The 57,671-nt window shown below is 60.8% G+C and carries 49 protein-coding genes (2 of these 49 running past the window's edge); 13 read left to right on the forward strand and 36 right to left on the reverse strand.

The genetic code is table 11. The features are described 5' to 3' along the window. From GOB82_RS05440 to ubiA, 17 genes are all read right to left on the reverse strand, one after another. Positions 1-2,052, reverse strand: partial view of a prolyl oligopeptidase family serine peptidase gene (locus GOB82_RS05440; RefSeq protein ID WP_242007215.1) — the 5' portion only. The gene continues 96 nt to the left of window position 1, outside the view; the window shows 2,052 of its 2,148 coding nt (coding positions 1-2,052); the start codon lies at positions 2,050-2,052; the stop codon falls past the left edge of the window. Positions 2,053-2,228: 176 nt separating this feature from the next. After that, positions 2,229-3,347, reverse strand: a complete 1,119-nt coding sequence (gene leuB, locus GOB82_RS05445) for a 3-isopropylmalate dehydrogenase (protein WP_166120705.1) — start codon at positions 3,345-3,347, stop codon at positions 2,229-2,231. A gap of 15 nt (positions 3,348-3,362) precedes the next feature. After that, the gene (leuD, locus tag GOB82_RS05450) at positions 3,363-3,986 is read right to left on the reverse strand and encodes a 3-isopropylmalate dehydratase small subunit (RefSeq protein ID WP_166120708.1); all 624 of its coding nucleotides are present in this window, start codon (positions 3,984-3,986) and stop codon (positions 3,363-3,365) included. Next, a complete protein-coding gene (gene leuC, locus GOB82_RS05455) occupies positions 3,986-5,389 on the reverse strand; it encodes a 3-isopropylmalate dehydratase large subunit (protein ID WP_166120711.1) in 1,404 nt (467 codons plus the stop codon). Before leuC ends, leuD begins: the two co-directional genes overlap by 1 nt. Positions 5,390-5,653: 264 nt before the next feature. Further along, positions 5,654-6,031, reverse strand: a complete 378-nt coding sequence (gene rplS / locus GOB82_RS05460) for a 50S ribosomal protein L19 (protein ID WP_166120714.1) — start codon at positions 6,029-6,031, stop codon at positions 5,654-5,656. A gap of 14 nt (positions 6,032-6,045) precedes the next feature. Further along, the gene (gene trmD / locus GOB82_RS05465; RefSeq protein WP_166120717.1) at positions 6,046-6,798 is read right to left on the reverse strand and encodes a tRNA (guanosine(37)-N1)-methyltransferase TrmD; all 753 of its coding nucleotides are present in this window, start codon (positions 6,796-6,798) and stop codon (positions 6,046-6,048) included. Beyond that, positions 6,795-7,337: a ribosome maturation factor RimM gene (gene rimM / locus GOB82_RS05470; RefSeq protein ID WP_166120720.1), complete on the reverse strand. Its 543-nt coding sequence runs from the start codon at positions 7,335-7,337 to the stop codon at positions 6,795-6,797. Before rimM ends, trmD begins: the two co-directional genes overlap by 4 nt. A gap of 28 nt (positions 7,338-7,365) precedes the next feature. Beyond that, positions 7,366-7,716, reverse strand: a complete 351-nt coding sequence (gene rpsP, locus GOB82_RS05475; protein ID WP_166120723.1) for a 30S ribosomal protein S16 — start codon at positions 7,714-7,716, stop codon at positions 7,366-7,368. 48 nt (positions 7,717-7,764) lie between these two features. Beyond that, positions 7,765-9,159: a signal recognition particle protein gene (gene ffh / locus GOB82_RS05480; protein WP_166121097.1), complete on the reverse strand. Its 1,395-nt coding sequence runs from the start codon at positions 9,157-9,159 to the stop codon at positions 7,765-7,767. Between the two features lie 116 nt (positions 9,160-9,275). Further along, the gene (locus tag GOB82_RS05485) at positions 9,276-9,827 is read right to left on the reverse strand and encodes a Spy/CpxP family protein refolding chaperone (RefSeq protein WP_166120727.1); all 552 of its coding nucleotides are present in this window, start codon (positions 9,825-9,827) and stop codon (positions 9,276-9,278) included. A 460-nt stretch (positions 9,828-10,287) separates the two neighbouring features. Continuing rightward, a complete protein-coding gene (locus GOB82_RS05490; RefSeq protein WP_166120730.1) occupies positions 10,288-11,040 on the reverse strand; it encodes an ATP12 family chaperone protein in 753 nt (250 codons plus the stop codon). Continuing rightward, on the reverse strand, positions 11,037-13,217 hold the full coding sequence (locus GOB82_RS05495; protein ID WP_166120733.1) for an AsmA family protein: 2,181 nt from the start codon (positions 13,215-13,217) through the stop codon (positions 11,037-11,039). The genes GOB82_RS05490 and GOB82_RS05495 overlap by 4 nt, the downstream gene beginning before the upstream one ends. Positions 13,218-13,249: 32 nt before the next feature. Continuing rightward, positions 13,250-14,233, reverse strand: coding sequence for an RluA family pseudouridine synthase (locus GOB82_RS05500; RefSeq protein ID WP_166120736.1), 984 nt, complete (start codon positions 14,231-14,233; stop codon positions 13,250-13,252). 10 nt (positions 14,234-14,243) lie between these two features. After that, the gene (locus GOB82_RS05505; protein ID WP_166120739.1) at positions 14,244-15,623 is read right to left on the reverse strand and encodes a replication-associated recombination protein A; all 1,380 of its coding nucleotides are present in this window, start codon (positions 15,621-15,623) and stop codon (positions 14,244-14,246) included. A gap of 155 nt (positions 15,624-15,778) precedes the next feature. Further along, a complete protein-coding gene (locus GOB82_RS05510; RefSeq protein WP_166120742.1) occupies positions 15,779-16,513 on the reverse strand; it encodes a LolA family protein in 735 nt (244 codons plus the stop codon). 115 nt (positions 16,514-16,628) lie between these two features. Further along, positions 16,629-17,585, reverse strand: coding sequence for an iron exporter MbfA (mbfA, locus tag GOB82_RS05515; protein ID WP_166120745.1), 957 nt, complete (start codon positions 17,583-17,585; stop codon positions 16,629-16,631). A 75-nt stretch (positions 17,586-17,660) separates the two neighbouring features. Further along, positions 17,661-18,572 (reverse strand): 4-hydroxybenzoate octaprenyltransferase, encoded by a 912-nt coding sequence (ubiA, locus tag GOB82_RS05520; RefSeq protein ID WP_166121100.1) that lies wholly within the window; start codon positions 18,570-18,572, stop codon positions 17,661-17,663. A gap of 218 nt (positions 18,573-18,790) precedes the next feature. Here ubiA and GOB82_RS05525 point away from each other — a divergent pair, with 218 nt between their 5' ends. Together GOB82_RS05525 and GOB82_RS05530 are read left to right on the forward strand one after the other, a co-directional pair. Then, a complete protein-coding gene (locus GOB82_RS05525) occupies positions 18,791-19,558 on the forward strand; it encodes a 16S rRNA (uracil(1498)-N(3))-methyltransferase (RefSeq protein ID WP_166120748.1) in 768 nt (255 codons plus the stop codon). A 63-nt stretch (positions 19,559-19,621) separates the two neighbouring features. After that, a complete protein-coding gene (locus tag GOB82_RS05530) occupies positions 19,622-21,049 on the forward strand; it encodes a glutamate--cysteine ligase (RefSeq protein WP_166120750.1) in 1,428 nt (475 codons plus the stop codon). A gap of 101 nt (positions 21,050-21,150) precedes the next feature. On the opposite strand, the gene GOB82_RS05535 is transcribed toward GOB82_RS05530, so the two are convergent. Continuing rightward, positions 21,151-22,560 carry an MFS transporter gene (locus tag GOB82_RS05535; RefSeq protein WP_166120753.1) on the reverse strand — a complete coding sequence of 470 codons (1,410 nt, stop codon included), beginning with the start codon at positions 22,558-22,560 and terminating at the stop codon, positions 21,151-21,153. A gap of 320 nt (positions 22,561-22,880) precedes the next feature. Here GOB82_RS05535 and GOB82_RS05540 point away from each other — a divergent pair, with 320 nt between their 5' ends. Further along, positions 22,881-24,224, forward strand: coding sequence for a GntT/GntP/DsdX family permease (locus GOB82_RS05540; protein WP_166120756.1), 1,344 nt, complete (start codon positions 22,881-22,883; stop codon positions 24,222-24,224). A gap of 179 nt (positions 24,225-24,403) precedes the next feature. Here GOB82_RS05540 and der read toward each other — a convergent pair whose 3' ends face one another. From der to GOB82_RS05560, 4 genes are all read right to left on the reverse strand, one after another. Further along, positions 24,404-25,855 (reverse strand): ribosome biogenesis GTPase Der, encoded by a 1,452-nt coding sequence (der, locus tag GOB82_RS05545; protein WP_166120758.1) that lies wholly within the window; start codon positions 25,853-25,855, stop codon positions 24,404-24,406. Continuing rightward, entirely contained in the window at positions 25,848-27,245 is a 1,398-nt protein-coding gene (locus GOB82_RS05550; RefSeq protein ID WP_166120760.1) for a PQQ-binding-like beta-propeller repeat protein, read from the reverse strand. Before GOB82_RS05550 ends, der begins: the two co-directional genes overlap by 8 nt. A 6-nt stretch (positions 27,246-27,251) precedes the next feature. Continuing rightward, complete coding sequence (locus GOB82_RS05555) at positions 27,252-27,944, reverse strand: hypothetical protein (RefSeq protein WP_166120761.1); 693 nt, start codon at positions 27,942-27,944, stop codon at positions 27,252-27,254. Between the two features lie 163 nt (positions 27,945-28,107). After that, complete coding sequence (locus tag GOB82_RS05560; protein ID WP_166120763.1) at positions 28,108-28,509, reverse strand: hypothetical protein; 402 nt, start codon at positions 28,507-28,509, stop codon at positions 28,108-28,110. A 202-nt stretch (positions 28,510-28,711) separates the two neighbouring features. On the opposite strand from GOB82_RS05560, the gene GOB82_RS05565 reads away from it, so the two are divergent. Genes GOB82_RS05565 through hisI form a run of 5 tightly spaced genes read left to right on the forward strand, consistent with a single transcriptional unit; the run spans position 28,712 to position 33,796 of the window. After that, on the forward strand, positions 28,712-29,620 hold the full coding sequence (locus GOB82_RS05565; RefSeq protein WP_166121103.1) for a glycosyltransferase family 9 protein: 909 nt from the start codon (positions 28,712-28,714) through the stop codon (positions 29,618-29,620). Beyond that, positions 29,617-30,666 carry a glycosyltransferase gene (locus GOB82_RS05570; protein WP_166120765.1) on the forward strand — a complete coding sequence of 350 codons (1,050 nt, stop codon included), beginning with the start codon at positions 29,617-29,619 and terminating at the stop codon, positions 30,664-30,666. Before GOB82_RS05565 ends, GOB82_RS05570 begins: the two co-directional genes overlap by 4 nt. Further along, positions 30,666-32,462, forward strand: a complete 1,797-nt coding sequence (gene asnB / locus GOB82_RS05575; protein WP_166120767.1) for an asparagine synthase (glutamine-hydrolyzing) — start codon at positions 30,666-30,668, stop codon at positions 32,460-32,462. The genes GOB82_RS05570 and asnB overlap by 1 nt, the downstream gene beginning before the upstream one ends. A 30-nt stretch (positions 32,463-32,492) precedes the next feature. Continuing rightward, positions 32,493-33,380 carry a CAF17-like 4Fe-4S cluster assembly/insertion protein YgfZ gene (ygfZ, locus tag GOB82_RS05580; RefSeq protein ID WP_166120768.1) on the forward strand — a complete coding sequence of 296 codons (888 nt, stop codon included), beginning with the start codon at positions 32,493-32,495 and terminating at the stop codon, positions 33,378-33,380. Beyond that, positions 33,377-33,796, forward strand: coding sequence for a phosphoribosyl-AMP cyclohydrolase (gene hisI, locus GOB82_RS05585; protein WP_166120771.1), 420 nt, complete (start codon positions 33,377-33,379; stop codon positions 33,794-33,796). Before ygfZ ends, hisI begins: the two co-directional genes overlap by 4 nt. Positions 33,797-33,899: 103 nt before the next feature. Here the strand turns inward: hisI and lpxB are convergent, their stop codons facing one another. Then, a complete protein-coding gene (gene lpxB / locus GOB82_RS05590) occupies positions 33,900-35,129 on the reverse strand; it encodes a lipid-A-disaccharide synthase (protein ID WP_166120774.1) in 1,230 nt (409 codons plus the stop codon). A 249-nt stretch (positions 35,130-35,378) separates the two neighbouring features. Between lpxB and GOB82_RS05595 the strand changes: the two genes are divergently transcribed. Further along, positions 35,379-36,881: a SulP family inorganic anion transporter gene (locus GOB82_RS05595; RefSeq protein ID WP_166120776.1), complete on the forward strand. Its 1,503-nt coding sequence runs from the start codon at positions 35,379-35,381 to the stop codon at positions 36,879-36,881. A gap of 137 nt (positions 36,882-37,018) precedes the next feature. Here GOB82_RS05595 and GOB82_RS05600 read toward each other — a convergent pair whose 3' ends face one another. From GOB82_RS05600 to GOB82_RS13590, 3 genes are all read right to left on the reverse strand, one after another. Continuing rightward, positions 37,019-37,675: a protein-methionine-sulfoxide reductase heme-binding subunit MsrQ gene (locus tag GOB82_RS05600; protein ID WP_166120778.1), complete on the reverse strand. Its 657-nt coding sequence runs from the start codon at positions 37,673-37,675 to the stop codon at positions 37,019-37,021. Positions 37,676-37,679: 4 nt separating this feature from the next. After that, positions 37,680-38,633, reverse strand: coding sequence for a protein-methionine-sulfoxide reductase catalytic subunit MsrP (msrP, locus tag GOB82_RS05605; RefSeq protein ID WP_166120781.1), 954 nt, complete (start codon positions 38,631-38,633; stop codon positions 37,680-37,682). 140 nt (positions 38,634-38,773) lie between these two features. Beyond that, complete coding sequence (locus tag GOB82_RS13590; protein WP_166120784.1) at positions 38,774-40,588, reverse strand: Hint domain-containing protein; 1,815 nt, start codon at positions 40,586-40,588, stop codon at positions 38,774-38,776. Positions 40,589-40,924: 336 nt separating this feature from the next. Between GOB82_RS13590 and GOB82_RS05615 the strand changes: the two genes are divergently transcribed. Further along, positions 40,925-41,803 (forward strand): NAD(P)-dependent oxidoreductase, encoded by an 879-nt coding sequence (locus GOB82_RS05615; protein WP_166120786.1) that lies wholly within the window; start codon positions 40,925-40,927, stop codon positions 41,801-41,803. 9 nt (positions 41,804-41,812) lie between these two features. Here GOB82_RS05615 and GOB82_RS05620 read toward each other — a convergent pair whose 3' ends face one another. After that, a complete protein-coding gene (locus GOB82_RS05620) occupies positions 41,813-42,586 on the reverse strand; it encodes a squalene/phytoene synthase family protein (protein ID WP_166120789.1) in 774 nt (257 codons plus the stop codon). A 323-nt stretch (positions 42,587-42,909) separates the two neighbouring features. On the opposite strand from GOB82_RS05620, the gene GOB82_RS05625 reads away from it, so the two are divergent. The 3 genes from GOB82_RS05625 (at position 42,910) to GOB82_RS05635 (ending at position 47,120) form a co-directional block, all read left to right on the forward strand. Beyond that, a complete protein-coding gene (locus GOB82_RS05625; protein WP_166120792.1) occupies positions 42,910-43,518 on the forward strand; it encodes a superoxide dismutase in 609 nt (202 codons plus the stop codon). 278 nt (positions 43,519-43,796) lie between these two features. Further along, complete coding sequence (gene clpB, locus GOB82_RS05630; protein ID WP_166120795.1) at positions 43,797-46,403, forward strand: ATP-dependent chaperone ClpB; 2,607 nt, start codon at positions 43,797-43,799, stop codon at positions 46,401-46,403. An 84-nt stretch (positions 46,404-46,487) separates the two neighbouring features. Then, positions 46,488-47,120, forward strand: coding sequence for an NUDIX hydrolase (locus GOB82_RS05635; protein WP_166120798.1), 633 nt, complete (start codon positions 46,488-46,490; stop codon positions 47,118-47,120). A gap of 27 nt (positions 47,121-47,147) precedes the next feature. Here GOB82_RS05635 and GOB82_RS05640 read toward each other — a convergent pair whose 3' ends face one another. The 9 genes from GOB82_RS05640 to GOB82_RS05680 all read right to left on the reverse strand — a co-directional run. After that, entirely contained in the window at positions 47,148-48,104 is a 957-nt protein-coding gene (locus tag GOB82_RS05640; protein ID WP_166120801.1) for an arginase family protein, read from the reverse strand. A gap of 223 nt (positions 48,105-48,327) precedes the next feature. Continuing rightward, positions 48,328-49,671, reverse strand: a complete 1,344-nt coding sequence (gene hflX / locus GOB82_RS05645) for a GTPase HflX (protein WP_265794391.1) — start codon at positions 49,669-49,671, stop codon at positions 48,328-48,330. Further along, positions 49,625-49,909 carry an RNA chaperone Hfq gene (gene hfq / locus GOB82_RS05650; RefSeq protein ID WP_166120807.1) on the reverse strand — a complete coding sequence of 95 codons (285 nt, stop codon included), beginning with the start codon at positions 49,907-49,909 and terminating at the stop codon, positions 49,625-49,627. The genes hflX and hfq overlap by 47 nt, the downstream gene beginning before the upstream one ends. A gap of 66 nt (positions 49,910-49,975) precedes the next feature. Further along, positions 49,976-51,367: a nitrogen assimilation response regulator NtrX gene (ntrX, locus tag GOB82_RS05655; protein ID WP_166120810.1), complete on the reverse strand. Its 1,392-nt coding sequence runs from the start codon at positions 51,365-51,367 to the stop codon at positions 49,976-49,978. Then, positions 51,357-53,618 carry a sensor histidine kinase NtrY-like gene (locus tag GOB82_RS05660; protein ID WP_166120813.1) on the reverse strand — a complete coding sequence of 754 codons (2,262 nt, stop codon included), beginning with the start codon at positions 53,616-53,618 and terminating at the stop codon, positions 51,357-51,359. Before GOB82_RS05660 ends, ntrX begins: the two co-directional genes overlap by 11 nt. Positions 53,619-53,627: 9 nt before the next feature. Then, on the reverse strand, positions 53,628-55,076 hold the full coding sequence (ntrC, locus tag GOB82_RS05665; protein ID WP_166120816.1) for a nitrogen regulation protein NR(I): 1,449 nt from the start codon (positions 55,074-55,076) through the stop codon (positions 53,628-53,630). Between the two features lie 55 nt (positions 55,077-55,131). Next, positions 55,132-56,244 carry a two-component system sensor histidine kinase NtrB gene (locus tag GOB82_RS05670; RefSeq protein ID WP_166120819.1) on the reverse strand — a complete coding sequence of 371 codons (1,113 nt, stop codon included), beginning with the start codon at positions 56,242-56,244 and terminating at the stop codon, positions 55,132-55,134. A gap of 10 nt (positions 56,245-56,254) precedes the next feature. Next, entirely contained in the window at positions 56,255-57,313 is a 1,059-nt protein-coding gene (gene dusB / locus GOB82_RS05675; protein ID WP_265794395.1) for a tRNA dihydrouridine synthase DusB, read from the reverse strand. A 130-nt stretch (positions 57,314-57,443) separates the two neighbouring features. After that, on the reverse strand, positions 57,444-57,671 hold the end of the coding sequence (locus GOB82_RS05680; protein ID WP_166120824.1) for an 8-oxoguanine deaminase. 1,137 nt of this gene lie beyond the right edge of the window; 228 of the gene's 1,365 nt are visible here — the last part of the coding sequence; its start codon lies off the right edge, out of view; it ends in the stop codon at positions 57,444-57,446.

Genomic DNA, 57,671 nt, shown 5'->3' on the forward strand with positions numbered 1-57,671 from the left:
TTCAATATCTTCATAATAGAAGAATGGTTTCCCCAGTGCTTCCAACCGCGCCGCAAAGCGCCGGGCATGCACGGGGCCGACCCGATCATCACTGGTTGCCGTGAAAATGAATGGCTCCGGGTAAGAGACATCGGCTTTCAGATGCTGCACGGGAGAAATGGAGCGCAGGAACGCAGCCTCCGCAGGGACAGACATGGACCCATATTCCGCAGCCCAGGACGCCCCGGCGGACATCGTTTCAAAATGCTCCATATCCAGCAGCGGCACACCGATAATCACGGCGTTCCACAAATCCGGATGCTGGGTCATTTCCACACCGGAGAGCAGGCCACCATTGGAGCGCCCGCGAATACCCAGATGGCGCGGGGATGTTATCTTGCGGTTAATCAGGTCCCGCCCGACAGAGGCAAAATCATCATACACCTTCTGCCGCCCGGATTTCCGGCCTGCCTCGTGCCATGCGGGGCCAAACTCTCCGCCGCCCCGGATATTGGCCACCACATACACCCCGCCCCGCTCCAGCCAGAGCTGCCCCACTTCCGGCGCGTAAAGCGGCGTGTAAGAAACCTGAAAGCCACCATAGGCTGTCAGCAGGGTCGGGTTCGCACCGTTCAGCTTCATGTCCTTGCGGTGCACAATAAAATACGGAATGCGTGTGCCGTCTGTTGAGTGGGTCCAGAACTGCTCCGTCACCAGAGCATCGGTTTTGAACCGCGCCGGAGCCGAGCGCACCTTGTGAGGTTGCCCCTTCCCTTCCAGCAGCCAGAGCTGGAGCGGTTCAAGATAGCCTTCCACACTCAGATAGGCCGTGTCTGAAGTGCGGTCCGTATCCACAATATGCACAGATGTCATGTCCGGCAGCGCAAGCCGCTCGGCCTGCCACGCCTTGCCCGGCTGAGTGGGGGTAAAGCGCATGGCGCGCCCGCGCACATTATCAAACAGACTGACCAGAACGGTATTTTTCGTCACACCCACCTGATCGATCGACTGAGAGGGACCGGGTGTGAAAATCACCTCCACGCCCTGTTCCGCAGCAGCCGGGTTCACTGAAATCAGGCTGCCCGCGGGAATGGGCGCATGTCCATCCGGGTGCCAGTCTTCCTCAACTGACACAATCAGGCGGCCTTTCATCAGCCCCTGCACTTCACTCTTCGCCGGCAGGGCGAGCCAATGCAGTTGCCCGTTCTCCACCACGGCATAGCGTGTTTCAAAGAACGTCACGTTCCGCTGAATCATGACAAGCTGATGCCCATCACCATCTGTCAGCACCATCGGCGTGACCGCCATATCGGAGGCCTCGCCCCGGAACAGCTCTTTCTCCTGCCCCGGCGCGGCACCACGGATCATGGTTTTAACCACAAACGGGTATCCTGACGGCGTCAGGGTCGTGCCTTTTCCATCCCAGTCCCGAGCCAGCAGGATGGTATTTTCATCCACCCAGGCCACCGTCTGTTTGGAACGGGAGAAGACAAACCCACCCTGCACAAACTGCCCGGTTGTGGTGTTGAACTCCCTCAGCGTTTCCGCATCTTCCCCGCCATTGGAGAGTGCCACAAGGCAATGCTCATCCGCTGGGGCAAGGCAGTTCGCCCCCTTGAAGACCCAGTTGACTCCGTCCTGCTTTGCCAACGCATCAACATCCAGCCGCACGGTCCAGTCTGGTGTTTTTTTGAGGTAGGACGCACGGCTGGTTTCACGCCAGATCCCGTGTGGATGCTCCGCATCCTGCCAGAAATTCCAGATCGCCCCATTCATGAAAGAGGGCATGGCCAGCCGGTCCGGTGCCTGAAGGCCCGCCAGCACCTTTTTATAAAACCCGGCATAGCGCGGGTCTTTTTCCAGCGTGCCGGTGGTATGGCTGTTCTGGGCGCGCACCCACGCCATAGCCTGCTGCCCGTGGATCTCATCCAGAAAGACCGTGTCTGTTTTTGCCGTGATGGCTGGTGCTTCAGCAGGCCCGGTTTCCGCTGCCCATGCCAGTCCGCCTGTTGCGGCTCCGGCCATGACAAGCGCCGAGGCAGCCCCTGTCAGAATCCAACGTCCAAAACGCATGTCCATTATTCCCGAAAATGTCTCATATCCCGTGCAGACTGTTTTTCCACCGTATTGAAAAACAATCCACCCATTCCTGAAACAAACCGGCTCAGAACAAGAAAAAGCCCCCGGCGTGGTCACACCGGAGGCTTGAGGCTTTCAGGCTACGTAAGAATTTTTACAGAAAGCAGGCGTTAGCCCTGAAGCTTGTCCAGTTCCCGAACGATAGCTTCACCCATGACTGACGTGCCCACACGGGCCATCCCTTCGCTCATGATGTCCGCCGTGCGCAGGCCGCTTTCCAGCACACGGGAGACGGCCTCTTCCACCATCTGTGCATCTTCCTGAAGATCGAAGGAATAGCGCAGCAGCATGGCGAAGGAGAGGATCTGCGCAATCGGGTTGGCAATCCCCTGCCCGGCAATATCCGGTGCGCTGCCGTGAATGGGTTCATACAGCGCCGGGCTTTTGCCATTGGCCTGCACCGCCCCCAGCGTTGCGGAGGGCAGCATACCGAGGCTGCCAGTCAGCATGGAGGCCAGATCGGAGAGAATATCTCCAAACAGATTACCGGTAACAATCACATCAAACTGGCGCGGATTCCGCACAAGCTGCATGGCGCAGTTATCAGCCAGCATATGGGAGAGTGTGACATCCGAGAATTCCCGCGCGTGAAGATCGGTCACAACCTCTTTCCACAGCAGGCCACTTTCCATCACGTTGCATTTTTCAACGGAGCAGACATGGTTTGAACGCTTGCGGGCCATTTCAAAGGCAACACGCGCCACGCGTTCAATTTCCGATGTTGTATACACTTCGGTGTTCACACCCCGGCGTGAGCCGTCCGCCAGCGTTTCAATGCCGCGCGGGTTCCCAAAGTAAATGCCGCCCACAGTCTCACGGACAATCATGATGTCCAGACCACGCACCACGTCAGGCTTGAGGGTGCTGGCATCCACCAGTGCATCAAACACCTTGGCGGGGCGCAGGTTGGCAAACAGTTCCAGTTCCTGCCGCAGTTTGAGAATCGCCACTTCCGGGCGCTTGTCAAACCCGACATGGCTCCAGCGCGGGTCCCCCACGGAGCCGAACAGAACGGCATCCGCCTCACGCGCTTTTTCAATCACCTCATTACGGATCGGCACGCCATATTCAGCCAGAGAGGCGCCACCCACCAGATCTTCCGTCACCTCAAACGTCAGGCCACGGTTCTTTTCCAGCCAGGTGATAACGCGGCCAACTTCGCGCATCACTTCCGGGCCAATACCATCTCCGGGCAGAACAAGCAGTTTTCTGGCAGGCTGAGCACTCATGGGTTTTTCCAACTTTCAATCCAGGGTGATGACAGGCATCCAGGGGCGTTCCCCGACAACCTTCTGTTCGTAGGATTTAATTTCGCTCTCGTGCTGAAGCGTCTGCCCAATATCATCCAGCCCTTCAAGCAGCATGTGCTTGCGGAACGGATCAATCTCGAACGGCACTTCCTCACCACCGGGGCGAATAACCACCTGGCGCGGCAGGTCAATGGTCAGCCGCGCATTGCTGCCCATGCTGGAATCCGCCATGAGCAGCTCACACACATCACGCGGCAGGCTGATCGGCAGAATGCCGTTCTTGAAGCAGTTATTGAAGAAAATATCGGCAAAAGACGGCGCAATCACGCAGCGGATGCCAAAATCAAGCAACGCCCAGGGCGCATGCTCGCGGGAAGAGCCGCAACCCAGATTGTCATAGGTGACAAGAATTTCCGCGTGCCGCCACGGTTCCTGATTCAGGATGAAATCCGGGTTTTCAGAACCGTCCGGCCGATAACGCATGCTGTCAAACGCATGTTTGCCCAAGCCTGTGCGCCGTGTGGTTTTCAGAAACCGGGCCGGAATAATCTTGTCCGTATCAATGTTATCTTCCGGCAAAGCCGCAGCAACAGCAGACAGCGTGGTAAATTTTTCCATCAGACCAGCTCCCTCGCGTCCGTCAGGCAGCCTGTCACAGCCGCCGCCGCCGCCATGGCCGGAGAGAGCAGATGTGTCCGCCCGCCCGGGCCCTGACGCCCTTCAAAATTCCGGTTGGAGGTGGAGGCACAGCGCTGCCCCGGTGTCAGCCTGTCCGGGTTCATGCCCAGACACATGGAGCACCCGGCCTCACGCCATTCAAACCCGGCATCCAGAAAAATCCGGTCCAGACCTTCTTCTTCCGCCTGCCGCTTCACCAGACCGGAGCCCGGCACAATCATGGCGCGCACGCCCTCGGCCACCTTGCGGCCCGCAGCCACCTGAGCCGCGGCCCGCAGGTCTTCAATCCGGCTGTTGGTGCAGGAGCCAATGAACACGACATCCACCGGTGTTCCGGCAATTTTCTGCCCGGCCTCAAGCCCCATATACTCCAGCATACGCTGCATCTGCACACGTTTGGACTCGTCAGCCTCCAGAGCCGGGTCCGGCACGGTGCCGGTAATGGGCAGCACCGTTTCCGGGCTGGTGCCCCATGTCAGGCTCGGGGCAATGTCTTCCGCCCGCAGCGTGACATCCTTGTCAAAATGCGCGCCGGGATCAGTTGCCAGTGTGCGCCAGAACGCCACAGCCTTTTCGAAATCCTCTCCCTTGGGAGCAAACGGACGATTACGGACATACGCGAAGGTCGTGTCATCCGGGGCCACAAGCCCGGCGCGGGCACCGGCTTCGATGGACATGTTGCAGATGGTCATCCGCCCGGCCATGTCCAGATCCCGGATGGCGGATCCGGCGAATTCAATAACATGCCCGGTGCCGCCCGCGGTGCCGATATGCCCGATAATGGCCAGCATGATATCCTTGGCGGACACACCCGGACCGGTCTGGCCTTCCACTGTCACCCGCATGTTTTTTGCAGGCCGCTGAAGCAGGGTCTGGGTTGCCATCACATGCTCGACCTCGGATGTGCCGATCCCGAACGCCAGGGAGCCCATCGCGCCGTGGGTGGAGGTATGGGAATCCCCGCACACGATGGTCATGCCCGGCAGGGAAATGCCCTGCTCCGGCCCCACCACATGCACAATACCCTGAGAGGCGGAGAGCAGCGGGAAATACGGAACCCCGAATTCCTTCACATTCCGTTCCAGCGTTTCAATCTGGTTCCGGCTTTCCGGTTCCTCGATAGGCTGGGTGCGGTCGGAAGTGGGAACATTGTGGTCCACCACAGCCATGGTCATTTCAGGATGACGCAGCTTGCGGCCAGCCAGACGCAGGCCTTCAAACGCCTGCGGGCTTGTCACTTCATGAAGAAGGTGACGGTCGATATAAAGGATAGAGGTGCCATCCGGCAAAGTTTCGACAACATGATGATCCCAGATCTTGTCGAATAACGTACGCGGCGCCATGGCCCTCCCCTTTCATGGAACGGCACGGACTCGCGCAGATCAGCCTTGACCCTGCTCCCGCTGCCCGGTGCGCAGCAGGCCTGCGCGCAACAGGATCAAGCGTTTTACCCGGTTTCACGCGGTGCACCGAACAGGTTCAGTCGTGTTCTGACAGACGAAAAACCCGCGCCTTCATCTTCTCAGCACCCAAAAACCCGGCGGGCCGAAGCCCCACCGGGTTTTTGGGGTCAGGCAGACCGGACAGCCGATCTGCTTTGACTGATCTCAGCCAGCGGCAACCACGTCACGCGGGCGTTCTGCAATACGAGCAGACTTACCGCTGCGGCCACGCAGGTAGTACAGCTTCGCACGACGCACCTTACCGCGACGCACAACGTGAATTTCAGCAATGGTCGGTGCATAGAGCGGGAACACACGCTCCACACCTTCACCATTGGAGATCTTGCGCACGGTGAAGTTGCTGTTCAGGCCCTTGTTGGAACGGGCAATCACAACGCCTTCAAACGCCTGAAGACGCTTGCGTTCACCTTCAACAACCTGAACGGACACGCGCACCGTATCTCCGGCTGCGAATTCCGGAACGGCACGAGCGGCTGTCAGGCGAGCGATTTCCGCAGCTTCATACTGCTGAATAATGTTCATTTCGGTATCCTTCCTCAAACCCCAGTTTGGCCTGTCTGCCCGGTTTTTCCGGTGGCAGCAGCCCCATTTTTCTCTGTGCGAGCCAGCCAGGCAGACCACAGGTCCGGCCGTCTTTCCCGCGTGATTTCTTCAGCCTGCTTCTGGCGCCACGCCGCTATGGCCGCGTGGTTTCCTGACAGCAGGACTTCCGGCACGTCCTGACCTTCCCATACAGCAGGACGGGTATAATGAGGATATTCCAGCAGGCCTGCGGAAAAACTTTCCTCAACCCCGCTCTCCTCACTCCCCATCACGCCGGGCAGCAGCCGGATGCAGGCATCCAGCAGCACAAGGGCGGCTGTCTCTCCACCGGACAGAACATAGTCTCCAATGGAAACCTGTTCGATCTCCCGGCTCTGGAGCACACGTTCGTCCACCCCTTCAAACCGGCCACACAGCAGCACGAGACCCGGCCCCTGTGCGTAGCGCTGCACGTCCTGCTGGCGTAGAGGCCGCCCCCGCGGTGTCAGAAACACACGCGGCACGTCTGCTCCGGCCTGCGTTGCAGCCAGAGCGGCATCCACCACATCAGGCCGCATCACCATGCCTGCGCCGCCGCCAAACGGGGAATCATCCACCGCCCGGTGCCGGCCCAGACCATGCTGCCGCAAATCCTGCGCTGAACAGGACCACACGCCCCCTTCCAGCGCACGGCCTGCCAGAGACAACCCCAGCGGGCCGGGGAACATCTCCGGAAACAGCGTCAGCACCGTAGCCTGCCAGCTCACGCGGCAGGCCCCGCTACCTTTGCGGCCCCGACGCCACGCCCCTCCTCACCAGAGACCTCGACCGGGCGAACGATGGTCACCACCCGCCCCTTCGGATCGATCTCCGGCACGCAGGCGCGTGTAAACGGAACCAGCACGCCGCCGGTCAGCTCAAGACTGGCGCCACCGCCGTAATCATGCACCATGACAACCTGCCCCAGAGAGCAGGCTCCCTCCCGCGCCTCCATACCGATCAGATCAGTATGGTAGAATTCTTCTTCCTCAGGCTCGGGCAGAACATCACGCGGCACATAAAGGCGGGTATTCACCAGCGCCTGCGCTGCCGTCCGGTCTGACAGGGGCGTGCCCTGCGCATCGCGCAGTTCCGCCACACCATCCGACCCGCGCCAGCGCAGAGACCATTCCCGCCCTTTTTCATCCAGCAGACCCTTATACGTCTCCAACGCGGCCGCATCGTCCGCGTAGCTGTGCACATGCACAAGGCCACGCACACCATGCGGTCTGCCGACAACGCCTATCAGGATAAGGTCTGCACGCATGATCCGGTCAGCTCAGCTCGCTTTGGCCTCAGGCTGCTGCTTCAGCAGCAGCGGCAGCAGCGGCTGCGCGTGCCTGGGCTTTCTTCTTCGGAGCAGACTGCTTCGGCTGCTCGGCATAAACCGGCTTCGGAGCCAGGCCAGCGTTCCCCAGGAAGCGGGCAACACGGTCCGTGGGCTGTGCGCCCTGAGACAGCCAGTGCGTGATGCGCTCACCCACCAGACGCAGGCGGTCTGCGTGGTCGGAGGGCAGCATCGGGTTGTAGGCACCCACTTTCTCGATAAAACGGCCGTCACGCGGGGAACGGCTGTCGGCCACCACGATGTGGTAGTAAGGACGCTTCTTGGCACCTGCACGGGCAAGACGAATTTTAAGACTCATTCAGACTTCTCCAAAACCCTGAAAAACTTCGAATAGAAACAGGCCGCTTCAGCGGAAGGGACGGCCACCACCCGGCGGCCCTCCTCCCATTCCCTTAGGCATGAGCGCGGACATACCCTGGCGCATGAGACCTTTCATGCCGAGCTTGTTAAAGCGCTTCATCATTGAGGACATCATATCAAACTGCTTGAGCAGCTTGTTGACCTCCTGAACACTTGTTCCAGACCCGGCTGCAATCCGCTTCTTGCGGGACGCCTTGATGATGGCGGGCGCCTTGCGCTCACCTTTGGTCATGGAAGAAATAATGGCCAGATGCGTCTTCAGGATGGTTGTATCAAGGTCCTTGTCCCCAAGGGCTTCCTTGACCTTCCCCATACCCGGCAGCATGCCGACAATTCCGGAAATGGACCCCAGCTTGCTGATCTGCCTGATCTGCGATGCATAATCATCAAGATCGAACTTGCCGGCCATCATCTTCTTGGCCAGCCGTTCCCCTTCTTCATGATCAAGGGTATCAGCCGCTTTTTCCACCAGCCCGGCAATATCGCCCAGCCCGAGAATACGGCCTGCAACACGCTCGGGGTGGAATTCCTCCAGCGCATCCAGCTTTTCACCAGAGCCCGTCAGCTTGATGGGCGCGCCGGTAATGGCCTTCATGGAAAGGGCGGCACCCCCGCGGGCATCACCATCCATACGAGTCATCACAACGCCGGTCACACCCACGGCGTCATTAAACGCTTTTGCGGTGTTCACGGCGTCCTGCCCGGTCATGGCATCCACAACCAGCAGGGTTTCGGCAGGCTGGGTCACGGCGCGAACCTGCCGGACCTCTTCCATCAGGGCTTCGTCTATGGACAGACGGCCTGCGGTATCCAGAATAACAACGTCGTAGCCTTCACGCCGGGCTACATCCATCGCGCGCTGCGCGATTTCAACCGGGGTCTGGCCCGCCACAATCGGCAGGGACGCCACATTGGCCTGCGTGGCAAGCTGGGCAAGCTGCAACTGCGCGGCCGGGCGCTGCGTATCGAGCGATGCCAGCAGCACCTTCTTCCGCTCACGCGTGGAAAGGCGCAGGGCGATCTTGCCGGATGTGGTGGTTTTACCCGACCCCTGCAAACCCACCATCAGGATGGGCACAGGCGGCACGGCGTTCAGAGTGATCGGAACAGCGCCTGCGCCGCCCAGGGCATCAATCAGGGCATCGTTAACAATTTTCGCAACGGCCTGACCGGGGGAAATGCTTTCCAGCACTTCCGCACCCACGGCGCGTTCCTTGACCTTGTTTACGAAGTCCTTGACCACAGGCAGCGCGACGTCTGCATCCAGCATTGCCAGACGGACTTCGCGCATTGCCTCCATCACGTCGGCTTCAGAGAGCGCGCCACGTTTGGCGAGCCCATCAAAAACCCCGGAAAGCCTGCCTGAGAGAGCCTCGAACACCTGCGTAATACCCCAAAAGGAGACGCGCCACTGCGCGAACACTCGCGGAGTGGCGGTCCTGATTTGTGAGAGGGAGTTACGACCCCACTCTCACCGAGTCAAGAAACTTCTGTGTTTTACTTTTCGGGCGGCGGGGGCGGAGCCGGGTGTTCCGCTTCGCGCAGTTGCTCCCTCAGATCATGAATCTTGGTCTGGCGCGCCTTGACCTGCGCAAGCTGGTCGGGTGTCAGAACATCATGAATGCGGGAGGCCACATCGATATGCCGCGCTTCCGCCTGCGCACGCAGTGTTGCCGCCTGCTGCTGGAGAGTCGCGATCTTGTCTTTATCAACAGGGCCGGGAGACGTCAGGATATCCTGAATCTGCTGGTGAATTTTCTCGAAGTCTCCCCGCGTATCATCAGCCCGATCCTGCTCATGCGCCGTGCGCAGGATGGCATCAATATCCTTGCGCTGCTGCTTGGTCAGGTCCAGCCCTTCCAGCATGCTCATGCCACCACCGTGGCCATGGCCGCCGTAAACGCCAAACCCACCCGCCATGCAGGCACCGGGGCCACCCGGAGGAGGCGGCGGCGGAGGGGGGAAGCCGGGATGTGCGTGGGCAGACAGCGCTGCTGTGGACAGACCAACCACCGCTGCTGCGGCAAGGAAACCATTCCTGTAGTTCATGGACTTTTTCAACTCCTGAAAAATTCTGTAGCGGACCCGCCTCTGGCGCACTTTCCAGGGCTCAGGCGGCGCGGCCCGTGCAGAGGAGACTGCTGCATCAGCTCATCGAATAGATGATAGCAAAAACCGGGATCAGTCCGAGTAGAAACCATGATCCCATAGCGCACGTCGCAACAGCATGGGCAACCCTGCCCTGAATGCGCGGCCGTGCGCCGGAGCCTGACAGGGTCTGATGCCGAGGTTCTACACCTGTGGATTTATAGCGCATTCGCGTTCTCCTCATCCGGTGACATGACCTTCATTTCAGGCTGAGAGAACGCTCACGTTCATCAGTCTGCAAGATCCTGTGTGGAGGGAGACCCAGGCAAATTCATGGCATGGGCATGTCCATCACCACACAAAATTCGCGCCCCAAGGCTATGCGGATATTAGAGCGCGGGGCGGCAAGGCCCGCACAGGCTTACTGCGCGCGCAGAAGCTCCAGAAAACGGGCGGCATCCGTCACATCACGCAGCAGGGTGGCAATCCGGTCTGTCACGGCCGTATCTTCCCCCCAGATAGCCATCTGCTCGCACTCATCCACTGTCGCGCAGGCCACCAGAGCATCCGGGCTGGCGTTTCCTTTCAGCAGGGCAAGCCCCAGATACAGGCTGCCCAGAGCAGGCACAGCCACACCCAGCACCGCAAGTTCCGCATCAGAACAGGACTCCAGCACCGTCCGCAGCGTCTGCATGGTGGCCTCCGGCTGGGTGATGGGCATCACCCCTTCCGTTGTCCGCAGCGCCATGCCGAACGTGGCTTCACACCAGTCCACCCACGGCCCCCACAGCTCACGCTGGCGGCGCGCCAGCCTGGACTGCCCTGCCTCGCGGTAACACAGCAGGTCGCTCCCCGCATACGCCAGCAGGCTTTCCACAACGCCCGCGCGAGCCGCGGGAACACGCTCCAGCATGGAACCGGCTATTCTGGTCAGCGGCAGATCTTCCGGGCTGAAATACCCGCCCACAGTCAGGCCAGCCGCCTGCCATTCCGCCGCCAGCGCATCCGCCAGCGCGCGGGAGGGCACACACAGCATGGTACGCTCAGGCAGCCTGACCGGCCTGCCATCAAGCTGGACGGCAAAGCCCCCCAGCTCAGGCACCACACTGGCCTGCTTCCAGAACCGCTTGCGGGCACCCGCCGTAGCAGGTGCTTTTTTCTCCGCATCACTCATTTGAACAGCCCAAGCCCCCGCAGCATGTTCATCACCTTACCTTCCTTCCCGGCCTTGGGGGCGGACGGCGCGGGGCCGCTCCCGCCTTCCCGCGCGGCGGAAAGCAGCGTGGGGCAGTTATCATTCCCGCCGTCATCCCCGCCGATATTAATGCCGTATCGGCCGCCGTAAGACGGCTCCATTTTCGGCACCGGGGCCGCGAATGTGCCTGTCACCCGCAGGTCGGACGCCGCAGAGGTTCCGCCCAGCAGGATGCGCGGGGAGAGATGCAGGTCCAGCGCCTGCGTCCCCAGTGTGACCGTGCCGTGCCCGTGCAGGGAAAGGAACGGGGTTTCCATGGCCAGCAGATCAATCCGCGCCATACCATCCCCAAGCTGCATATGGGTGCCGAAGCAGCGCACGGGCATGGAGCCCTTCAGCGGAATATCCGGCCCCAGCAAGGACCGCAGCGCCGGGCCGCCAATGCTGCCATCCACCACAGACGCGCCGACATGCCCGGCCAGCGCGCCCCGCCGGGCCGCCGCATCATCCCCCTGCGTGCTGACAGCGCCCACAAGCATCAGCGCCCCCTGCATGAGGGACGGCGCGCCCATCCAGCCCTGCACCGCCGCAACCGGCAGAACCACAGGATGCGCGGCAAGCTCGTAAGCCGGCACACTACCGGAGACATCATAAACAAAGCGGGCGGACTGGGTGACACCAGAGCCTTCCGCCTGCACCGGGTCCGCCACCAGTCGGCCACCCTGCACGGCCACATGGCTGCTCACCTGTGACCATGAGAGGCCGTTCCACACCACATGCGGCGTCTGCACGCTGGCGGTCAGGGTCAGGCCGCGCACCACATCCGGGGCATCATGCTTTTTCAGCAGCGCCAGAGTCGTGCCTGTTTCCACATGCCCGTCCACCTTCAGGCTGTCCGCCGTGGGGAATGTCCCGCCCGGCGCAAGCTGGTCCAGCACACCATGCACGTCCACGGAGGAATGGCCGCCCCCCAGTGTTCCGGTCAGTTTCAGGCTGGACGCGCCTTCCGCCAGAGTCAGATCAACCGGTGTTTCGGCTGTTTGCGGGTCCAGCGCCAGAGCCGTCATCTGCGCCAGCGTGCCAAGCGTGCCGTGCACCCCGAGCGCCTGCGTGCCCAACTGCCCCTCAGCCTGCACGGTCAGGGCGTCTTCCGGTCTGCCCGCATCCAGCATGGCCCGACTCAGCGTGCTGCCAGCCACAAAGCGCCCCAGGTCCACCGGCCCCGTATGCACATGCAGGCCCTGCACAACAGGCTGCGCGCCCGAGCCTGCAATCTGCGCATCCACCGAAATATTCTGCCCGTCCGGCAGGTCTGCCCGCGGGAAGAACGGCTCCAGATCCCGCAACTGGCCCAGAGACCCTCCGAGTTGCAGCGCGTAAAGCCGTGCGCCATCCGGGTCCGTCACCTTGCCATCCAGATGCGCAAGCCCGGCCGGATGCCCGGCAACGCTCAGGGCCAGCCTGACCTGCACCGGAAAGTCCTTGGCGCGGAGCGGCAGAAGGCGGCCTGTCTGGCCTGTCAGAACAAACTGGCCCTTCCCTTTCTCGCCCTGCACATCAAAGGACGGAGCCTCACCATCCAGATCCTTCGCGCGAATAGACCCGAAGCCGACCTGCCCGGTTCTGTGCCGAAGCTGGTCATCCCACCGCACATCCGCCTTGGTGATGCTGACGTTGGAGACCCCGATATCCCAATGCATCCGGCCGGAAGACGGTGCGCTCCCTCCGGTATCCGGGCGGGCGGGCGGCGTGAAAAGCCAGTCGGCCCGTCCGTCAGGCAGACGCCGGACAAAGACATGAGGCTGAATAAGACTGACATCACTGAACACAATGCGGTGCTGGAACAGCGGCAGCAGCCGAAGGCGGGCGCGCACTTCCGCTGCATCCAGCATGCTCGGCGCGGCCTGCCCGTCTTGCGTGGCATCCGCCGCCGCAACGCCGGAGAGATGCACACCACGCGCCCCCACCCACGGGAACGGCAGGAGCCACACATGCAGATGGTCAATGGTCAGATGGCGGCCTGTCTGCGCTTCCACAGCATCCACCAGCCGCACCCGCAGCCAGTCTGCATCCTGCATGGCGGAGACAACACTGCCCCCGCCCACCAGCAGCACAGCCGCTCCGGCCACCAGACCGATTTTCCATTTCAACCGCATTGGCTTTCCTTCCTGCGCTCCAGACGTCGCTCTTATCCGCCGCGACGAGACGGTTTGGGCGTAGCCCCCGGCGTGAAGCCCAAGGAGCGGAAGGTTTCACGCATGTGCGGCGGAAGTTCGGCGCTGACTGTCAGCCGCCCGCCTGCCGGATGCGGCATATCCAGTTCACGGGCATGCAGGTGCAGCATGTCCGTAAAGCCTTCGACGTGCGCCGTGGCCCCACCATATTTCGGATCCCCCAGAATGGGGGTGCCCAGAGATTCACAATGCACGCGCAACTGGTGCGTCCGCCCCGTGAGCGGGGAAAGCGCCAGCCAGGAGAATTTCCGGGCGGCGGAATCCACAACATCATAGGTTGTGCGGGCATATTGGCCGTCCGGGTCTTTCCGGTCCGCCGCCACCATAATGGCATTGGCCCCCACGCCAAGGCGCGCAAGGGGCTGATCAATCTCGCCGGACAGCGGGTCAGGCCGACCGACCACCACCGCCCAGTAGGTTTTCTTGACCTCCCGCCCCCGGAAGGCCTCCGCCAGCTTGGCGGCCACCCCCGGTGTCCGGGCCAGCAGCAGCAGGCCGGAGGTATCCCGGTCAATCCGGTGCACCAGACGCGGGCGCGGGTCATCCGCTTCGGCCCGCAGGCCATCCAGCATCATGTCCACATGTTTGGTAATACCGGGGCCGCCCTGCACCGGCAGGCCAGCAGGCTTGTTCAGCACAATCAGGTGCTTGTCCTGATACAGCACCATCCCCTGAATTTCACGCACCAGCCGCTCATCCAGCGGGCGCGGGGCGTCCTTTGCCGGACGGGCCGCCATGGGGATGGGGGGCACCCGCACGGACTGGCCCGGCTGAAGGCGCGTGGACGCTTCAACCCGCTTGCCATCCACCCGGATCTGGCCCGTACGGCACAGTTTCTGCAGCCCACCCTGCGTCAGATGCGGGTAATGGCGACGAAAATAGCGATCAAGGCGAATATCCGCCTCGTCCTCGCTGACAGTCAGAATCACAACACTCATGCGACGATATTCACGACTGACGCCGATCCCGCAAGCGGGCCCATGTTTCCAGACGGTGCCGGATCTCCCGTTCAAAGCCCCGTCCGCTCGGATTATAGAAGGTCTGGCGCGTCATCCCGTCCGGAAAATAATTCTGCCCGGAGAAGCCTTCCTCGGCATCATGATCATACTGATAGCCCTTTCCATACCCGATATCCCGCATCAGAGAGGTCGGGGCATTCAGAATATGGGCAGGTGGCATCAGGCTGCCGGTGGCCTTCGCGGCCCTGCGCGCCGCGCCATAGGCTTTATAAACCCCGTTGGATTTCGGCGCTGTGGCCAGATGCACCACAAGCTGGGCCAGAGCCAGCTCCCCTTCGGGTGAGCCAAGGCGCTCGTACGTCTCCCACGCCGCTATCGCCAGCGGCAGGGCGTGTGGATCCGCCATTCCGACATCTTCCGCCGCGAAACGGGTCATGCGCCGGGCCAGATAGCGCGGGTCTTCCCCGCCTTCCAGCATCCGGGCAAACCAGTACAGGGCCGCATCCGGGTCTGACCCGCGCATAGATTTATGCAGGGCGGAAATCAGGTTGTAATGCTCTTCGCGGTCCCGGTCATACAGCACGGCGCGTTTGGCCAGCAGGCGGGCCAGTGCCTGGGCATCCAGCGGTGCATCCGTTTTCAGGCTGAGAAGCTGCTCCACCATGTTCAGCAGATAGCGGCCATCTCCATCCGCCATGGCGCGCAGGGTGGCGCGTGCGTCTTCTGTCAGCGGCAGGGTGCGTCCGGTTTCTTCCTCGGCCCGGGCCAGAAGGGCTTCTTCCGCCGGGTCATCCAGCCGGTTCAGCACCATCACCTGACAGCGCGAGAGCAGGGCCGAATTCAGCGCGAAGGAGGGGTTTTCCGTCGTCGCCCCGACCAGAACAATCGTGCCATCTTCCACCACGGGCAGGAAACCATCCTGCTGCGCCCGGTTGAAGCGGTGGATTTCATCCACAAACAGCAGTGTTCCGCCACCTGCGTCTGCCTGCCTGCGGGCATTTTCAAAAGTTTTCTTCAGGTCCGCCACACCGGAAAAAACGGCGGAAAGCTGCACAAACCGCAGCCCGGCGGCCTGTGCCAGCAGCCGCGCGATGGTGGTTTTCCCCACACCGGGGCCACCCCAGAGAATCAGGCTGGCGAGAGACCCGCGCTCCAGCATGCGGGTCAGGGTGCCATCCGGCCCCAGCAGGTGGCCCTGCCCCACAACATCCTCCAGCCGGTCCGGCCGCAGGCGGTCTGCCAGCGGCTGGTTCGGCGCGGGCCGCCCTGTAGGGCTTGCGGGCGCCTCTCTCTCCGGCTGCGGAGCCTGATTACCAAAAAGATCAGCCCCCGGAGCCATGCCCGAAGATGGTGTGCGCCGTACCGCCATTACTGCCTGTCCTGAAGAAAGACTCGCCCTGATATCAGGCTGCCTTGCCTGCTGTTCCACCCCTGAAGCCGGAAAAACCCTGAAAGAAAGCCCTGCACCCTGCCCCACCCTGTGCCTGATTCCGGGTCCAATTCAGGGCCCGGCTCTGCGCCACGTTAGTCCGGCTGTGCGGGCAGCGTGAAGGTTCCGGGCGGAATGGCAACCCCGCTATGGATATCAAACAGCGTCACGCGGGTTTCGCGCCCCTGTGAATCCACTACGCTCCAGGAGCGCAGGGCCACCGGGTTATCATAAAACACCAGTGTCAGGCTGCCATCACCGGGGGAGGACGTGCGCACGAGCGTGACCTGCACCAGTCCGCCTTCATGCTGAAAGCCCGTAATGGTGACATCATTGGCCAGACTGACATGCTGCCGCAGCAGCAGCCCGAGCGGCGTGCGCTCCATGGGGATGACGGTTGTCTGGTCAAGCTGGTTATCACGAAACACCACCTTACCCTGACTGGCGACCAGCAGGAGCGGCGTTGGCGGATCATACGCCAGCCGCATCTGGCCGGGGCGCTGCATCCAGACCACGCCGGAGGCACGTTTTCCCTCCGCATCCAGCTGCTGCATATGTGCCTGAAATGTGCTGACGCTGTTGAGCGCCTTTTCAATCTTCCCGAGCCAGACTTTATCGGCAGCGGAGAGTGTGATGCCCTGTGGCGCTTCCGCCGGAGCCGGAGCGGCGGCCTGCGGTGCGGCCTGCTCTGCCAGTGCCGGCGCTGCCAGAACGGATGCACCCCCCACCACGGCCAGAGAGGCAGCCCCAAGAGAAGCAAACCCCGGCGAGGCCGCCCGCAGGGCGTGCGCCAGACAGAGTGCGGAAAATTTGCCGGAACGTGATGTCATACGCGCTGTCATTCCCATTGGTGACCACAGGCCACCAGCAAACATCTTGCCCGGGCCTTTAATTATGGCACGCTTATTATGGCACCTGCCGCAGCCGGATAACAGAGGCGTGCGCTCAGGAACTGCCGATCAGCACACCTGCCAGAAAAACAAGAGCGCCCCCGAACACAATCTGCACAATGGCGGACCCGAACGGCGTGTCCTGATAGCGCCAGCGGATCCATGAAATCAGGAACAGTTCCACCACCACCACCGCAATGGCCACGGCCATGGCCGCACTGAAAGACTGGATGAGGAACGGCAACGTATGCCCGATCCCGCCCGCCATGGTCATGGCGCCACACACCAGACCACGAATGAGCGGCTTGCCTCGGCCAGACAATGCGCCATCATCCGAAAGGGCTTCAGCAAAGCCCATGGAAATGCCTGCCCCCAGAGACGCCGCAAGCCCGACCAGAAAGGCGCTGTGCGGGTCATGCGTTGCTAGGGCTGCCGCAAAAACCGGAGCCAGTGTGGAAACCGAGCCATCCATCAGGCCAACCAGACCCGGCTGGACAATCTGCAACACAAAGCGCCGCCGGGCGTTTTCATCCTCATCGCCGCGCTTGTCGTCCGTCAGATGGCGGGAGGCGATGTCACTGGCTGTCCGGCCATGCTCATCCTCAGCGGTGGCAAGGTCGCCAAGCAGCTTGCGCGTTTCCGCATCATGCGTGCGCAGGGCGGCCTGCCGGTAGAACCGGGCGGCATCACGCTCCATATCTTCCGCATAGCGCCTGACGGCCTCAATCCCCTGCCCCTGAACCTGCCAGGCGGGCTTGCGCGACATGAACCCGGCAATGTCCTGCCGGCGGATAAGCGGAATATGCTCACCAAAACGCCGGACATACACATCAATCAGATGCCGCCGATGTTCATCTTCCTCCCGCACCATGTCCGCAAAAATTTTTGCGGTGTCGGGATAATTTTCCTGCAGGCTGTAGGAGAAATCAGCATAGATGCGTCCGTCCTCTTCCTCATTGGAAATGGCCAGAGCGAGAATTTCCTGTTCGGTCAGGGCGGTGAATTTACGCATCCGCCCCTCATATACAAATTCAGGATAAATCTCAATTCGTTCTTAAATAATGCAAATATTTCGCATTTTCAGAGTTCAGACCACCACCAGCCCCGCCAGCAGGGCCAGCGCCACCGCCAGACCGATTTCCCGGTTTGCGCGAAACTGCGTCAGGCACAGAGCCGGATCAGCCGGATTCACACCCACAACCTGCCACCACAACAGGGCCAGCGGCAGCAGCAGCACCGGCCAGAACAGAACACCCAGCCCCGCGAGCACGGCGGCACCCCCCAGCAGCAGCGCCATCAGTGCGTAACAGGTGCCAATAAAGGCCCGCGCCCGCCCGGCCATCAGGCGTGAGGTAGACTTCACACCAATGCGGGCATCATCTTCCATATCCTGAAAGCCGTAGATCGTATCAAACCCGAGCTGCCAGACAATGGTGGCGGCATACAGCGCCATCTGTGCGAAGGAGAGATGCCCGGCCGCCGCCGCATACCCCAGCGGCGCGCCGAACCCGAAGGTAAACCCCATGACCAGCTGCGGCCACCAGGTAAACCGCTTGGCCAGCGGATACAGCGCCACCAGCACAAGGGAAGACGCCCCCAGAATTTGAGACAGGCCATTCAACTGGAGAAGGATAGCCAGACCAATCAGCAGCAGAATGGCGAGAAACAGCACCGCCTGCCGCATGCGCAACGCACCGGAGGCCAGCGGGCGGCCGGCGGTGCGGGCCACCTGCCGGTCAATATCCCGGTCCCACATGTCATTCACAACGCAGCCTGCGGCCCGCATGACAAGACTGCCAATACCAAACAGAATAATCAGCCGCACACGTTCCGCCGCAGGCACACCCTGCGGCAGCAGAATGCCCCACACGCCCGGCAGGAACAGCAGCCAGGTGCCGATGGGCCGGTCCAGCCGCGCCAGCAGGGCATACGGACGCAGAGCAGGCGGCAGGCGGGCAATCCAGCCCGTTGAGCGGATATCAGTATGACCGGAGGGCATTGGCACGATACACGCGGATCCTTACGAACTCAGGGCAGCAAACTCAGGGCAGCAGAGAGCATAAAGCGCCCGAAAGCCGCCTGACCTGCCAGACACCCTTCAGGAGACCACCCTGCCGGCGGGGATATGCCACAGTTCGCCCGCGGCATGAACCTCTTTGCACACACCCCCATTCACGCCTAGACACGGACATCGCCCCACCCGTCAGCGTGAATGTCATGAGCGCCCCTGAACATCTCCCCCGCCTTTTTATCCCCCAGAGCAACACCGGCACCCCGGCCGCCGCGGGGAGCAGCCTGCCACTCAGCCCGCCACAGGCGCGCTATCTGGGCACCGTGCTGCGCAAGACTGCGGGAGACTCCGTGCGTGTGTTCAACGCGGAAATGGGGGAATGGCTGGCCACTCTGGGGGACATCCGCAAGGACAAAGGCAGCCTCACGCTCACGGAGCGCCTGCGCACCCCCTCCCCTCAGCCAGACCTTGTTCTGGCCTTTGCCCTTCTCAAGCGCGATGCAACGGATATGGTCCTGAGAATGGGCACGGAGCTGGGTGTCACGCGTTTCCTGCCTATCACGACCGAACGCACCAACACCCACCGCATCAATCCGGAACGGCTGGAGGCCATCGCGACCGAAGCCGCAGAGCAGTGCGAACGGCTGGACATCCCGACCATTGAAGCCCCCCGCACACTGGCCAGCCTTCTTGGGAGCTGGCCGGAGGAGGCCCGGCTGTTTACAGCCATGGAGCGCGCTGAAGACCGGGGCATCTCCCTGCGCAACACCCTGCGGGACGCCCGCGCGGGAGATGGATTGCTGATTGGCCCGGAAGGTGGATTTTCAGACGCCGAATGCCGGACCCTTCTTGCACGCCCGACCATCATCCCCATTTCTCTGGGGCCGCTGGTTTTGCGGGCGGATACGGCAGTTGCCGCGGGGCTCGCGCTCATGGGTGATGGCTTGCGCTCCGCTCAGGATCAGTCAGAATAGTCTTACTTCCGTTCTGGCCCGGGTTCCGCCGCCGGGCTGTCTTTCAAGGACCAGTGATTTCTAATGTCTCACGCCGACGCTCACGACGATACACCCGTTCGCTCAGTTTTCCAGCTGGCCGAAGTTTTTGCCAAAGGGTGCAAACCCCGTGACTCTTGGCGCATTGGCACAGAGCATGAAAAATTTGGCTGGGTTCGCCCGGAAGCCACAGCCAATGGCACCAACCCGCAGGCAGGCCGCGCCCCCTATTCCACCCCGCCCTACAGCCCGAACGGCATAGAAAACATGCTCAACGGCCTTCAGGAAGTGGAGCCGGATGACTGGCAGCCCATTCTGGATGAAGGCAAGATTATTGGCCTGAAAGGCATTGAGGAAGCCGCAGGAAGCGGAATTTCACTGGAGCCCGCCGGGCAGTTCGAGCTGTCTGGCGCTCCCCTGCGCACCCTGCATGAAACGGCGGAAGAACTGGCCGCGCATTTTGAGTCCGTGCGGCCGCTGGCGCGCAAACTGGGGCTGGGCTTCAGCCCGCTGGGCTTCCACCCCACAGCCACACGGGCGGACCTGCCATGGATGCCCAAATCCCGCTACGCCATCATGCGCGACTATATGCCCAAGGTTGGCAAGCTCGGGCTGGACATGATGCAGCGCACCTGCACCGTGCAGGTCAATCTGGATTTCGGGTCCGAGCAGGACATGGTGCGCAAGATGCAGGTCTCTCTGGCCCTGCAACCCGTTGCAACCGCCCTGTTCGCCAACTCCCCCTTCGTTGAGGGCAAACCGAACAACTACCTCTCCAACCGCGCCCGCGTCTGGACAGATACGGACAACGCCCGCTCCGGCATGCCCGCCTGCGTGTTTGAAGAAGGCTTCGGCTTTGAGCGCTATGCGGAATGGATGCTGGATGTGCCCATGTATTTCATCATCCGTGATGGCAAGATGCGTGATGTCTCCGGTCGCTCTTTCCGCGCCTGGATGAACGGAGACCGTCAGGACGGGCTGGAGGATGTCACCCCCACTCTGGCTGACTTTGAAAATCACATCTCCACCGCGTTCCCTGATGTACGGCTCAAGCAGTTTCTGGAAATGCGCGGTGCGGATGCGGGCTCGGCTGAGATGATGGTGGCCCAGTCCGCCCTGTGGGTTGGCCTGCTGTATGATGATGCCGCTCTGGAAGCCGCCTACGAACTGGTGCGTGAACGCCCGTGGGAAGACTACGCCAAGCTGCGCGCTCTGGTGCCCTCTCAGGCGCTGAACACGCCCTGGGGCGATGGCACGGTGCGGGATCTGGCGGCGCAGATGATTGGCATCGCCATGGATGGTCTTCAGGCCCGTAATTTTGTGGATGAGAATGAGCGGGAAGAATGGGTCTACCTTGCCCCCCTTACCGCTCTGGCCGCTGGCGCTCCTACTCAGGCAGAACGCTGGCTTGATCGCTATTATGGCGCATGGATGGGCGACATCACCCGTATTTTTGGTGAAAGCGAAATCTGACCGCCCAATTCCGCTCCCGCCTGCCAGGCTGGCCGCTCTCCGCGTGCCAGCCTTTTCTTTATCAGCCCTTTCTTGTCTGAAGCCCTTTCTCCGGCTCGGCCTTAATGCGCGGCCTGTTTCCGGAAGAACAGCAGGCGGCTGGAACTCAGCAAGGCCGCCCCGACCCCAATACAGGCTGCCATAAGCAGGCAGTCATGCGCCGCCCTGTGCGCAAAAATCGCAAAAAAAGCCGCAACCCCCATAGCGCCAAAGGTTTGTCCTGTCTGACGGGCAACCTGCACCATCCCGCTTGCGCCCCCTGCCCGCTTACGAGGGGCCGAGACCATCATGGCGCGATTATTGGGCGGCTGAAACAGACCAAACCCGAACCCGGCCACCCCTGTCCGCCAGACAACATCAAAGGCGGACGGATGCGCTGGCATCATCCACAGCAGCAGAAAGCCCGTCGCCGTCAGCAGCAGGCCCACCGAGGAGAGAATACCGGCGGACACCGTATCCGCCAGCCGCCGCACCAGAGGAGCCGAACAGAGAATACCGATCGGCCACGGCGTGATCAGCAGCCCCGTGGCCGCTGGCCCCATATCCAGCACGTCATGCAGCATGAAGGGCATGGAGATGATGTAGAAATTAGACGCCACAAAGCCGAACAGGCCGGTTGTGAAGGCTATGGCAAAATCCGGCTTGCGCAGTATATCCACCGGCAGAATGGGCTGCGGCAGCCCGCTTTCCCGCCGGACCAGCAACAGGCCGGACACCAGCCCCACCACAAGCAGGCTACAGGACAGCAGAATGCCGGACTGATGCGCCAGACCATCTCCCCCCATCACCAGTGCACCAAAGGCCAGCATGCACAGCACGCTGCTCATAATATCAGGGCGGGCAGTGCTCCGGGGTGTTACCGGGAGTGCGACAAACGCCATGATCAGGGCGGCAGCCCCAAGCGGGAGGTTAACCCAGAACAGCCAGGGCCAGGAGGCCACACTAAGGATGGCCGCCGCCGCCGTTGGACCAAGGGCCACGCCCATGGCCACCACCATGCCATTCAGCGCAATACCGCGCCCGATTTCCGCATGCGGATAGATATAGCGGATAAGTGCGATATTCACGCTCAGAATGCACGAGCCGCCAATACCCTGCAGCACACGCGCCGCAGCCAGTGCTGGCAGGGTGGTAGACACCGCACACAGCACGGATGCCCCCATGAACAGCATAATCCCGAACTGGCACAGCCGGGAAAACCCGACCTTGCTTCCCACTGCCGCCAGAGGAAGCAGGGAGACAAGCCCTGCAAGCTGATAGGCATTGACCACCCAGATGGAGGCGGAAGAAGACGCATGCAGATCACGCGCGATATTGGGCAGCGCCACATTGGCTATGGCGTAATCCAGCAGAGCCATAAAAACGGAAAGAGAGACAGCCAGCATGGCCCAAGTACGGGCCGCCCCTGACAGACCATCCGTGATTTCCGATTGGGAGGAAGACCCTGCTCCTGCCTGCGCACGTTCATTCATCAGCCTGACAGCTCCTTTTCTGGCTCATAACGTCCTGCGCCGAAGGGCTTCTGTGCCATTCAAAGCTTTAAAGGGAAAGGCCAGACTATGACCGCGCCAGTCTCTGCCCTATAACAACGGAGGGACGACACTTCTTTGCATGTCCACACGCGATTGTGTTCCTCCTGACGGCCTGACCTATTTACTTGATGAATAGAAGAAATTTCTTTTTCTTTCCTTACTCATCCGTTTACTTGCGATTTTCTTGGCAAAACGAACCGCTACGTCATTTTGAAGCAAATGGTTGACAGAAACTGTCAGGCTCGCTCCATCCTCTCAGGATGACACCCTTGCTCGCCGCAGGTCTGACGACCCTCGCCATCGTGATGCTCATGCTCTTTATCGGCGTGGTGCGTCTCAACCCCTTCGTCACGCTGTTTATCGTGTCTGTCGGGTTAGCCCTTGCCACAGGCATGCCTACGCAACAGGCCATCTCCTCCTTTGAAAATGGCATGGGCCATGTGTTGGGGCATGTGGCGGGTGTTGTCGCCCTTGGCACCATGCTGGGGAAAATTCTGGCGGAAACCGGAGGTGCGGATCAGATCGCCCTGACCATTTCCCGGATTTCGGGAAAAAAGCGGCTTAACTGGGCCATGATGGTTATCGGCCTGCTGGTAGGGCTCCCTGTTTTTTTTGAAGTCGGGTTTGTCCTGCTTATCCCGCTGGTTATCATCCTCTCACGGCGCAATGCGGTGCCCCTGCCGTTTCTGGCGTTCCCCATGGCGGCGGCCCTTTCCGTCACGCACGCCATGTTGCCCCCGCATCCGGCAACCTTGCTGGCCATTACCGCCTATCATGCCAACACGGCCCGCACCCTGTTCTGGGGGATCGTGATCGGGACACCCATCGCCGCTGTAGCTGGACCGGTTTACGCCTGGTACATCGCGCCGCGGATCGGCGATCTGGCCCCGACATCTCTGGAAGCCCAGTTCACCGGGCAGAGCGAGCATAAAAAGCTGCCCTCCTTTATGCTGTCCTGCGCAACCCTGCTGATGCCCGTGGTGCTGATGCTGGGCGGCGCACTGGCTGAACTTGTCTGGCCGCCCACGGCCCTGCCCTACCGGGTTCTGCATTTTCTGGGCAATACGGATATTGCCCTGCTGGTGGCCACGCTGATGTCCTTCTGGCTGCTGGGCAGCCTGAGCGGCCTCTCGCGCGAGACCATCCTGCGCTTCAGCAATGAATGCCTAGCCCCCACAGCCACCATCATGCTGCTGATTGGCGCAGGCGGCGGCTTCGGGCGGGAACTGATTGACAGCGGCCTCTCCCACGCCATGACAGACCTTGCCCTTGGCGCCCACGTGCCCCTGCTGGTTCTGGCATGGCTGCTGGCCCTGCTGGTGCGCATTGCCACAGGCTCCGCAACGGTGGCCACCACAACGGCATCCGGCATCGTGGGGCCTATTCTGGCCACCTCGCATTCTGTCTCGCCTGAGCTTCTGGTGCTGGTGACAGGGGCTGGTTCGGTAGGACTGAGCCTGATGAACGATGCCGGATTCTGGCAGATGAAGGAATATCTGGGCATGAACCTCTCCCAGACCCTGCGGAGCTGGACCATGATTGAAACAATCATCGCCGTGCTCGGTCTGCTGATCTGCCTGCCTCTCTCATGGATCATTCACTGACAAGACCGCTTGAAAAGCTTTTCAGGGCAGCCCGGCAAGGCTGCTCTTCCGGCCTTCAGGCGCGGCTGAATGAACGCTTTCCCCATAAAAAAACTTCCAGACCAGCCTGATTGTCTCAGGCCGGAGCTGGAAGCGTATTTTATAAACCCGGCCCCGTTCAGGGCGGTTAACCCGTATGCTCAGGAATTGGCGTACGGGTTTTTCGTGCCGCGTGTCTGAAGGCGGATTGGCACGCCCGGCAGGTTAAAGGTTTCACGCAGGCCATTCACCAGATAGCGCTTGTAATCTTCGGGCATCTGCTCGGCGCGGGTTCCGAAAATAACAAACGTCGGCGGGCGGGATTTAACCTGTGTCATATACCGCAGCTTCAGGCGGCGTCCGTCCACCAGCGGCGGGGCATGCCGTTCCAACGCGGCTTCAAACCAGCGGTTCAGCTCACCTGTTGGCACACGCGCATTCCACACAGCACAGGCTTCCCGCACGGCAGGCAGAAGCCGGTGCACAGAAGCCCCGGTGAGGGCGGAGAACGTCACCACCGGCACACCACGCATCTGCGCCAGAGAAATGCTCAGCCGGTCCAGAATGGCCTTGCGGGTTGCAGTCCTGTCCTCAACCGCATCCCACTTGTTCAGTGCCAGAACACAGGCCCGGCCCTCACGCTCGATCAGGCGGGCAATCTGCAGATCCTGCTCATGCACACCCAGCGTGGCGTCCAGCACCAGCACAGCCACTTCCGCCATTTTCAGGGCTTCAATCGAGGCTGAAACAGACATTTTTTCCAGCGCTTCATCAATCCGCGCCTTGCGACGCAGCCCGGCCGTGTCCACCACCTCGAACACGTCGCCCTCATCATGCAGCGTGACAGCCACAGAATCGCGCGTCAGGCCGGGTTCGGGGCCGGTAATCATCCGCTCTTCACCCAGCAGGGCATTCAGAAGGGTTGATTTTCCCGCATTGGGCCGCCCGATAATGGCAATCCGCACAGGGCCAACCGGGCGTTCAGGAATACGCTCTTCCTCAGGGTCCCCCTCCACGATTTCATCGTCAAAGGCATCATCCTCTTCCGGAAAATCTTCTTCCGGCTCAGGCGGCAGATGCTCGACAATTTCACCCATCAGATCAGACAGACCTTCCCCATGCTCCGCGGAAACCGCAACCGGTTCCCCCAGCCCCAGAGAATAGGCTTCCATGGCAGAGGCTGCCCCGGCACGGCCTTCGGCCTTGTTGGCCACCAGCAGAACCGGGCGGCCCTGCTTGCGCACCCATGCCGCAAAATGCTCGTCCGACGGGGTAATGCCCGCCCGCGCATCAATACAGAACAGGACAAGGGCCGCCTCATGCACAGCACTTTCGGAAGACGCGCGCATCCGGCCAAACAGGCTCTCGGGCGCGGCCTCTTCCAGCCCCGCCGTATCCACCAGACGGATGGAGCGGCCCCGCAGAAGAGCCACACCTTCCTTACGGTCACGCGTGACACCGGGCGTATCGGCCACAAGAGCCTGACGCCGCCCGACAAGGCGGTTGAACAGCGTGGACTTCCCGACATTCGGACGGCCAACAATGGCGACCAGAGGAAGATCAGCAGAGGGAAGAGGCGCAACAGGCCGCATGGGCCGCCGGCGATCAGCCATAAGAGCGAAGCTTTCCGTCGTTGGTGACAATCAGCATCTGCTCATCGACAACAATAGGGGGGACAAAAGAAACTTGATCCGTCGAATCCACTGAAATGATACCACCAGTTACCGGATTGACGCGTACAATGCCGTTGCGCGGCATGGTGCTGACACAGACCAGTTCCCCGCCAGCCATGACCGGGCCAATCCATGTCACAATATTCTTGTTCACATCCACCCGTTCAAACCGGCGGAGCTGTGTGAGCCAGCGCACATGGCCGGAAAGACGATCAACACAGGCAAGCTGGTCATCAAGAGACAGGACATAGAGCCAGTCTCCCACACACAGAATGCTGTTCTGGCTGCCTACCGCGCGTTCCCACAGGCGCCGGCCTGTCCGGATATCCACGGCGGCCATCACCTGCGCCATGCTGATCGCATAGACAGTGCTGTCCACCACCACGGGCATGCCGCGCACACAGGTAAGGTTCAGCGTGTTGGCCTGACTGCCCACGTTGCCCAGCATATCGCTCCAGACAACCTCGCCACTTTCCGCACGGAAGGCGACAAGATCCCCCCCGCCGAACCCGGCAATAACCACCCCGTTCACCACAGCCGGAGCCGGCTGGCCGAAAACAGTGGTATCCGCCGCTGTCGCGGCATAGGACCAGAGCTGGTTGCCCGTTGCGGCATCCAGCGCGAACAGGCGCTCATCAATAGTGGCGAAAAAGACGCGGCCATCCACAATGGTCGGTGCGGAACGGCCCGGCGTACCAAAATCGGAACGCCACTTTACCTTCCCGCTGGCTGCATCCACGGCCAGAATTTCTGAAATACCATCCACGATGTAAACGGTGTTTCCATCCACCCCGACACCGCCGCCCACATTGCTGGACTTGAGCTTTTTCGGCTTGGGGTTGAGGGTCCACAGGTGCGCCATATGGGGCCAGCTATAGGCTCGCACCACACACTGCGCATCCATGATGAACAGGCGGCCATCATGCACCACCGGCGGAGACTGGATCAGCCCGCGCCCGAACCCGCCCAGAGCAGCCCAGGCCAGAAGATCCGGCTCGGAAATTCCGGCCCCGATATCCTTCGTCCAGCGGGGGCGGAGGCCACCCCAGCGGTAATTGCTGCCCACATGTGAGGTCACGCGCCCGACCAGCGGCCAGTCCGATACGGAAATGGCTTCCGGGAGGGTAATGGCCGTGTGGTCTTCCTTATCAACCACCAGCCCGGCCCCACCGGAGAGCACATCCGTACGGTGCCCTGCCAGAATGGGCTTTTCATCTTCATCAAACAGGCTGCAGCCCGCCAGAACGGGCATCATGGCTGCCCCGGCAAGCAGTTTTCTGCGGGCCACAGACGTGCGACCATAAAAACCGGAACGTGTTTTGCTGCTCATGGTGCCTTACCCTGCCGCCGGATCAAGAGCCTGGGAAAGGGCCTGCGCCCTGTTCCGCACGCCCGAAGGAACGTCCTGCGCTGTGGCCAGCGCTGCGAATTTCTTGCGGGCTTCGTCCAGATGCCCTTCACGCATGTCCAGCACGGCCAGAGCCTCTGTTGCCAGACCATTCCATGCCTTGCCGGTGCCCGTCAGCAGGGAAAGGCGGGAACGCAATGTTGCCGGGTCTCCCGCATCAAGCTGCTTCTGGCACCACAAAAGTGTTGCCAGATCGCGCAGCACGGGGTCCGCATTCTGGTCAGTCTGCACGGCATTCCATGCCGCCAGCGCACCCTTCACATCACCATGGGCCGCCTGCACGGCACCTTCCTGCACTCTGGCCAGCGTTGCCACACCCGTGGGGGCCGTGGCCGCCAGCTTCTGGAGGGCGGCAAGCCCGGTCTGCGCGGTTTCACCCAGCGGGGTCAGCGTCATGGGGGCGGGCGGAAGGTGGTCTGTCTCGCGCAGGGCGGCAAGATAGGAGCCCGTTGCCGCGAGAGAGGCAGACTTCAGGCTGGACACATGCCAGGACCATGCACCAGCCCCGGCCAGAATGACGGCAAGACCCGCCACCCCCAGCCCGGCATAGCGGCGCGCGGCCTGACGCAGGCGCTCAGCCTTCAATTCGTCATCAACTTCCCTGAAAACATCGTCTGCCACGTCTGGCTGGTTCCCGTTCTGAACTATGGTGCGTGCGTAACCGGCACTTCTGCCCTACGCGCACGCATCATACAAGGCACCCGCAAGAAAGACACCCCTTAACGTACGAGGCACACAGAACGCGTGCGCAGTGTGTGCCCCGGTGCGTGCCTCCGGTGTGCGTTTAGTGCGCGCCGCCGCCAAATTTTGCGCTGGCCGCTTTCAGGGAGGCTGTCAGATGCACAAAATTCGCGGCAATCCGCTTCTGCACCGCAGCACTGCCTTCATGAATATGGGCAATTTTTTCCCGCGCCTCATTGCTGATGGCGGTTTCTTCCTTGTTTGCGGAGCGTGCAACACAGGTATTGTAGGCGCGGGCCGCCTTTTCATACGCCGTCACCTTATCCACGCTGGCATTGTAGTGCTCGACAGAAGAAACATCGACAGACGGCGCGGCAGGCTCAGCCCCGCAGGCCGCAGGTGCTGCCCATGCCCCAGCGGCACCAGCCGCCCGGGCGGCCCCGGAGTCTGCCAGAGTGGCCGCCACCATCAGACCACCCAAAACCAGAAAAAAACCTTTCCTCATTCCCACTTTTCCCTGTTTCGAACGATGTTCCCGGCCCGAACCTTCGGGCGGATATCGCACTGCCTGCGGTTCATGACACAGGCTGTTCAAATGTCCATCCCCTCCCCTTTACGTTCTCTTGTGGGCCAGAATACGGCACGGCGCAGCCATCTCCATGCCCACACTTGGAAAAGCGGGAAGAGAGCAGTATAGAATTTCTCCAATGCGCATTCTCTTCATCACGGCCACACGCCTTGGCGATGCCGTGCTCTCGACCGGTCTTCTGGCCGCCCTCCTTCACCGTTATCCTGATGCGCGCTTCACCATTGCCTGCGGGCCGGTTGCCGCCGGACTTTTCCAGAACCTGCCCGGACTCGAGCGCGTGCTTGTCATGACCAAGCGCACGCATGACCGCCACTGGCTGGATTTATGGAAATCCTGCGTTGGCCAGAAATGGGATATGACGGTGGACCTCCGAGGCTCAGCCACCACAGTCTTCCTGCGCTCACGCAAACGCCTGATTATGCGCGGAGGAAGGCGGCCCGGCCTGCGGCTGAACCATCTGGGGCAGCTTCTCAGGCTCTCGCCGCCGCCCAGCCCCACCGTCTGGCTTTCAGAAGCCGACCGCGCCACGGCCAGCCGCATGCTCCCTGCAGGCTCCGGCCCGATTATCGCACTCGGCCCCACCGCCAACTGGACCGGAAAAATCTGGCCAACAGACCGCTACCTTCCCCTCTGGGCAGAGCTGGCCCGCCAGAACCCGGACGCCCGCCCCGCAATTTTCTACGGGCCGGGAGAGCAGGAGCGCGCCCTTGCCCTGCCCGTGCTGAACGCGCTGCCGGACGCCATTGACGCCGGAGGCCACTTCTCCCTGACAGAAGTAGCCGCCATGCTGGCGCGATGCCGCCTGTATATCGGGAATGATTCCGGGCTGATGCATCTGGCCGCCGCGGCGGGCACCCCCACACTGGGCCTGTTCGGCCCCTCCCGTGTTTCAGAATATGCGCCCTCAGGGCCATACACCGCCTGGGTCTCGGCCCCCGGGCCGGAGGGGGAAGCACCCATTGCCGGGCTTTCAGTCCCCGTTGTTGCCCAGGCCGCCCTCACCCTCCTGGCGGAGACCAGACCATGACAACTGCCCCATCCCCCTCCCCGATACGGGTCGCGCATGTCATGGCGGGAGCCGCCACGGGAGGAGCCGAACTGTTCTTCGAGCGCCTGTGCATCGCACAGGCCTCCTCCGGTCTTTCCGTCCTGCCTTTGATCAGGAAGGACGCCGCACGGGCAGAGCGCCTTGTGACAGGCGGCACGAGGCCGCGTGAACTCAAGTTTGGTGGTCTGACAGACTGGCGCACGCGCCCGCAACTCCGTGCGCATCTCAAACAGTTCGCTCCGCGCGTGACAGTGGCGTGGATGAACCGCGCCGCCCGTTTCACACCACAGGGAGACTGGATTCTGGCAGGGCGGCTCGGCGGGTTTTATGACCTGTCCTATTACCGGCGCTGCACGCATCTCATCGGCAATACACATGGGCTGGTGCGCTGGATGCGCGAGCAGGGCTGGCCGCATGAGCGCACCCATTACCTGCCGAATTTTGCCACGGAACTGGCCCACACCCCGCCCGTCCGCCCCGCGGGCCTGCCGCCCGATGTGCCGTTCCTTCTGGCGCTGGGCCGCCTGCACACCAACAAGGCGTTTGACGTACTCATCCGCGCCATGGCGCATCTGCCCGGCGTGTGGCTGGTCATCGCCGGAGAAGGCCCGGAGCGCGCAGCGCTGGAAGACCTTGCCCGGAAGGAAGGCGTTGCAGACCGCGTCCTGATGCCCGGATGGGCCACGCAGCCCGGCGGCCTGATCCGCGCCTGCACGGCCCTTGTCTGCCCCTCCCGGCATGAACCGCTGGGCAATGTGGTGATTGAAGGATTTTCGGCGGCAACGCCTGTTGTCGCGGCGGCCTCTCAGGGGCCAACGGAGCTGATCCGCTCCGGGGAAAACGGCCTTCTCGCCCCGCTGGAGGATGACCGCGCCCTTGCCCACCAGCTTGCCGCCGTGCTGGAGGACCCCGCACTGGCCCGCACGCTGGCCGCCGCAGGTCGTGCCGATTTTGAAAAAACCTTTGCCAGCACTCCCGTGCTCACCGCATGGTCTAAATTCCTCTCCACTGTGGAGGCAGGCTGATGTGTGGCATTGGCGGACTGGTCTATGCGCGCGGCACTCCCTCCTGCGCACCGGATGTGCTGGAACGGATGGCCACGGCACTCCTGCACCGCGGCCCGGATGGCGCGCATTTTGCCCGCCTGCCGCAGGCTGATCTGGTTCATACCCGCCTGTCCATTATTGATCTTGCGGGAGGGGACCAGCCGCTTTCCGCAGGAACGGGCACATTGATCGCCAATGGCGAAATCTATAACGACCCGCAGATCCGCGCACAGATTGGCGCCTGCCACTTCAAAACCGGCAGTGATTGTGAATCCCCCCTGCTGTTATGGGAGAGAAACGGCGCGAACTTCCCGCGCCACCTCCGGGGCATGTACGCCATTGCCCTATATGATACGGCACAGGAAGAACTGCTCCTCTCGCGTGATCCGTTCGGAATAAAGCCTCTCTACATCACAGAGTTTGAGGGCGGGCTGGCCTTCGCCTCCGAACCCGGCGCTCTTCTGGACGCCGGTCTTGCCCCCCGCACACTCTCCACCACGGTGCGGGATGAACTGCTCCAGCTCCAGTTCACCACCGGGCGCGAGACCATTTTCAAGGGGATTTCACGCGTTCTCCCCGGAGAGACATTGCGCGTGGTGCAGGGCCGGATTCTGGACCGGCAGCATCTGTCCCCCCTCCCCGCCCTGCCGGACACTCAGCCCCCCCTGACGGAAGAAGCCGCTCTGGCCCGTCTGGACGATGCGCTGATGAACAGCGTGCAGGCGCATGAACGCTCGGATGTTCCCTTCGGGCTGTTCCTGTCCGGCGGCATTGACAGCGCCAGCCTGCTGACAGCCATGGCACGCCTGCCTCGCCCGGAAAAACTGAAAACGTGGACTGCCGTTTTTGACGCCCGCAACGCAGCGGATGAAGCTGAAGCCGCAGAGGCTCTCGCGCGCGGCGCACAGGCAGAACACCGCACACTCCGCATTACCGCCAGCATGGTCTGGCAGGATCTGCCCGCTATCGTGGCCTGCATGGATGACCCCGCGGCAGATTACGCCATTATCCCCACATGGTTTCTGGCGCGGGAGGCCTCGAAGGATGTCCGCGTGATCCTCTCCGGGGAGGGCGGAGATGAACTGTTTGCCGGGTATGGCCGCTACCGCTCCGCCGTGCGCCCCTGGTGGCAAGGGGGCCGCCGCATGTGGCGGCGCGGCATGTTTGACGGGCTGAATGTGCTCCGCAGTTCCGGCAGCGGTGAAGCCCTCCGTGGCCATGCCCACTGGCGCGATGGTATCATGGCCGCCGAGATGGCCGCAGCCAGCGCCCCCACCCGCCTTTCCGCCGCACAATCTGTTGATCTGGCGGAATGGCTGCCCAATGATCTGCTGCTCAAGCTGGACCGCTGCCTGATGGCCCACGGGCTTGAAGGCCGCACGCCCCTGCTGGACCCGGTGATGGCGGATCTGGCCTGGCGGCTGCCCGATACCCTGCGCGTGCGTGGAGATAAGGGAAAATGGCTGTTGCGCCGCTGGCTGGAACAACACTGCCCCGCCGCCCGCCCCTTTGCCCCCAAGCAGGGCTTTACCGTACCCATCGGGACATGGATTGCAGAGGAAGGGTCACGCCTGGGTGCGCTGGTGGCACAGCAGGGCTGCATTCAGGAGATTGCCAGACCCGATCAGGTACGCGCACTCTTCCAGGCCGCCGCGGGCCGTAAAACCGGCCCCGCCGCATGGACATTACTGTTCTATGCCCTGTGGCACCGGACCCATATCCGCGGGCTGGCTCCAGCGGGCGATGTTTTTGAAACGCTCAGCCAGTCCTCTTGAGTTTTTGCGCATTCACCGGGAGCCCCCGCCATGACCACGCCTTCCCATTGTGCCCTGCTTGAAAACCGGACAGTCCTCAAGCTCTCCGGAGCAGACCGCGTCCGGTTTCTGCAAGGGCTTGTCACGGCGGATGTTGCAGCCCTTGCCCCCGGAGAGGCCACATGGTCCGCCTGCCTCACGCCGCAGGGGCGCTGGCAGGCGGATTTCTTTCTGGTGGCAGACCCGGATGACACCTGCCTGCTGCTGGACTGCGCCAGCGAACAGGCAGAAGCCCTGCGCACCCAGCTTCTCCGCTTCCGCCTGAGGGCCGATGTGCAGATGGAAGCCACCGGCATGCGGGTTCTGGCCGCATGGGGGAACGCGCCGGATGCCGCCCTTCTGGAAAACAGCATCAGCTTTGCAGACCCCCGCCTGCCCGCTGCCGGAAGGCGGCTGCTGGACGCGCCGGAGAGCACGGAACTGACGGCCACGGCTCTGGACTATAACCTCCACAGGCTGGTTCTGGGCCTGCCGGACGGCGTGCAGGATTGCGAAGTGGGCCGCACTCTGGCGGCTGAAGCGAACATAGACCTGCTGGGCGGCATCTCATGGAGCAAAGGCTGCTATATGGGGCAGGAAATCACGGCGCGTATGCACTACCGCACGCTTGTCAAACGCCGGATGGTGCCGGTTGCCGGCACTGGCCCTCTGCCCGCCCCCGGCACACCCATTCTGGCTAAGGGGCAGGAGGTTGGCACACTGTGCTCCTCACAGGATCATGTCGGGCTTGCCCTGCTGAAAACCGGCGCCGTGACACAAACGCTGGTCTGTGGTGGCCATCACCTCGTGCCGCGCCCCCCGGCCTGGCTGCTTCAGGCACTGGCCCCGGCACCGACTCCCTCTTCCACCTCCAACCCGGACTCCTCGGCATCCTCATGACCTATCAGCCCCCAAACCCCTCCGCCCTGCGCAGCATGCTGGATGCTGTGAAATTTGACGCCTCCGGCCTGATTGCCGCCATCGCACAGCAGCATGACACGGGGGAAGTGCTCATGATTGCGTGGATGACGCGTGAAGCCTTGCAGGAAACGCTTGAGACAGGCCGCGTCTGCTATTTCTCCCGCAGCCGCCAGAAGCTATGGCGCAAGGGCGAAACTTCGGGGCAGATCCAGTATCTGACAGAAGTCCGGCTGGATTGTGATGCCGATGCCGTGCTCCTGCTGGTCAACCAGATTGGCGTGGCCTGCCACACAGGCCGGAGAAGCTGCTTCTACAGCGCCTTCGGTCCGGAGGGGCTGGTAGAACTGACCAAACCGGAAATCGACCCCAATGCCCTCTACGGCAAAAATCACTGAGAACCGCAATCCTGAAAAATCATTTCTAATTCAGGATATTATTTAACCACCCGTCAGACGGACCGCTCGGGGCTTTTGAGACAAACCCCGGGCAACGGGCCTCTCACCCGGCCTTTTCTGCTCCGGCGGGCGCGCTCTGCGGCACCTGTGCAGCGGGAGCCGTATTCGCCAGAAGATGCAGCACAGCCTCGGCCGCTGCATCGGCGGGCAGCATTCCGCCCGGCCCCCGCAAGCCTTCCAGCACGGTTCTGAACGCTGCCTTCTGCCCTGCGGCCATCTCGGGATTTTCAAACAGGTCGCGCACAGCCCCGGCCAGCACGGCAGGCTGGCACTGCTCCTGCAACAGTTCCGGTACAATGGCGCGCCCGGCCAGCAGATTAACCATGGCGACATGGGGCACCCGGATCAGCCGGCGCGCCATAAACGCCGTAAGCGGATTCACCCGGTACGTAACGGCCATTGGTACACCGGCCAACGCCAGTTCCAGCGTGGAGGTGCCGGATTTTGTCAGGGCCGCTCCGGCCGCCGCAAACGCATCATGCTTATCCTGTATCTCTGTCACAATCACGGGGCGAACGGGCCAGCGAGCTGTCTCACGCGCAACGGTAGCCGCCACAACGGGGGATACCGGAATAACCGGCACCACATCCGGCATATCCCGCTGCAACAGGGCCAGCATTTTTCCAAAAACCGGCAACAGGCGTGGCGCTTCCGAACGACGGCTGCCAGGCATCAGAATCAGCACCCGCGCGCCCTCTTTCAGGCCGTGGGTCTGGTAAAACCGCGCGGCGTTCCCATCCTGCGCACCGGACTGCAAAACCGGATGCCCGACAAATTTTGTCAGCAACCCGTGCCGACTGAAAAATTCTTCCTCAAACGGAAGCAGGCACAGCAGTTCCTCCCACAGGCCGGGGAATTCCTTCACCCGCTTCTGCCGCCATGCCCACACCTGCGGGGCCACGTAATGCACACGCGGGATACCCAGCCCCGCAATGCGCCGCAGCAGGCGCAGGGCAAAGCCGGGGCTGTCAATTGTCACCACAAGGTCCGGCCTGCGGGCCTCAATATCCTGCACGGCTTCATTCAGCCGGGCGGAGAGCGCACGCAGGCGCGGCAGAATTTCCACCAGCCCCATCACCGCCAGATCCCGCATGGGGAACAGGCTGTGCAGCCCCTGCTCCTGCATGCGCACGCCCCCCACACCGGCAAAACGGATGGCCGGGTTCCGGGCCAGCAAGGCCTGCATCAGACGTGCGCCCAGCACATCACCACTGGCTTCACCAGCCAGAATCCAGATCAGAGGGGCGGAAGGGGAAGAAGCAGTCACAACCATACAACACGCATACCGGGCCGCCGGAGGCAGCACAATCTCCCCGCTCTGCTCGTATGCATGCCTCCAACCTCCCCACGCCCCGGTCCGCCCATGCGGCCCATCCCTTTCCCCGGCGCATTCCCGGCCGCTTGCGGGCTGGTGTGACCCGGCCGAAATACCCTGCCCCCAGAAAAACCTTTCCGTGCCGGGGGCCTCCCCCTTATGTCCTTCCTGTCAGGCAACATACCAAACAGGGCAGAAAGGGGTCTCGTGACAATCAGCCACTATCTCAGGGAATGGACGGATCGTCCCGTCAAAAACGTTCTGGCCGGCATGGTCGGCACCTTTGCGCTCATTCCGGAAGTTATCGCTTTTTCCTACGCAGCAGGTGTCGCCCCTGCGGTGGGGCTGTTTGCCTCCTTTGTGCTCAGCATTGCCATTGCCCTCACGGGGGGCAGGCCGGGCATGATTTCAGGGGCAGCCGGGTCTGTCGCGCTGGTTGCGGCAGACCTCGTGCATGGGCACGGGTTTGAATATCTGCTGCTCGCCACCCTGCTGGCGGGTGCCTTTCAAATTCTGTTCGGGCTGCTCAGGCTCCAGAGCATGATGCGCTTTGTTTCACGAGAAGTGGAAACAGGGTTTGTCAACGCGCTCGGTCTGCTGATCTTCTCCGCGCAGATCCCGCAGATGCTCCATGTCACCTGGCACACATACGCGCTGATTGCCCTCGGGCTGGCTGTGGTCTACCTGCTGCCGCGCCTGACAACCGCCATTCCCTCCCCCCTTGTCTGCATTCTGGTGCTTACCGGTCTGACCATGGCCATCCCCATGCCCGTGCATGTGGTGTCCGACCTTGGCGCGCTGCCCACAGGCCTGCCCTCCTTCACCCTGCCGCACCTGCCCATGACAGTGGAGACGTTCAGGATCGTGCTCCCCTATGCGTTCGCCATGGCTATGGTGGGCCTGCTGGAATCCCTCATGACTGCCGCCGTGGTGGATGAAATGACAGATACCCACAGCAACAAACGCATGGAATGCACCGGGCTGGGCCTTTCGAACATTCTTGTCGGCCTGTTTGGCGGCATGGCGGGCTGCGGGATGATCGGGCAGACCGTGGGCAACCTCCGCTATGGCGGGGGGAGCCGCCTCTCCACCTTCACCGCAGGGGCCTTCCTGCTTTTGCTGCTGGTTTCCCTGCATGGGTTCGTGGCCCGCGTGCCGGTGGCCGCGCTGGTGGCCATCATGATCATGGTGTCTGTCAGTACGTTTTCCTGGTCTTCCCTGCGTGATCTGGTGCGGCATCCACGCCTCTCTTCCACCGTCATGCTGGCAACCGTTCTGGTGGTGGTGCTCACGCATGATCTGGCGGCCGGTGTTGCCTGTGGCGTGCTGCTCAGCGGTCTGTTCTTCTCTTTTCAGGTCATGACCCTTCTGAAAGTCAGCAGCACCCTCAGCCCTGATGCCGCCACCCGCACCTATCACGTTCAAGGGCAGCTCTTTTTTGCCTCAGCCAGCCTGCTGTCTGACGCGATCGATTTTCAGGACCCTGCGCACCACATCATTCTGGATCTGAAAGACGCCCGGCTGTGGGACATCAGCGCTGCGGATACGCTGGAAAAAACCGTCTCCCGCCTGCGCGGACGCGGCAAGACCGTGCAGATCAGGAGCCCGGACGCACGCGCCGCCCAGCTTCTGAAGGCGCTGGGGCACGAAACCCTTCTTGTGGATACACAAGAGAGCGCCGCAACAGGAGCTTTGAAAACTCAAGCCTGAAAGATGTTTTTTCAGGAAAGTCTCGAAAACCCTCACCAGATCGGCAATAGAGCCGGAATCTGGCGAGGGTAACAGAGCGGCTTCACACGCCGCCCATACAGGAAAAATCCTGATCTTTCAGGATATTTTCCACAGAGTCAGGACGTTCTCACCTCCGCTCTGGGCACCAGCCGCAAAGCAAGCAGAGCAGCAGCCAGCGCAGCGTAAAGAAACGGCTCCACATGCCAGGTTTTGAACGCAAGGGCGAAGTGAATGCAGGCCAGACACATGGCCGGATAAACCAACTTGTGCAACCGTGTCCAGCGTCGCCCCAGCATCATGATCGCCTTGCGGGTTGAGGTCAGCGACAGCACCAGAAGAATGAGAAATGTCAGCATCCCGAAGATCAGGAATGGACGAGTTGTAAAGTCCCCCCTCAGAACACGCCCATCAAAATGCCTTGTCACGCCAACATAAAACACAACATGCAAAGCCGCATAGGTAAAGGCCAGCAACCCCAGAGGGCGGCGATAGACCATGAAATCACGCCGCGCAAAGCGCCGGAGCGGGCTGACTGCCAGCGAGAGCAGCAGAAACCGGAATGCCCAGAGGCCGAAATCATGCAAGCAAAAAGAAACCGGGTTTGGCCCCAGCGCATTCATCTCGCCCCGCACGATATCGGAGACCGCCGGAATGAGACCGAGCAGATAAAGAAACACCTGCCTGACAAAAGGAGAAAAACGCGCACGACGACGCCCGGAAGGGCGTTGGCCGGAAGACCGACCAGAAGACGCAGCAGAAGGTGACAGTGTCATGCGCCTAAAACTCCTTCCGCAAATCCATACCTTTGTACAAGGACGCCACCTGTTCGGCATAGCCATTGAACATCCGGGTTGGCCGTCGGGCTGCTCTGAACAGGCTGCCTTCCCCGATAATCTGCTCGCTCGACTGGCTCCAGCGCGGATGATCGACATCCGGGTTCACGTTGGCATAAAACCCGTATTCTTCCGGGGCCATCTGGTTCCAGCTGGTAGGCGGCTGTTTGTCTGTCACTGTAATACGGGTGATGGATTTAATACCCTTGAAACCATATTTCCAGGGCACCACCAGCCGGATTGGTGCACCGTTCTGCGCGGGTAGCGGGTCTCCATACACGCCAGTTGCCAGTAGTGTCAGCGGGTGCAGCGCTTCATCCAGCCGCAGCCCTTCCACATAAGGCCAGTGGAGCGAAAACAGGCCGCTGCGTTGGCCCGGCATTTCAGAGGGTCGCACAACAGAGGTGAACGCCACATACCGTGCATCGGCCTTCACCCCGGCGGCACGAAGCAGAGCCCCTAGCTCAAACCCCTGCCACGGGATCACCATGGACCACGCCTCAACGCACCGCATGCGATACAGCCGGTCTTCATGCCCGAAGCGGGCTGTCAGGGCATCCAGATCCCATGTCTGCGGGTGTTCAACCAGCCCATCCACCTGCACCTGCCATGGCCGGGAGTGAAAAGACCCGGACAATTCGGCCGGATCACTCTTCTCCATCCCGAATTCATAAAAATTATTATAATGAGTGACGTCATTCTTCGGAGTGGGGGTTTCCGCCGCCGGCCAGCCACGCGCCGCGGCTGCGGCCTCGCCATCCGCCAGCGCTCCGGCAGGGTTCAGCCCGGCCGCCAGCACACCGCCCGCCGCCGCACCAAGCAACGCCCGACGTGAAAAGAACAGATGGCGCGGTGTAATTTCTGAAGATAAGGGACAAGGGTAACGATACACAGCCATGGGAAAGACCCTTCCCTTTCAGGAGCAGGAAAATATGCCCGGCCAGTGAAAACGAAAGCGCTGCCCATGTATACGAAAAAAAATGACATAAAAAAACCGGCTCCCCTTTCAGGGAGCCGGTTCTTCAGAAGTGCTGGAGTTCAGGCCAACCGGGCCAGAACTTCCTGCGCCCGGGCATCAGCCAGATAGGGTCCGGCTGCCCGGACTTCCACCGTCAGCATAACCACGCCATCCGAAGCCTGCGATGCAGGAGGCAGAGGCACCTGAGCCTGCCCGTCCGTCCAGCGCACCGCATCCCCTTCCAGCGCATGCCAGCCGGCAAGATCCGCGCAGGTAACATGCTCACGCACATCCACAACTCCGGAGGCACACAGCACCGCAATGCGGCCAACAGCCACGCCAAGAGCGCGGCGATCATCCACAAACGGCCCAACCACATCCGCCGGGCGGCTGGCGCGGGACATCAGCCGGACAGACTGGAGGCCTGCGGGCAGCATAAAGGAGAACACCCCGTCCTGCACCCGTACCGGGCGCACTGTCCGGCCATTCTGCATCACCAGATGCAGGTCCGGGTCATGCGTCAGAGAGGCGGCAACAGCCTGCACGCCATCCGCCCCAAGCATGTAAGCCTGGCGGGCTGCAAACCGGTTGAACAGGGGTTCCACAAAAGCGCGGTCCACACACAGCGGCGCTGCGGCATCTTCCGCCCAGCTTTCGGTACGGCCACCAAGGCTGACCACTTTCCCCTGCTGCTGGAACGCACCCCGGTTCCCTGTATCCAGATAGCTTTCCGTCAGGACGCCATCAGCAATAATCACGGAATGCCCGGTGGTCTGGATATGATAGTAATCATAAGAGATAATGGTACGGTCATAGAAAATCGTGCCGCCATTCACCAGCATACGGGCCGGCACAAAGCGCCCGTCCAGATACAGGCAATGCTCCGCAGTAATCAGCATGTCCTTGTAAGGCACGCCGTCTGCCAAGGCATTTTTCAGAATCCGCACCGGATATCCGGCTTCATCATCCGGCAGGCCCGCCCGCGCCATGCTGCGTGCACGCCCGGCCCACACGACCTCACGCACAACCTCACGGCCATCTTCCCACGCCATGACGCTGTCACCCGTCTGAAGGGTTTCAACTGCTGTTTCGCCTTCGGGCGTGCGGATCATGGAACCGGCAAGGAAGCAGACAATCGCCAGAGAGCCATCAGGCTCCCTCTCAAGGCGCAAATCGGCAGAGGTCGTGAACCCGTAAAGGATTTTTTTGACATCTCCGTCCTTGATAATTACCATTCCACTTGAAAAATAAGTGATGGTCGCATCATCACGATACATCAGATCGGTGAAAACAATTTTATCAGTCGAGGAAAAGCCGGAAAAACGCGGCATGGAAGACTGATCAGCCAGAGAATTTATGTTGATGATGTTATGGCCACCGCTGAAGTTGAAGTGGTCCTGCTGCCCGCCATTCATCTGATCAATATTCACGGTAGACCCGTTCGAAATATTGAGTGTGGCAGGACTTCTCAGATAGCCTACATCAAAGGTACTGCCATCAACATTGATCGCGCTTGTTGAGCCATATGCACTGGCTTTATCAACCTTGACGTAACTGTTGCCGGAAATATTCACAACGCCATTGTCAGCCGCCAGCGTTCCCGCTGTCAGGACAGATCCGTTTTTGATATTCATTTTGGCATTGAGATTGAACTGGATTTTGCCGCTGATATTCAGAGACCCGCCATCACAGTCCACAGTCCCGGCGTTAACATCCAGCCCTTGCGCTGTAAGACTGCTGCCCTGCTTGATAGCAAAGGTCCCATCACCCTTATTATAGGTCAGTTCACCATTAACAGTCAGACTGGCACCGGCTTCAATAATAGTTGAAGCATCCGTGAAAGTCTGATCTCCATCGAGAACCGTATCTCCAGAGAAATTTCTCTTAAGAATCACAATGAATTCCCCCTGTATTTTGGTAATATTTTATGAATTTTGTGTAATTAAGATAAACAATTCAATCAAATATTATTTATCAATTACCCATTTTTTTGCGGTTTTTACTTATTCATTAATGATTTATTAATTATAATGACGAAATAACCGTGAATCCATGCCATGAATTCTTAATTTTCTTCATGATTATTTTCACAAACACCTTCGGACAGCGCTCCCTCTTCCCCCAGGCCTTTTACCTGCCCCAAGAGAGGACGCGTCATGCAGGAAACCGCATGAGAACTTGCGCCGTTTCTGCCATAGTCCCCACAAAGCAAACACGCAGGGAGTTTCCAGATGACACCGCAGCAGACCATTGGATTTATTGGCTTCGGAGCAATGGCCAGCAGGATGGGGGATAACCTTAAAAAGGCCGGATATGCGTTGATTGCCTACACGCCATCAGGCAAAGGCGGAGATGGCAGCACACCGTTCCTGCCCACCCCGGCAGAAGTGGCCCGTAAAGCCGATATCGTTCTGGTCTGCGTGCCGGATGATGAAGCACTCGCTGCCGCCATGTACGGAGAAAACGGAGCGCTGGCTGGCATGGCCGCCAACGCGCTTCTGCTGAACACAAGTTCCATCTCTCCCACCGCGGCAGATACGCTGCAGAAGGCCGGGCAGGAAAAGGGTGTGTGCGTTCTGGACTGCCCTGTGTCCGGCAGCACGCCCGAGGCCGAAGCCGGAGCGCTGGTGATTCTGGCTGGTGGGGATGAGGCAGACATTGCCCGCGCTCAGCCCGTGCTTGACTGCATTGGCAAAACCACCATTCACGCTGGCCCTTCCGGCAGTGGCGCACGCCTGAAGCTGGTGATTAACGGGATTATGGGCGCAGGCCTTGCCGCCGTGGCGGAAGGGATTGCGTATGGGCTGGCGGCCGGGCTGGACCGCTCCATGCTGTTTGGGGCGCTGGGAGAAGTCGCGGTGATTTCACCTCACCACAAACGCAAGATCCGCGCAGCCAGCGAAGGGGATTTCACCCCGCAATTCCCCACCAGCCTGATGCAGAAGGATATGCGCCTGCTCATGGATGCCGGAGCCCGGCTGGCTGTGCCCATGCCCACCATGGCCGCAACCACCCAGCAGCTTTCCATCACCCGCCGGGCCGCAGCACATGAAGATTACTCAGCCCTGATTGGCGTGATGGAACACATCGTCGCCAACGATAATACCTGACAGACGCGCTCAGGCGGAACGCTGAAAGGCGTGCGCGGCCTGCCAGCCGCGCCACATGACAGCCAGCCGGTCCCCCAGACCACGCGGGGCCCCGGCCTGAGCAGTGTTCCGGGCCAGATCCCGCTCTGCCAGAATGGCTGGCAGAGCGGCCACCTGCCAGCGTGCAGGGAGTGTCGCGGCATCACATGCTTTCAGAAAGTCCTGCCCTGCCTGCCGCAGGCCAGCCTCATCCCCCGGAAAGAGATAGCGCCCGCTCTGCTGCACCACAGGCCAGTGCCGAAGCATGGACCCCGCGCCATAAGCCGCCCCGCACGCTTCCAGCCGGACCAGAAGCGCCTCATCCTGCATCCCAAGCGCTTCGCCTATGGCACGTTGCACGCCGCCGGCCCCATCACGCATCATCTGCTGCCATACCGCGATTTCAGGCAGGGGGTGTAGTTCCCCCTCCCGCGCATCGAGAATACGCAGCAGGGTGTTCCGGTTGAACACGCCCCGCGCAATGGCATCCAGCAGAGGGGCTGCCAGTTCATGCTCCGGTGCCCGCACGCCTTCCAGAACCTCCCGCCACCACTGAAGCCTGATCAGACCAGCCACTGGCCCCGCAACAGCGGCAGACCGGGCCGGGGCAAGCGCACGCGTCAGTTCCGTATGGAAGGCCAGCAGCACATCAACATCCGGCCGCACAGACTCCGGCAGAAATCGCGCACAGAGCGCACGGTCCGGGTCGGCCCGCCTTACCTGCTCTTCAAGGGGCCGTATCTCCGGTTTTTCTTTCTGCACCATGCGCGTTCCTTCTCTCAGTACACCACCACATCAGGCAGCCGCCCCCTCAGAAGCGGACGCTGCCTCCGCGGGTTGCCGGTGCCAACGCCGCTGCTCTCAAAAGGCTCCCCCGGAACGGCGAGAAGCCCATTTGAAGAGGGTACACGGAACCATTTTCCAAACAGAAACGTTGGCCCTGCATAGCAGGTGTCAGGGACAAGAGTGTGTGACCTGCCAGCCTGAAAGCAACTTTGTCACGCGCCTGTCTCTTGACGCATGCGCGGCTGCCCCATAGCTCTGGATCATGGTGCGTGTCCGCCCCGCTTTATTTTATGGAGTATGTCATGGCTTTTGAACTGCCAGCCCTTCCTTATTCCTACAACGCCCTTGCCGCAAACGGCATGTGCCAGGAAACGCTTGAACTGCATCATGACAAGCACCATCAGGCCTATGTGACGGCACTGAACACTCTTGTTGACGCCAATCCGGCTCTTCAGGGCAAATCCCTTGATGAAATCATTCTGTCCGTCAAAGGGGACAGCACGCTGGCTCCTGTTTTCAACAATGCAGGCCAGCATTGGAACCATATCCTGTTCTGGCAGAACCTCTCCCCGGCTGGCGGCGCTATTCCCGACACGCTGAGTGCCAAGATCACCAGTGACTTCGGCAGCGTTGATGCCTTCAAGGACCTGTTCAAAAAGGCCGCCATCTCCCAGTTCGGTTCTGGCTGGGCCTGGCTAGTTCTGGGGCAGGACGGCAAGCTGGCCGTAACCAAGACCGCAAACGGCTCCAACCCGTTGGCTGAAGGCCAGGGCAAGGTCCTGCTGGGTCTGGATGTGTGGGAACACGCCTATTATCTGGACTTCCGCAACCGTCGCCCGGACTACATCACCAACTATCTGGACAAGCTGGCGAACTATGAATTCGCTGAAGCGCAGCTGAACGCAGCCTGAGCTTTTCCGGCCTGACCTGAAGAAACGCCTCCCTAACCGGAGGCGTTTTTTTTTGGCTGCCCGCTTTTGCCTTCACCCCTGCAAAAATACCCCCGCAAAATTATCGGGAGCACACCCCTTCCCCCTTGATTGTCGTAACAGGTGCTCCAATCTCTGGTGAAGAGAAATGAGTATTTCCCATTGCCATGCCGCCATTGCCATAACGGGATGATGACAAGGCCTTCAGTCGCCTGAGAAAACCTTCAGTCGCCTGAGAATAAGGGACAAGAGGGATAGATATGGATATTGCAAAATTTACTGAACGTTCTCGCGGTTTTTTACAGGCTGCGCAAACCATCGCTATTCGTGACTTCAACCAGCAACTTACGCCCGAGCACCTGCTCAAGGCGATGCTGGATGATGATGAAGGCGCTGCGTCAGCCCTCATCCGTGCTGCTGGCGGCAAGCCCGAAGCCGTCAAGGCCGCCAATGAACAGGCTCTGGCCAAACTGCCTAAAGTGCAGGGCGGTGGTGCTGGCCAGCCTTCTGCCACACCTGATCTGGTCCGCCTTCTGGACGCTGCCGAAGCCGGGGCGCAGAAAGCTGGAGATTCCTTTGTTGCGCAGGACCGCCTTCTGGTTGCCATTGCGGCATCAGACACACCGGCCGGTCGCGCCCTGAAAGACAATGGCGCAACACCGGCCGCGCTGGAAAAAGCAGTCGCCACCATCCGCAAAGGTCGCACTGTGACCAGTGAAAATGCTGAAGCCGGGTTTGATGCCCTGAAGAAATACGCCCGCGATGTGACGGAACTTGCGCAGGCTGGCAAACTGGACCCGGTGATTGGCCGTGATGAAGAAATCCGTCGCGCCATTCAGGTTCTGGCCCGCCGCAGCAAAAACAATCCGGTTCTGATTGGTGAACCCGGCGTGGGCAAGACAGCCATTGTGGAAGGGCTGGCCCAGCGCATTGTGAATGGTGATGTGCCGGAAGCCCTAAAGAACAAGAAGCTGCTCTCGCTCGATATGGGTGCGCTGGTGGCCGGTGCCAAATATCGTGGTGAGTTTGAAGAACGCCTGAAAGCCGTGCTGAAAGAAATCGAAGCCGCGGAAGGTCAGGTCATTCTGTTCATTGATGAGATGCACACGCTGGTGGGCGCAGGCCGCACCGATGGTGCGATGGATGCCTCCAACCTCATCAAGCCGGAACTCGCCCGTGGCACGCTGCACTGCATTGGCGCCACCACGCTGGATGAATACCGCAAATATATTGAAAAGGATGCCGCCCTTGCCCGGCGTTTCCAGCCGGTTTTTGTGGGGGAACCCTCCGTTGCGGATACTATTTCCATCCTGCGCGGGCTGAAGGAAAAGTACGAACTGCATCACGGCGTCCGGATTACGGATGGCGCGCTGGTGGCTGCGGCAACTCTTTCAAACCGCTATATTACAGACCGCTTCCTGCCCGATAAGGCCATTGATCTGATTGACGAGGCCGCAAGCCGCCTGCGCATGCAGATTGACAGCAAACCGGAAGAGCTGGACGAACTGGACCGGCGCATTATTCAGCTCAAGATCGAGCGTGAAGCCCTGCGCAAGGAAAAAGACAGTGCCAGTAAGGATCGTCTGGAAGCTGTGGAAGCAGAGCTGGCTGATCTGGAAGAAAAATCTGGCGCCATGAGTGCGGCATGGCACGCGGAAAAAGACCGTGTGAACGCCATGCAGAAGCTTCAGGAACAGCTTGATCAGGCCCGTTCGGATGTGGAAATCGCCCAGCGCAAGGGGGATCTCGGCAAGGCATCCGAACTGATGTATGGCGTGATCCCGAATCTTCAGGAACAGATCGAGCAGGCGCAGAAATCCCAGTCTGAAGCGGGCACAACGGACCTCGTGAACGAAGCGGTGACAGACCAGGGTGTGGCCTCCGTTGTCTCCCGCTGGACCGGAGTGCCGGTGGACCGCATGCTGGAAGGTGAACGCGCCAAACTGCTGCGGATGGAAGATGACCTGCGGAAATCAGTCGTCGGTCAGGAACCCGCCCTGAAAGCCGTCTCCAACGCCGTGCGGCGTGCCCGCGCGGGGCTGCAGGACCCCAATCGCCCGATTGGTTCTTTCCTGTTCCTCGGCCCGACGGGTGTTGGTAAAACAGAGCTGACCAAAGCTCTGGCCCGCTTCCTGTTTGATGATGAAAAAGCCCTGCTGCGCATCGACATGAGCGAGTTCATGGAGAAACATGCCGTGGCCCGCCTGATTGGCGCACCTCCGGGGTATGTCGGGTATGAAGAAGGCGGTGTGCTGACAGAAGCGGTGCGACGCCGCCCCTATCAGGTGATCCTGTTCGATGAAGTTGAAAAAGCCCATGAGGATGTCTTCAACATTCTTCTTCAGGTGCTGGATGATGGACGTCTGACAGATGGTCAGGGCCGCACGGTGGACTTCCGCAACACCATTATTGTGCTGACCAGCAACCTCGGCTCTGAGGTTCTGGCGAATCTGCCGGACGGTGAGTCGCCCGAGATGGTGCAGGCACAGGTGATGAAAGTGGTGCGTGAGCACTTCCGTCCGGAATTCCTGAACCGTCTGGATGAAATCATCCTGTTCGCCCGCCTTCAGAAGGGGGATATGACCAAGATTGTGGATATCCAGATCGGCCGCCTGCAGAACCTGCTGGATGACCGCAAGATTACCCTCATTCTGGATGATCTGGCCCACGCATGGCTGGCTAATGAAGGGTATGACCCTGTGTATGGTGCACGCCCGCTCAAGCGGGTCATTCAGCGCAGCCTGCAAAATCCGCTGGCGGAACTGCTGCTGAAAGGCGCCATCCATGATGGTGATGAGGTTAAAATCTCCGCCAACGGGGATGGGCTGCTGATCAACGGGAAGCAAGCTGCGGACGCTCTTGCCTGATCACCCTGCAAAAAGGCACAACGGAAACGGGAAGGCTCAGTCCTTCCCGTTTTTTATTGCGCGCATGGACAAGGAGGTTTCCTTATGGCTGAACCCAACTGGCTGCTTTGGGCTCGTGACATTCAGGGCATTGCCCAGACAGGGCTGACCTACGCCAAAGACCCCTTTGACATAGAGCGCTATGCAATGCTCCGCACCCTTGCCGCACGGATGATGGCGGAAGGCAGCGGTCTTCCTGAAGGACGAATTGAAACGCTTTTTCAGGAACAGTCCGGCTATGCCACGCCGAAACTTGAAGTGCGTGTGGGCGCGTTTGACAAGGATGGTCGTATCCTGATGGTGCGGGAAGTGCTGGACCACCATAAATGGACAGTGCCCGGCGGCTGGACTGATGTGAACCTCACAGCGGCGGACTGCGCGGCCAAGGAAGTCCTGGAAGAAACCGGGTACACGGTACGCATTACCAAACTCGCCATGGCGCTCGACCGTTCCACACAGGGCCATCAGCCCCCGGAAGCCTTTAGTGTCACCAAGCTCTTTTTTCTGGGGGAACTCACTGGCGGCAGCCCCACCACCAGTGTAGAAACGAGTGAAGTGCGCTTTTTTGCTGAAAATGAAATCCCGACTGATCTCTCAACCGGGCGCATTCTCCCCCACCAGATTGAACGCCTCTTTGCGCACCACGCCACTCCTGCCCTGCCCACCGAATTTGACTGACAGCGCCTGAACTACCCGGCCTCTCACTCATGCCCCCTCTCTGGCGCTGCTATCTGGAGATTTGCCCGGCACCCGGCCTCCGCGATACGCCAGATGTCCGAGCAAAGTCACCAGCGTTTGAGCACAGCGCCCCGTTGGGTCCTTCTCAGGGTCATAAATCGAAACAGTCATGCCCAGACAGCGCCTGTCAGATACCAGTGGAGTCAGGAATGCATGCATATCCGCAGGTGAAAGCCCGGGAGAGCCGGGGCAATCCACTGCAGGCATGAAAGCCTGATCAAGCACGTCCACATCAAAATGAATCCAGAAGGCGGTCTCTGTTTGTGCATCAAGGAATGTCTTGATCCGTAAAGAAGTGCCCGCTCTGCCTATTCGCTGAAATTCAAAAATATCATTTTGTGTAATGGCTGTAGCCGTTATGTCAGGCCACGCAAAATCAGGATCGTGGCTTTCCCGCTCACCAATCTGAAAAACGCGCTCATCTGGAACCAGTGGTCCGGAAACACCGGGCCATTGCGTCAGAAAGGCTTCGCCTCGTCCGGTTGCAAGAGCCAGATCCATGCCCGCAACACCACTCTTGACGCGGCGGGCGTCATAATTCCCCGGATGCCTGAAATCACTGTGCCCATCAAAATGAATGAGAAACACTGGCCCTTTCTGCCGCGCCCCCGCCAGCGCCCCCAGCAGGATGGAGCAGTCCCCACCCAGCACCAGAACAAAATGCCCCTGCTGCACACTGTGCGCCACGTGCCCGGCAAGCATCACGCTGAACTGCCGGATGGCGTACCCATTCCTGATACATGTCCCCTCTGGTGGCTCGGGGTGATAGGCCGGGCGAGGCAACCTTGTTATCGAGACATCCGGACCAAGAGCCTCTTCCAGCCCGGCAGACATCAGCACATCAGGCGCACGCCAGACTCCCGGTTCATGCCCCTGATAAAGTGGGCTCAGGCCAAGGTTTGTCGGTGCCAGAATACTCTCCACGTCCGCCGCTCTCCCTGTCTCAACCTTAACCCCAGTCGCGTGCACGCCGCTGCCACTCCCGTACGATTCTGGCGGACCAGCATCCGCCTGAAGGATGCATGGGTTAGCCCTACACTGCACCACACCTCTCATACCCGGGCACTATTTTTCGGCAGGAGACATAAAAAAACGGTCAGGCTCACATGACCCTGACCGTTTTCAAAAATGCATCTTTCTTCAGATGTTATGCCAGAAGCGGTTCAACCTGCTTGAACAGCATTTCAAACCGTGCCCGGTCTTCTGCCTGAAGGCGCACGGTGATATCCGAAGAAGTCTCATCATCCTTGCGCATCAGCACTTCTCCGTGCTGATACAGCCAGGCTGATGCCGCGCCATCAGAGAGTGGCACGCGATAGCGCGCCTGCTCCATGGAGGCTGTCATCTGGCTGTCAATCAGGGCCAGAAGTCCGGGCAGGCCATCTCCTGTCATGGCGGAAATCGCCACGGCATCCCCAAGGTGCGCCAGTTCTTCGGGGCCACCCAGCAGATCGACCTTGTTCAGCACTTCAATCACGCGGCCGGACCAGTCTTCCTCAATCATGTTATCACGTGCCATGCCGGTCAGAACGTGAAACACGTCCTTTTTCTGGGCAGCACTATCCGGGTGCGCAATATCCCGCACGTGAAGAATGATGTCCGCCTCAGCCACTTCTTCAAGCGTTGCACGGAACGCCGCAATCAGTTCCGTTGGCAGATCACTGATAAATCCCACCGTGTCAGAGAGAATAACCCTGCGGCCCGATGGCAGCGTAATGGCCCGCATTGTCGGGTCAAGCGTGGCGAAGAGCTGATCTTTTGCGTAAACCGTTGCCCCGGTCAGGGCATTGAACAGGGTTGATTTACCTGCGTTGGTATACCCGACCAGCGCCACAACCGGGAACGGCACCCGCCTGCGCGCCTGCCGGTGCAGGCCGCGTGTGCGGCGCACCTGTTCCAGATCTTTTTTCAGGCGGACAATCCTGTCCCCAATCATCCGGCGGTCAGCCTCGATCTGGGTTTCACCCGGGCCGCCAAGAAAGCCGAAGCCCCCGCGCTGACGTTCCAGATGGGTCCATAACCGCACAAGCCGGGAGCGCTGATATTCCAGATGCGCCAGTTCGACCTGAAGCGTTCCTTCCTTCGTGGCCGCGCGTGCGCCGAAAATATCCAGAATCAGCCCGGTACGATCAATAACCTTGCAGCCGAATTCCTTTTCCAGATTACGCTGCTGGGCAGGGCTGAGCCGGGCATCCACCACCAGAACATCAATTTTGTCAGCCTGAACGGCAACTTTGAGCGAATCGACCTGGCCTTTCCCCAGCAGGGTGGCTGAGCGTCTGGTCCGCAACAGAAGAACGGCCTGCAACACAACCACCAGCCCGATGGAGGCTGCCAGACCTACCGCTTCTTCCAGCCGGGCTTCCGCTGCCCGTACATCCTGATCCTGTGCGGATCGTTCCCAGGGGAGAATAACCGCGCCACGTGTGGCAACGGGTTTCGTATCAGTTAAAATCGTCGCCAAGTGTGGGCTCTCTGTTTGTCTGAGCACCCGCGGCAGGTGCTTCAAAAATATTGATCGGCACAGTCGGCATGACCGTGCTGATAGCATGCTTGTAGATCAACTGGGTGTGCTCATCACGCTTCAGCAAAACAGCAGACTCATCAAACCACGTAATATTGCCCTGCAATTTCACGCCATTCACAAGAAAAACTGTCACTGATGAGCGTGAACGGCGAATCTGACTCAGAAACGCATCCTGCACATTATATCCGCTGTCCTTATCCACGATGGGAGGCCCTATTCTCGTTTTTCGTTATAGCCGGACGATGGCTTGCCAATAAGGGCAAACACGTCAGCCGACCCCTCGTTCCTCAGACGTTACACCAAGCTGCTTCAGTTTGCGATGCAGCGCGCTGCGTTCCATCCCGACAAATATGGCTGTCCGGCTGATGTTGCCGCCAAAACGCAGCAGTTGCGCCTGAAGATATTGTGTCTCGAACATATCACGCGCCTCACGCAGGGGGAGGCTCATCACATCGGCCGAGGCATCGAATTTCAGCAGGGCTGGAGCGCCCTCCCCAATGGTGGAAGGCAGCATTTCCGCGCGGATTGGCTCCACACTGTTGCCCGGCATCATGATCAGCACGCGTTCCATCAGGTTCCGCAACTCCCGCGCATTGCCCGGCCAGTCATAGGCCTGCAGGGCGGCAATGGCATCCACCGAGAGTTCACGCTGGGGCAGACCAGCCATCTCCGCAGCGCGACGCAGAAAGAGCTCCGCAAGCCCCGGAATATCATCCCGCCGCTCCCGCAGCCCCGGAAGGCGGAGAGGCACTACGGCCAGCCGGTAGTACAGATCCTCCCGGAAGCGGCCCGCCATGATCTCGGCCTGAAGATCCCGGTTTGTGGTCGCGAGCACGCGAATATCCACTTTGACGCGGGTTGAGCCTCCCAGCCGTTCGAAGGTCTGGTCCTGCAGGGCACGCACAATCTTGCCCTGTGTTTCCAGCGGCATATCCGCCACTTCATCCAGCACCAGCGTGCCGCCATGCGCGCGCTCCAGCACCCCGGTGCGCCGCCCCGAGCCATCCGCCGCACCTTCCAGCCCGAAGAGTTCCTCCTCAAACCGGTTGGGTGCCAGAATGGCGCAGTTCAGGGCCACAAACGGGCCTTCTGTCCGGCGGGAGCGGGCATGAATCATGCGCGCCGCCACTTCCTTGCCGGAGCCGGGGCCGCCTGTAATCAGCACACGGGAGCCTGTAGGGGCCACACGCTCAATCTGCCCGCGCACCGCCGTAATCAGGGCGCTGTTACCAAACAGTTCCGTATCCTGCCCGGCGCGCAGGCGCAGTTCCTCGTTTTCTCTGGCCAGACGCGAGGCTTCCAGCGCACGCCGCACCACAACCAGCAGACGGTCAGCCTGAAACGGCTTTTCTATGAAGTCATACGCACCATGCTGAAGGGCCGCGACGGCGGTTTCAATCGTGCCATGGCCGGAAATCATGATGACCGGCACAGACGGCTCTTCCGCATGCAGGACATTCAGAATGCCCAGCCCATCCAGTTGAGAGTCCCGCAGCCAGACATCCAGAATCACCAGAGAAGGCCTGCGGGCACGAAACGCGGCTATTGCGATGTCAGACGTCGCAGCAACCCGTGTTTCATAGCCCTCATCTTCAAGAATGCCTTCAATGAGCATCCGGATATCGGGCTCATCATCAACAATCAGGATTTCATGAGCCATGGTCGTCCTTCATCGGCAAAATCAGAATAGCCACAGTTCCTGTTCCCTCCGCCCTGTCTTCCAGACGCACCTCGCCTCCATGGTCTTCCATAATCTTTTTGACAATGGCCAGACCCAACCCGGTACCTTTAGCCTTGTGCGTCACATAAGGCTCGGTCAACCGGTGCCGGTCGCCCGAAGGCAGGCCAACACCGTTATCCGCCACGGAAAGTTCAACGGTACCGTCCTGCTCCTTCAGGCCAATCCATACCGCACCGGCCACGTTTGCGCCATTTTCCTCAACATCACCCTGTTTTGCCGTCATGGCAATGGCATCGGCTGCATTCTGCAGCAGGTTGATCAATCCCTGGCTGATCAACCGCCTGTCACACCGCACCACCGGCCCTCTGTCGGGCAGGCTGACATGATAGGTAATTTCAGGATGGGCATTCCGCTGTAGCACCAGAACTTCCCGCATGATGCGGGAGAGGTCCTCATGCGTCATCACCGGCTGAGGCATCCGGGCGAAGGCGGAGAATTCATCCACCATCCGGCCAATATCGCCCACCTGCCGCACAATGGTATCCGCGCATTGTGCAAAGGTTTCCGGGTCAGACGTGATCTCCCGTAGAAAGCGGCGCTTCAGCCGCTCGGCCGCAAGCTGGATAGGCGTGAGCGGGTTCTTGATTTCATGCGCGATACGCCGCGCCACGTCCGCCCAGGCGGCTTTCCGCTGGGCCTGCTGCAGGGCCGTGATGTCATCAAAAGTCATCACGTAGCCTTCTGTCACCGTGCCACGCAGTTCCGCGCCAACCCGCACCAGCAGGATACGGCGGCTGGCGGCGGGGCCTGTCTGCACCTCGCGCGTAACCACCTGATCCGGCACGGAACGGACTTCAGCCAGCAGCTCCGCAAATTCCGGCACGCGTGTTGCCAGCGGCTCCCCGATGGCATCCATCAGGTCTGTTTGCAGGAGCAGGCTGGCCGCACGGTTGGGCAGTTCAATCCGCTGCTCCACATCCAGCCCGATCACCCCGGCGGAAACACCGGACAGAACAGCTTCCGTAAACCGGCGGCGTTCATTGATCTGCCCGTACGCCGCCATCAGTTCTGAACGCTGGCTGGCAAGCTGCTCGGTCATGCGGTTGAAGGCGCGGGAAAGGCTTGTTACCTCATCATCCCGCTTGGCCTCGGGCACATGCACCCCGAGGTCCCCTTCACTGATGCGCCGGGCCGCCAGAATCAGCAGGCCCAGCGGCCTGGCAATCTGGTTTGCCAGCGCCAGGCCAATCAGCGCGGCGGAGGCCAGAACAAGCAGGGCCACCAGCGCGAAAATCATCACAAATGTCAGCTGAATCTTGGCCCGGTTGCCATTCAGCCGCTGGTAGTCCGCAATCACCTTCTCGGTGCGATGCATGTGCTCCAGAATGGAGGGGTCCACCAGCCGGGTGATCACCAGCATCAGCGCCGGGGTCTGGGAGAGTTCCACAACAGCCCGGACCGTCTGCTCATCGGGGGAATCGAGAATGGCGACATCATTGGAGCGCGCCATCAATGTCGCGGCCGGAGGCGGCAGGGCCTGATCTCCAGCGCGGCTCATCAGGCCGCCCGCGGCAACAATCTTGTTGGTAATCGGGTCATACACCAGCGCTTCCGTCAGGCCGCGCATGGTGGCCTGACTGTCCAGCATTTCACTCAGCGCATCATGGTCCTGCAGCAGGTTCATGCCGCTGGCAGCCAGTTCGTTCTGCGCGCTCATGATGTAGTTGGACATGGAAAACGCATCGGTGCGGATATTGGCGTTATGTTCCGCCAGATAGCCGCGTGAGGCTTCACGCGCCTCGTTCAGCGCCGTGTTTACCCGGTCTGAAAACCAGATCTGTATGCCGTAATGGAAAAACAGGGTGGCGAACACACCCACCACCAGTGTGGGGGCAACAGCCACAATGCCGAACAGCGTGACCAGCCGCACATGGAGTCTGGCTCCTGCCAGCCCCTTGCGATGCTCGACCAGCATTGGCCCCACCCGCATGGTCACCGCCAGCAGGAGCAGCCCCAGCACCACACTGTTCAGCACCACGATCAGCGGTTCAATAACGGCATAATGCCCGAACGACATCCCGCCCGAGAGCACCACAAACGTTGCAAACCCAAGGACCAGCGCCAACGCAGCCAGCGTGAGCGCAACACTTTTCCGCTCCAGCGCACGCAGGAGCCAGTGGAGCCGGCTGCGCGCCAGAAACGTATTCAGGGAGGAAAGGAAACGCTGCATGCAGGCAGGTTAGACCACGCCGCGCACAACGGGAATTTCAAGTTCGCGGATTTTCTTGCGCAACGTATTGCGATTGAGCCCCAGCATGGCCGCGGCCTTGATCTGGTTGCCCCGTGTTTCGTGCAATGTCATCTGAATAAGGGGGCGTTCCACCTCTGCAATCACGCGCGTGTAGAGATCATGCAGCGGCATGCCCTCCCGCCCTGCGGTCAGATACCGCATGATATGGCGGGAAATGGCATCGGACAAAGGCTCTTCAATAACGGGCTTTTCGGAAATAGCCTCATGCGCCAGCGGCTCGGCCAGTTCGGCGTCAATCAGGTCACTGCTGATGGTTTCCTGCGGATAAAGCGCCACAATACGCCGCATGAGATTTTCAAGCTCACGGACATTGCCCGGCCAGCGCCAGGATTGCAGGCGCGCCACGGCGGATTCATCCAGCACTCTGGCGCCTGCCCCGGCCTCCCGGCTTTGCGCCAGAAAATGGCGCGCCAGTTGCGGAATATCTTCCAGCCGCTCCCGCAGGGGCGGAAGCCGGAGCGGGACGACATTCAGCCGGTAATACAGATCTTCACGGAAGGTACCGGCCCGGATAGCCTGCCGCAGGTCCCGATGTGTGGCGGCAATAATGCGCACATCCGCCCGGATGGGCGCACGCCCACCCACCGTGGTGAACTCCCCTTCCTGCAACACACGCAAAAGCCGCGTCTGTGCTTCCGGGGGCATATCGCCAATCTCATCCAGAAACAGCGTGCCACCTGTGGCCTGCTCGAAGCGACCGGGGCTCCGCCCGGATACCGCGCCGGGCACACGCTCCTGCCCGAACAACTCACTCTCAATCTGATCACGCGGGATGGCGGCCATATTCACAGCCACAAACGGACCACCGCGCCTGCGCCCGTATTCATGCAGCGCGCGGGCAACCAGTTCTTTCCCCGTGCCGCTCTCCCCGCTGACCATGACTGTCAGATCAGATGTCGTGAGGCGGGCAATGCTGCGATAGATCCCCTGCATGACCGGAGATTGCCCGATGAGCGGCAGACGCTCTTCCGGTGCCGGGGGTGTTGCCGGCCTGTCTGCCTCATGGGCCGGAGCAACCAGCGCCCGCCCCACAACACTGAGCAGTTCCTTCAGGTCAAACGGTTTGGCCAGATATTCAAACGCGCCGCGCTGCGTGGCCTTGACCGCCGTCACCAGATTGGACTGCGCGCTCATTACAATAATACGCAGGTCAGGCCGGGCCTGCCGAATACGCGGGATAAGATCCAGCCCGCTGCCATCGGGCATCACCACATCGGTGATCACCAGATCTCCCTCACCTTCCTCCACCCACTGCCAGAGGGTTGCCGCATTGGGGGTGGACTGAACCTGATACCCGGCCCTCCCCAGAGCCTGCCCAAGAACGGTACGAATGGAACGGTCATCATCAGCAACAAGAATGGTCGGCAAAGGTGTCATAGGGTCAGATTACACTCAGAAGCAGAAAAATCATTACAAAAAAAGAACGAACAGATCAGGCCGTCTCATGCCCCTCCGGCACAACTGGCAGATACAGGCTGATTTCCGTGCGCCCCGGTCGGCTTTCCACTTCAATCACGCCACCATGGTCATCCATAATCTTGCCCACCAGCGCCAGCCCCAGCCCGGAGCCACTCATTTTGGTGCTGATGAACGGCTCAAACAGATGCGGGCGGATGGTCTCCGAAATCCCAGGCCCCGTATCCCGCACCGTGACCACCAGCGGCAGGTGCCGCCATTGGGTTGTGCCCGGAATAGCCAGCCGGATGCCGGGCCGGTAGCTGGTGCTCAGCGTGATCTCACCCGGCTTGTCAGATTCCCGGATCGCTTCCGCTGCGTTTTTGACCAGATTAAGCAGCATCTGCACAAGCTGGTCCCGGTTCCCCCAGACATGCGGCAGGGATGGATCATACCGCTCCACAATCCGCAGGCCCGCGGCACAGCCCTTGCTCGCCAGCAGCCGCACATGTTCCAGAACGCGATGGATGTTCAGGGAGCGGTATTCAGTCGGGGCCTCCCCAAACATCCCTATCCGCTCGACCAGCGCATCAATCCGGTCCACTTCATCGCAAATCAGGGTTGCGAGTTCCTTGTCCCCTTCCCCAACCGAATGCTCAAGAATTTGCGCAGCGCCCTTGATGCCGGAGAGCGGGTTCCGCACCTCATGCGCCAGCATTTCGGCCATTCCCGAAACACTGCGGGCCGCGGAGCGGAACGCAAGCTGGCGGTCCAGCGCGCGGGCGGCGGAGGAATCATGAAACGTCAGGAGAACCGAACCGGGATAATCCAGCACATCTGCCCCCTGCACCGTCACCCCTTCATGGTGAAAGCGCGGGCTGCTGAACACCAGCTCATGCTCGGTAATGGTGCATCCTTCCCCGCGCACATGCTGCACCAGCAGAAAAAGCGGGTGATCTTCAGGCACCAGATCCGTCAGAGTGCTCTGGCAAAGCTGATGCCGGGATGTGGCGAAAAATTCTTCCGCAGCCGCATTGGCAAACCGTAGCTCGTTGGCCGGACCAAGCTCCAGAACGGCCACAGGCAGACTATCCAGCAGGAGACCGGGGCCGGGGCCACTCCCCTCCTGAGACGGTTTGGATATTTTCATACAGCCCGGTTCATGCCGCATGCGCCTGCGCATCAGCATGGCGGGAGGCTCGTGGCTCCCTTACCGCGCCCGCAGCAATCTGCTGGTCATAAAAATCGGAGATCATCGCAATCGCGTCCGGCGCGGTGTCCACACGGTTCACCGCGGCCCGGAAGCCCGCGGAACTGTGCAACCCGGCGGAGTACCAGGAGACATGCTTGCGCGCCAGCCGCAGCCCCGGGCGTTCCCCAAAGTGATCAAGCATCATGCGGTAATGCTCCAGCACAATGGCTTTTTCCGCCTCAAGGTCCGGGTCCGGCACCTCTTCGCCTGTAAGCAGAGCATGGGCAACCTGCGCGAGAAACCACGGACGACCATAGCACCCGCGCCCGATCATCACGCCATCCGCGCCGGACTGCGCCAGAGCCGTACGGGCATCGTCCACGGTCAGAATATCACCATTCACAATCACCGGCAGTGCGACAGCGTCCTTCACCGTCCGCACAAATGCCCAGTCCGCCGTGCCGTTATAAAACTGCTGGCGGGTACGCCCGTGCACCGTAATCATGCGGATCCCGGCCTCCTGCGCAATCCGCGCCAGTGAGGGCGCATTGAGGTGGGCATGGTCCCACCCCATACGCATTTTCAGCGTCACGGGCACCGGAACCGCCTTGACCACGGCATCCAGCAGCCGGGCCGCGGCCACTTCATCCCGCATCAGCGCGGAACCGGCCATCTGGCCAACCGCAACCTTTTTCACCGGGCACCCGAAATTGATATCAATCAGATCCGCCCCGCGCCCCACGGCAATACGGGCGGCTTCCGCCATGGCATCCGGGTCGCACCCGGCCAGCTGCACGGCGTTGGGGCCACCGGCGTCCGCCACTTCGGCCATGCGCAGGGTGGTATCGTTTTCCCGGACCATGGCCCAGGAGGCAATCATTTCGGAAACAACAAGCCCCGCCCCCAGCTTCCGCGCCAGACGACGGAACGGCAGGTCTGTCACGCCGGACATGGGCGCGAGAATAACGGGAGTTTCCAGGCGCACACCGCCCAGATCAATCGGCCGCACGAGCGGTTGCGTTTGCACAGTCTTTTCCATATTGCCTATGATTTAGGCAAATATACCAATTTCGGGAAGGGGAATCAATCTTATATATCCGTAACGTTCTGGATCTGCACATGCAAATGCCTCAAACGCTTCAAGCCGCACCCGACCTTCAGGCACGCTCCAGAAGCTGACGCGCCAGCGCATTATGCCGCTCCGCAAGGCGCGCAGGGTCATGCGTGACAAACTGCCCCTCACGGATCAGCCAACGCCCGTTCACCATCGAATAAGCAACCCGCCGGGTGGCGCAGAACACCAGAGCCGCAACAGGGTCAGACTGCGCGCCAGCATACTCTATCCCGCGCAGATCAAACGCCACGATATCCGCAGCCATGCCAGG

It is taken from the genome of Acetobacter farinalis (genome assembly GCF_011516935.1).
Classification (GTDB): Bacteria; Pseudomonadota; Alphaproteobacteria; order Acetobacterales; family Acetobacteraceae; genus Acetobacter; species Acetobacter farinalis.

What these genes read in the sequence shown, in the direction of transcription:
- GOB82_RS05500 (WP_166120736.1), bottom strand. Translation starts at nt 14,233, where the DNA reads ATGAGTGTTGTGATTCTGACTGTCAGCGAGGACGAGGCGGATATTCGC.
- rplS (WP_166120714.1), bottom strand. Translation starts at nt 6,031, where the DNA reads ATGAACATTATTCAGCAGTATGAAGCTGCGGAAATCGCTCGCCTGACA.
- GOB82_RS05565 (WP_166121103.1), top strand. Translation starts at nt 28,712, where the DNA reads ATGCGCATTCTCTTCATCACGGCCACACGCCTTGGCGATGCCGTGCTC.
- GOB82_RS05635 (WP_166120798.1), top strand. Translation starts at nt 46,488, where the DNA reads ATGGCTGAACCCAACTGGCTGCTTTGGGCTCGTGACATTCAGGGCATT.
- GOB82_RS05600 (WP_166120778.1), bottom strand. Translation starts at nt 37,675, where the DNA reads ATGACACTGTCACCTTCTGCTGCGTCTTCTGGTCGGTCTTCCGGCCAA.
- GOB82_RS05490 (WP_166120730.1), bottom strand. Translation starts at nt 11,040, where the DNA reads ATGAGTGATGCGGAGAAAAAAGCACCTGCTACGGCGGGTGCCCGCAAG.
- asnB (WP_166120767.1), top strand. Translation starts at nt 30,666, where the DNA reads ATGTGTGGCATTGGCGGACTGGTCTATGCGCGCGGCACTCCCTCCTGC.
- lpxB (WP_166120774.1), bottom strand. Translation starts at nt 35,129, where the DNA reads ATGGTTGTGACTGCTTCTTCCCCTTCCGCCCCTCTGATCTGGATTCTG.
- GOB82_RS05530 (WP_166120750.1), top strand. Translation starts at nt 19,622, where the DNA reads ATGTCTCACGCCGACGCTCACGACGATACACCCGTTCGCTCAGTTTTC.
- GOB82_RS05560 (WP_166120763.1), bottom strand. Translation starts at nt 28,509, where the DNA reads ATGAGGAAAGGTTTTTTTCTGGTTTTGGGTGGTCTGATGGTGGCGGCC.
- GOB82_RS05570 (WP_166120765.1), top strand. Translation starts at nt 29,617, where the DNA reads ATGACAACTGCCCCATCCCCCTCCCCGATACGGGTCGCGCATGTCATG.
- leuD (WP_166120708.1), bottom strand. Translation starts at nt 3,986, where the DNA reads ATGGAAAAATTTACCACGCTGTCTGCTGTTGCTGCGGCTTTGCCGGAA.
- ubiA (WP_166121100.1), bottom strand. Translation starts at nt 18,572, where the DNA reads ATGCCCTCCGGTCATACTGATATCCGCTCAACGGGCTGGATTGCCCGC.
- GOB82_RS05510 (WP_166120742.1), bottom strand. Translation starts at nt 16,513, where the DNA reads ATGACATCACGTTCCGGCAAATTTTCCGCACTCTGTCTGGCGCACGCC.
- GOB82_RS05550 (WP_166120760.1), bottom strand. Translation starts at nt 27,245, where the DNA reads ATGAGCAGCAAAACACGTTCCGGTTTTTATGGTCGCACGTCTGTGGCC.
- ntrC (WP_166120816.1), bottom strand. Translation starts at nt 55,076, where the DNA reads ATGACACCTTTGCCGACCATTCTTGTTGCTGATGATGACCGTTCCATT.
- GOB82_RS05625 (WP_166120792.1), top strand. Translation starts at nt 42,910, where the DNA reads ATGGCTTTTGAACTGCCAGCCCTTCCTTATTCCTACAACGCCCTTGCC.
- mbfA (WP_166120745.1), bottom strand. Translation starts at nt 17,585, where the DNA reads ATGCGTAAATTCACCGCCCTGACCGAACAGGAAATTCTCGCTCTGGCC.
- ntrX (WP_166120810.1), bottom strand. Translation starts at nt 51,367, where the DNA reads ATGGCTCATGAAATCCTGATTGTTGATGATGAGCCCGATATCCGGATG.
- ygfZ (WP_166120768.1), top strand. Translation starts at nt 32,493, where the DNA reads ATGACCACGCCTTCCCATTGTGCCCTGCTTGAAAACCGGACAGTCCTC.
- GOB82_RS05495 (WP_166120733.1), bottom strand. Translation starts at nt 13,217, where the DNA reads ATGCGGTTGAAATGGAAAATCGGTCTGGTGGCCGGAGCGGCTGTGCTG.
- rimM (WP_166120720.1), bottom strand. Translation starts at nt 7,337, where the DNA reads ATGCGTGCAGACCTTATCCTGATAGGCGTTGTCGGCAGACCGCATGGT.
- GOB82_RS05505 (WP_166120739.1), bottom strand. Translation starts at nt 15,623, where the DNA reads ATGGCGGTACGGCGCACACCATCTTCGGGCATGGCTCCGGGGGCTGAT.
- msrP (WP_166120781.1), bottom strand. Translation starts at nt 38,633, where the DNA reads ATGGCTGTGTATCGTTACCCTTGTCCCTTATCTTCAGAAATTACACCG.
- rpsP (WP_166120723.1), bottom strand. Translation starts at nt 7,716, where the DNA reads ATGAGTCTTAAAATTCGTCTTGCCCGTGCAGGTGCCAAGAAGCGTCCT.
- der (WP_166120758.1), bottom strand. Translation starts at nt 25,855, where the DNA reads ATGGCTGATCGCCGGCGGCCCATGCGGCCTGTTGCGCCTCTTCCCTCT.
- GOB82_RS05525 (WP_166120748.1), top strand. Translation starts at nt 18,791, where the DNA reads ATGAGCGCCCCTGAACATCTCCCCCGCCTTTTTATCCCCCAGAGCAAC.
- clpB (WP_166120795.1), top strand. Translation starts at nt 43,797, where the DNA reads ATGGATATTGCAAAATTTACTGAACGTTCTCGCGGTTTTTTACAGGCT.
- GOB82_RS05660 (WP_166120813.1), bottom strand. Translation starts at nt 53,618, where the DNA reads ATGCAGCGTTTCCTTTCCTCCCTGAATACGTTTCTGGCGCGCAGCCGG.
- leuB (WP_166120705.1), bottom strand. Translation starts at nt 3,347, where the DNA reads ATGAGTGCTCAGCCTGCCAGAAAACTGCTTGTTCTGCCCGGAGATGGT.
- leuC (WP_166120711.1), bottom strand. Translation starts at nt 5,389, where the DNA reads ATGGCGCCGCGTACGTTATTCGACAAGATCTGGGATCATCATGTTGTC.
- GOB82_RS05535 (WP_166120753.1), bottom strand. Translation starts at nt 22,560, where the DNA reads ATGAATGAACGTGCGCAGGCAGGAGCAGGGTCTTCCTCCCAATCGGAA.
- GOB82_RS05540 (WP_166120756.1), top strand. Translation starts at nt 22,881, where the DNA reads ATGACACCCTTGCTCGCCGCAGGTCTGACGACCCTCGCCATCGTGATG.
- GOB82_RS05620 (WP_166120789.1), bottom strand. Translation starts at nt 42,586, where the DNA reads ATGGTGCAGAAAGAAAAACCGGAGATACGGCCCCTTGAAGAGCAGGTA.
- hisI (WP_166120771.1), top strand. Translation starts at nt 33,377, where the DNA reads ATGACCTATCAGCCCCCAAACCCCTCCGCCCTGCGCAGCATGCTGGAT.
- GOB82_RS05615 (WP_166120786.1), top strand. Translation starts at nt 40,925, where the DNA reads ATGACACCGCAGCAGACCATTGGATTTATTGGCTTCGGAGCAATGGCC.
- GOB82_RS05485 (WP_166120727.1), bottom strand. Translation starts at nt 9,827, where the DNA reads ATGAACTACAGGAATGGTTTCCTTGCCGCAGCAGCGGTGGTTGGTCTG.
- GOB82_RS05670 (WP_166120819.1), bottom strand. Translation starts at nt 56,244, where the DNA reads ATGAAAATATCCAAACCGTCTCAGGAGGGGAGTGGCCCCGGCCCCGGT.